Source organism: Amycolatopsis sp. La24 (genome assembly GCF_029087445.1).
In the GTDB taxonomy this organism is placed as follows: Bacteria; Actinomycetota; Actinomycetes; order Mycobacteriales; family Pseudonocardiaceae; genus Amycolatopsis; species Amycolatopsis nivea.
Window position 1 is genome coordinate 1 of record NZ_JARACH010000064.1, and the last position, 55,292, is coordinate 55,292.

At 70.0% G+C, this 55,292-nt stretch carries 55 protein-coding genes and 1 pseudogene; 26 read left to right on the plus strand and 30 right to left on the minus strand.

All coding sequences use genetic code 11. From position 1 onward, the window contains the following. Positions 1 to 302: 302 nt before the first annotated feature. Positions 303 to 899, minus strand: a complete 597-nt coding sequence (locus PUT80_RS37835) for a TetR/AcrR family transcriptional regulator (RefSeq protein WP_037818576.1) — start codon at positions 897 to 899, stop codon at positions 303 to 305. 101 nt (positions 900 to 1,000) lie between these two features. Here PUT80_RS37835 and PUT80_RS37840 point away from each other — a divergent pair, with 101 nt between their 5' ends. Continuing rightward, entirely contained in the window at positions 1,001 to 2,170 is a 1,170-nt protein-coding gene (locus PUT80_RS37840; RefSeq protein WP_275294987.1) for an MFS transporter, read from the plus strand. A 1-nt stretch (position 2,171) separates the two neighbouring features. Here PUT80_RS37840 and PUT80_RS37845 read toward each other — a convergent pair whose 3' ends face one another. From PUT80_RS37845 to PUT80_RS37855, 3 genes are read right to left on the minus strand one after another with little or no spacing between them, the layout of a single operon-like run. Further along, positions 2,172 to 2,630, minus strand: coding sequence for a hypothetical protein (locus tag PUT80_RS37845; RefSeq protein WP_275294988.1), 459 nt, complete (start codon positions 2,628 to 2,630; stop codon positions 2,172 to 2,174). Next, positions 2,627 to 4,036, minus strand: a complete 1,410-nt coding sequence (locus PUT80_RS37850) for a sensor histidine kinase (protein ID WP_275294989.1) — start codon at positions 4,034 to 4,036, stop codon at positions 2,627 to 2,629. Before PUT80_RS37850 ends, PUT80_RS37845 begins: the two co-directional genes overlap by 4 nt. Continuing rightward, entirely contained in the window at positions 4,033 to 4,725 is a 693-nt protein-coding gene (locus PUT80_RS37855; protein WP_275294990.1) for a response regulator transcription factor, read from the minus strand. Before PUT80_RS37855 ends, PUT80_RS37850 begins: the two co-directional genes overlap by 4 nt. Positions 4,726 to 4,924: 199 nt before the next feature. Here PUT80_RS37855 and PUT80_RS37860 point away from each other — a divergent pair, with 199 nt between their 5' ends. After that, on the plus strand, positions 4,925 to 5,476 hold the full coding sequence (locus PUT80_RS37860) for a D-alanyl-D-alanine carboxypeptidase family protein (RefSeq protein ID WP_275294991.1): 552 nt from the start codon (positions 4,925 to 4,927) through the stop codon (positions 5,474 to 5,476). On the opposite strand, the gene PUT80_RS37865 is transcribed toward PUT80_RS37860, so the two are convergent. Further along, positions 5,473 to 6,681, minus strand: coding sequence for a sigma-70 family RNA polymerase sigma factor (locus PUT80_RS37865; protein ID WP_275295026.1), 1,209 nt, complete (start codon positions 6,679 to 6,681; stop codon positions 5,473 to 5,475). The two genes, PUT80_RS37860 and PUT80_RS37865, sit on opposite strands and share 4 nt — an antisense overlap. After that, on the minus strand, positions 6,678 to 7,049 hold the full coding sequence (locus PUT80_RS37870) for a YciI family protein (RefSeq protein WP_275294992.1): 372 nt from the start codon (positions 7,047 to 7,049) through the stop codon (positions 6,678 to 6,680). The genes PUT80_RS37865 and PUT80_RS37870 overlap by 4 nt, the downstream gene beginning before the upstream one ends. Before the next feature lie 100 nt (positions 7,050 to 7,149). Here PUT80_RS37870 and PUT80_RS37875 point away from each other — a divergent pair, with 100 nt between their 5' ends. The 3 genes from PUT80_RS37875 to PUT80_RS37885 are packed head-to-tail and all read left to right on the plus strand — an operon-like array spanning position 7,150 to position 9,635. Continuing rightward, on the plus strand, positions 7,150 to 7,689 hold the full coding sequence (locus PUT80_RS37875; protein WP_275294993.1) for a dihydrofolate reductase family protein: 540 nt from the start codon (positions 7,150 to 7,152) through the stop codon (positions 7,687 to 7,689). A 19-nt stretch (positions 7,690 to 7,708) separates the two neighbouring features. Then, entirely contained in the window at positions 7,709 to 8,077 is a 369-nt protein-coding gene (locus PUT80_RS37880; protein ID WP_037818603.1) for a VOC family protein, read from the plus strand. Between the two features lie 58 nt (positions 8,078 to 8,135). Then, positions 8,136 to 9,635, plus strand: coding sequence for an MFS transporter (locus tag PUT80_RS37885; protein WP_275294994.1), 1,500 nt, complete (start codon positions 8,136 to 8,138; stop codon positions 9,633 to 9,635). Here PUT80_RS37885 and PUT80_RS37890 read toward each other — a convergent pair. Beyond that, positions 9,619 to 10,125 (minus strand): emopamil-binding family protein, encoded by a 507-nt coding sequence (locus tag PUT80_RS37890; RefSeq protein ID WP_134663457.1) that lies wholly within the window; start codon positions 10,123 to 10,125, stop codon positions 9,619 to 9,621. The two genes, PUT80_RS37885 and PUT80_RS37890, sit on opposite strands and share 17 nt — an antisense overlap. Positions 10,126 to 10,176: 51 nt before the next feature. On the opposite strand from PUT80_RS37890, the gene PUT80_RS37895 reads away from it, so the two are divergent. The 4 genes from PUT80_RS37895 to PUT80_RS37910 all read left to right on the plus strand — a co-directional run bounded on the left by PUT80_RS37895 (position 10,177) and on the right by PUT80_RS37910 (position 13,115). Beyond that, on the plus strand, positions 10,177 to 11,013 hold the full coding sequence (locus PUT80_RS37895; RefSeq protein ID WP_275294995.1) for a DUF1295 domain-containing protein: 837 nt from the start codon (positions 10,177 to 10,179) through the stop codon (positions 11,011 to 11,013). A 120-nt stretch (positions 11,014 to 11,133) separates the two neighbouring features. Next, positions 11,134 to 11,511, plus strand: coding sequence for a hypothetical protein (locus PUT80_RS37900; protein ID WP_037818608.1), 378 nt, complete (start codon positions 11,134 to 11,136; stop codon positions 11,509 to 11,511). Position 11,512: 1 nt separating this feature from the next. Next, the gene (locus PUT80_RS37905; protein ID WP_275294996.1) at positions 11,513 to 12,559 is read left to right on the plus strand and encodes a hypothetical protein; all 1,047 of its coding nucleotides are present in this window, start codon (positions 11,513 to 11,515) and stop codon (positions 12,557 to 12,559) included. Position 12,560: 1 nt separating this feature from the next. After that, positions 12,561 to 13,115 carry a YbaB/EbfC family nucleoid-associated protein gene (locus PUT80_RS37910; RefSeq protein WP_275294997.1) on the plus strand — a complete coding sequence of 185 codons (555 nt, stop codon included), beginning with the start codon at positions 12,561 to 12,563 and terminating at the stop codon, positions 13,113 to 13,115. Between the two features lie 120 nt (positions 13,116 to 13,235). Here the strand turns inward: PUT80_RS37910 and PUT80_RS37915 are convergent, their stop codons facing one another. After that, complete coding sequence (locus PUT80_RS37915; protein ID WP_037818612.1) at positions 13,236 to 13,904, minus strand: TetR/AcrR family transcriptional regulator; 669 nt, start codon at positions 13,902 to 13,904, stop codon at positions 13,236 to 13,238. A 140-nt stretch (positions 13,905 to 14,044) separates the two neighbouring features. On the opposite strand from PUT80_RS37915, the gene PUT80_RS37920 reads away from it, so the two are divergent. Both PUT80_RS37920 and PUT80_RS37925 read left to right on the plus strand, forming a co-directional pair. After that, positions 14,045 to 14,896: a 3-hydroxybutyryl-CoA dehydrogenase gene (locus PUT80_RS37920; protein WP_275294998.1), complete on the plus strand. Its 852-nt coding sequence runs from the start codon at positions 14,045 to 14,047 to the stop codon at positions 14,894 to 14,896. Between the two features lie 20 nt (positions 14,897 to 14,916). Further along, entirely contained in the window at positions 14,917 to 16,071 is a 1,155-nt protein-coding gene (locus tag PUT80_RS37925) for an acyl-CoA dehydrogenase family protein (RefSeq protein ID WP_134663453.1), read from the plus strand. Between the two features lie 311 nt (positions 16,072 to 16,382). Here PUT80_RS37925 and PUT80_RS37930 read toward each other — a convergent pair whose 3' ends face one another. After that, on the minus strand, positions 16,383 to 16,790 hold the full coding sequence (locus PUT80_RS37930) for a helix-turn-helix domain-containing protein (RefSeq protein WP_134663452.1): 408 nt from the start codon (positions 16,788 to 16,790) through the stop codon (positions 16,383 to 16,385). A gap of 88 nt (positions 16,791 to 16,878) precedes the next feature. On the opposite strand from PUT80_RS37930, the gene PUT80_RS37935 reads away from it, so the two are divergent. The 4 genes from PUT80_RS37935 to PUT80_RS37950 all read left to right on the plus strand — a co-directional run bounded on the left by PUT80_RS37935 (position 16,879) and on the right by PUT80_RS37950 (position 19,099). Beyond that, the gene (locus PUT80_RS37935; RefSeq protein ID WP_275294999.1) at positions 16,879 to 17,730 is read left to right on the plus strand and encodes an NAD(P)H-binding protein; all 852 of its coding nucleotides are present in this window, start codon (positions 16,879 to 16,881) and stop codon (positions 17,728 to 17,730) included. Positions 17,731 to 17,818: 88 nt separating this feature from the next. Then, entirely contained in the window at positions 17,819 to 18,175 is a 357-nt protein-coding gene (locus PUT80_RS37940; protein ID WP_037818621.1) for a metalloregulator ArsR/SmtB family transcription factor, read from the plus strand. A gap of 16 nt (positions 18,176 to 18,191) precedes the next feature. After that, on the plus strand, positions 18,192 to 18,356 hold the full coding sequence (locus PUT80_RS37945) for a hypothetical protein (protein WP_158714566.1): 165 nt from the start codon (positions 18,192 to 18,194) through the stop codon (positions 18,354 to 18,356). Continuing rightward, a complete protein-coding gene (locus PUT80_RS37950; RefSeq protein WP_275295000.1) occupies positions 18,353 to 19,099 on the plus strand; it encodes a hypothetical protein in 747 nt (248 codons plus the stop codon). Before PUT80_RS37945 ends, PUT80_RS37950 begins: the two co-directional genes overlap by 4 nt. Here PUT80_RS37950 and PUT80_RS37955 read toward each other — a convergent pair. The 4 genes from PUT80_RS37955 to PUT80_RS37970 form a co-directional block, all read right to left on the minus strand. Further along, positions 19,096 to 20,331: a pentapeptide repeat-containing protein gene (locus PUT80_RS37955; protein ID WP_275295001.1), complete on the minus strand. Its 1,236-nt coding sequence runs from the start codon at positions 20,329 to 20,331 to the stop codon at positions 19,096 to 19,098. The genes PUT80_RS37950 and PUT80_RS37955 overlap by 4 nt on opposite strands. A 94-nt stretch (positions 20,332 to 20,425) precedes the next feature. Continuing rightward, positions 20,426 to 20,971, minus strand: coding sequence for a DUF6069 family protein (locus PUT80_RS37960; protein WP_037818625.1), 546 nt, complete (start codon positions 20,969 to 20,971; stop codon positions 20,426 to 20,428). 44 nt (positions 20,972 to 21,015) lie between these two features. After that, positions 21,016 to 21,609, minus strand: coding sequence for an HdeD family acid-resistance protein (locus tag PUT80_RS37965; protein WP_275295002.1), 594 nt, complete (start codon positions 21,607 to 21,609; stop codon positions 21,016 to 21,018). A gap of 88 nt (positions 21,610 to 21,697) precedes the next feature. Beyond that, the gene (locus PUT80_RS37970) at positions 21,698 to 22,864 is read right to left on the minus strand and encodes a cytochrome P450 (protein ID WP_275295003.1); all 1,167 of its coding nucleotides are present in this window, start codon (positions 22,862 to 22,864) and stop codon (positions 21,698 to 21,700) included. 67 nt (positions 22,865 to 22,931) lie between these two features. Here PUT80_RS37970 and PUT80_RS37975 point away from each other — a divergent pair, with 67 nt between their 5' ends. Continuing rightward, positions 22,932 to 23,993, plus strand: a complete 1,062-nt coding sequence (locus PUT80_RS37975) for a TetR/AcrR family transcriptional regulator (RefSeq protein ID WP_134663446.1) — start codon at positions 22,932 to 22,934, stop codon at positions 23,991 to 23,993. Between the two features lie 83 nt (positions 23,994 to 24,076). Beyond that, complete coding sequence (locus tag PUT80_RS37980) at positions 24,077 to 24,994, plus strand: XRE family transcriptional regulator (RefSeq protein ID WP_275295004.1); 918 nt, start codon at positions 24,077 to 24,079, stop codon at positions 24,992 to 24,994. A 45-nt stretch (positions 24,995 to 25,039) separates the two neighbouring features. Here the strand turns inward: PUT80_RS37980 and PUT80_RS37985 are convergent, their stop codons facing one another. The 7 genes and pseudogenes from PUT80_RS37985 to PUT80_RS38015 all read right to left on the minus strand — a co-directional run bounded on the left by PUT80_RS37985 (position 25,040) and on the right by PUT80_RS38015 (position 34,120). Further along, positions 25,040 to 28,339, minus strand: coding sequence for a protease pro-enzyme activation domain-containing protein (locus PUT80_RS37985; RefSeq protein WP_275295005.1), 3,300 nt, complete (start codon positions 28,337 to 28,339; stop codon positions 25,040 to 25,042). Between the two features lie 175 nt (positions 28,340 to 28,514). Then, positions 28,515 to 29,669 (minus strand): MFS transporter, encoded by a 1,155-nt coding sequence (locus PUT80_RS37990; RefSeq protein WP_275295006.1) that lies wholly within the window; start codon positions 29,667 to 29,669, stop codon positions 28,515 to 28,517. A 382-nt stretch (positions 29,670 to 30,051) separates the two neighbouring features. Then, positions 30,052 to 31,221, minus strand: coding sequence for a S8 family peptidase (locus tag PUT80_RS37995; protein ID WP_051729599.1), 1,170 nt, complete (start codon positions 31,219 to 31,221; stop codon positions 30,052 to 30,054). A 61-nt stretch (positions 31,222 to 31,282) separates the two neighbouring features. Next, positions 31,283 to 31,747, minus strand: a complete 465-nt coding sequence (locus PUT80_RS38000) for a thioredoxin family protein (protein ID WP_275295007.1) — start codon at positions 31,745 to 31,747, stop codon at positions 31,283 to 31,285. A 10-nt stretch (positions 31,748 to 31,757) separates the two neighbouring features. Continuing rightward, positions 31,758 to 32,159 (minus strand): rhodanese-like domain-containing protein, encoded by a 402-nt coding sequence (locus tag PUT80_RS38005; protein ID WP_275295027.1) that lies wholly within the window; start codon positions 32,157 to 32,159, stop codon positions 31,758 to 31,760. A 99-nt stretch (positions 32,160 to 32,258) separates the two neighbouring features. Then, positions 32,259 to 33,440 (minus strand): annotated as a pseudogene (locus PUT80_RS38010) (cytosine permease); the annotation flags it as partial. Beyond that, the gene (locus PUT80_RS38015) at positions 33,437 to 34,120 is read right to left on the minus strand and encodes a tRNA-dependent cyclodipeptide synthase (RefSeq protein ID WP_134663441.1); all 684 of its coding nucleotides are present in this window, start codon (positions 34,118 to 34,120) and stop codon (positions 33,437 to 33,439) included. The pseudogene PUT80_RS38010 and the gene PUT80_RS38015, both read right to left, overlap by 4 nt. A 227-nt stretch (positions 34,121 to 34,347) precedes the next feature. Between PUT80_RS38015 and PUT80_RS38020 the strand changes: the two genes are divergently transcribed. Both PUT80_RS38020 and PUT80_RS38025 read left to right on the plus strand, forming a co-directional pair. Beyond that, a complete protein-coding gene (locus tag PUT80_RS38020; RefSeq protein ID WP_275295008.1) occupies positions 34,348 to 35,301 on the plus strand; it encodes a LysR family transcriptional regulator in 954 nt (317 codons plus the stop codon). Next, positions 35,277 to 36,215 (plus strand): LysR substrate-binding domain-containing protein, encoded by a 939-nt coding sequence (locus PUT80_RS38025; RefSeq protein WP_275295009.1) that lies wholly within the window; start codon positions 35,277 to 35,279, stop codon positions 36,213 to 36,215. Before PUT80_RS38020 ends, PUT80_RS38025 begins: the two co-directional genes overlap by 25 nt. A gap of 63 nt (positions 36,216 to 36,278) precedes the next feature. Here the strand turns inward: PUT80_RS38025 and PUT80_RS38030 are convergent, their stop codons facing one another. The 3 genes from PUT80_RS38030 to PUT80_RS38040 all read right to left on the minus strand — a co-directional run bounded on the left by PUT80_RS38030 (position 36,279) and on the right by PUT80_RS38040 (position 41,752). Next, positions 36,279 to 39,650, minus strand: coding sequence for a S8 family serine peptidase (locus PUT80_RS38030; RefSeq protein ID WP_275295010.1), 3,372 nt, complete (start codon positions 39,648 to 39,650; stop codon positions 36,279 to 36,281). A 243-nt stretch (positions 39,651 to 39,893) separates the two neighbouring features. Next, a complete protein-coding gene (locus PUT80_RS38035; protein ID WP_275295011.1) occupies positions 39,894 to 41,117 on the minus strand; it encodes an MFS transporter in 1,224 nt (407 codons plus the stop codon). After that, the gene (locus PUT80_RS38040) at positions 41,114 to 41,752 is read right to left on the minus strand and encodes a GntR family transcriptional regulator (protein WP_275295012.1); all 639 of its coding nucleotides are present in this window, start codon (positions 41,750 to 41,752) and stop codon (positions 41,114 to 41,116) included. The genes PUT80_RS38035 and PUT80_RS38040 overlap by 4 nt, the downstream gene beginning before the upstream one ends. Before the next feature lie 71 nt (positions 41,753 to 41,823). Here PUT80_RS38040 and PUT80_RS38045 point away from each other — a divergent pair, with 71 nt between their 5' ends. Next, positions 41,824 to 42,729 carry an ornithine cyclodeaminase family protein gene (locus PUT80_RS38045; protein ID WP_275295013.1) on the plus strand — a complete coding sequence of 302 codons (906 nt, stop codon included), beginning with the start codon at positions 41,824 to 41,826 and terminating at the stop codon, positions 42,727 to 42,729. On the opposite strand, the gene PUT80_RS38050 is transcribed toward PUT80_RS38045, so the two are convergent. Genes PUT80_RS38050 through PUT80_RS38060 form a run of 3 tightly spaced genes read right to left on the minus strand, consistent with a single transcriptional unit; the run spans position 42,722 to position 44,732 of the window. Beyond that, on the minus strand, positions 42,722 to 43,510 hold the full coding sequence (locus PUT80_RS38050) for an ABC transporter permease subunit (RefSeq protein WP_275295014.1): 789 nt from the start codon (positions 43,508 to 43,510) through the stop codon (positions 42,722 to 42,724). The genes PUT80_RS38045 and PUT80_RS38050 overlap by 8 nt on opposite strands. Next, a complete protein-coding gene (locus tag PUT80_RS38055; protein WP_275295015.1) occupies positions 43,507 to 44,388 on the minus strand; it encodes an ATP-binding cassette domain-containing protein in 882 nt (293 codons plus the stop codon). The genes PUT80_RS38050 and PUT80_RS38055 overlap by 4 nt, the downstream gene beginning before the upstream one ends. Further along, positions 44,385 to 44,732: a hypothetical protein gene (locus PUT80_RS38060; protein WP_275295016.1), complete on the minus strand. Its 348-nt coding sequence runs from the start codon at positions 44,730 to 44,732 to the stop codon at positions 44,385 to 44,387. The genes PUT80_RS38055 and PUT80_RS38060 overlap by 4 nt, the downstream gene beginning before the upstream one ends. A gap of 57 nt (positions 44,733 to 44,789) precedes the next feature. Here PUT80_RS38060 and PUT80_RS38065 point away from each other — a divergent pair, with 57 nt between their 5' ends. From PUT80_RS38065 to PUT80_RS38080, 4 genes are read left to right on the plus strand one after another with little or no spacing between them, the layout of a single operon-like run. Beyond that, complete coding sequence (locus tag PUT80_RS38065) at positions 44,790 to 45,185, plus strand: GntR family transcriptional regulator (RefSeq protein WP_043833548.1); 396 nt, start codon at positions 44,790 to 44,792, stop codon at positions 45,183 to 45,185. Then, the gene (locus PUT80_RS38070) at positions 45,182 to 45,451 is read left to right on the plus strand and encodes a hypothetical protein (protein WP_275295017.1); all 270 of its coding nucleotides are present in this window, start codon (positions 45,182 to 45,184) and stop codon (positions 45,449 to 45,451) included. The genes PUT80_RS38065 and PUT80_RS38070 overlap by 4 nt, the downstream gene beginning before the upstream one ends. Continuing rightward, the gene (locus tag PUT80_RS38075; protein WP_275295018.1) at positions 45,448 to 46,560 is read left to right on the plus strand and encodes a DUF5808 domain-containing protein; all 1,113 of its coding nucleotides are present in this window, start codon (positions 45,448 to 45,450) and stop codon (positions 46,558 to 46,560) included. The genes PUT80_RS38070 and PUT80_RS38075 overlap by 4 nt, the downstream gene beginning before the upstream one ends. Positions 46,561 to 46,592: 32 nt before the next feature. After that, positions 46,593 to 47,225 carry a class I SAM-dependent methyltransferase gene (locus PUT80_RS38080; protein ID WP_275295019.1) on the plus strand — a complete coding sequence of 211 codons (633 nt, stop codon included), beginning with the start codon at positions 46,593 to 46,595 and terminating at the stop codon, positions 47,223 to 47,225. A gap of 575 nt (positions 47,226 to 47,800) precedes the next feature. Here the strand turns inward: PUT80_RS38080 and PUT80_RS38085 are convergent. Next, positions 47,801 to 48,268 carry an antitoxin gene (locus PUT80_RS38085; protein ID WP_275295020.1) on the minus strand — a complete coding sequence of 156 codons (468 nt, stop codon included), beginning with the start codon at positions 48,266 to 48,268 and terminating at the stop codon, positions 47,801 to 47,803. 208 nt (positions 48,269 to 48,476) lie between these two features. Here PUT80_RS38085 and PUT80_RS38090 point away from each other — a divergent pair, with 208 nt between their 5' ends. Next, entirely contained in the window at positions 48,477 to 49,571 is a 1,095-nt protein-coding gene (locus PUT80_RS38090; protein WP_275295021.1) for a CaiB/BaiF CoA-transferase family protein, read from the plus strand. On the opposite strand, the gene PUT80_RS38095 is transcribed toward PUT80_RS38090, so the two are convergent. Together PUT80_RS38095 and PUT80_RS38100 are read right to left on the minus strand one after the other, a co-directional pair. Next, complete coding sequence (locus tag PUT80_RS38095) at positions 49,568 to 50,788, minus strand: cytochrome P450 (protein WP_275295022.1); 1,221 nt, start codon at positions 50,786 to 50,788, stop codon at positions 49,568 to 49,570. The two genes, PUT80_RS38090 and PUT80_RS38095, sit on opposite strands and share 4 nt — an antisense overlap. Before the next feature lie 154 nt (positions 50,789 to 50,942). Next, positions 50,943 to 52,478, minus strand: coding sequence for a fibronectin type III domain-containing protein (locus PUT80_RS38100; RefSeq protein WP_275295023.1), 1,536 nt, complete (start codon positions 52,476 to 52,478; stop codon positions 50,943 to 50,945). A gap of 295 nt (positions 52,479 to 52,773) precedes the next feature. On the opposite strand from PUT80_RS38100, the gene eno reads away from it, so the two are divergent. Next, on the plus strand, positions 52,774 to 54,048 hold the full coding sequence (eno, locus tag PUT80_RS38105) for a phosphopyruvate hydratase (RefSeq protein WP_275295024.1): 1,275 nt from the start codon (positions 52,774 to 52,776) through the stop codon (positions 54,046 to 54,048). A 48-nt stretch (positions 54,049 to 54,096) separates the two neighbouring features. Here eno and PUT80_RS38110 read toward each other — a convergent pair whose 3' ends face one another. Continuing rightward, positions 54,097 to 55,194, minus strand: coding sequence for an MFS transporter (locus PUT80_RS38110; RefSeq protein WP_275295025.1), 1,098 nt, complete (start codon positions 55,192 to 55,194; stop codon positions 54,097 to 54,099). Between the last annotated feature and the right edge of the window lie 98 nt (positions 55,195 to 55,292).

Sequence of the window (55,292 nt, forward strand, 5' to 3'; positions counted from 1 at the left end):
CGGCTGCGGGGGGGTGGGGTCGGGGGGCTTGCGCCCCAATGTGGCATTGGGTGCGTGGGATGCACCCAATGTGGCGTTCGGTGCGTGGGACGCAACCAATGCCGCATTGGGGCGGCATCCGGTCAGGTGGCGGGACGGTCTGTGAAGGGCTCCTTGAGGGAATCAGAGTCAGTGAAGAGGCACCTCACGACCTGGTGGAGGGTCGTGAGGGGAACCCTGAGGGAATCAGAGTCAATGAGGGTGGCCCTCACGGACGGCGCTGGCGGAGATCCGCCATCCAGGGGTGGATTTCCGGGTTTCGCCTATTTCGGGAACAGGGGGACGGTCAGGAGAGTTTGCAGAGAGAGGCGGAGGGAACCGACTGCATCTACTTGCGTGGGGGTGGTGAGCCACTGGACCTGGAGGCCGTCCATCAGTGCGATGAAGGTGAGTGCCGCCAAGTCCGGGTCCGTGCCGGGGCGCAGCTCGCCTGTTTCGGCGAGCGCGCGGAACGACTGGGCGATGCTCTCGCGGGCCTCGCGGTAATGGCGGGCGAAGTAGGCGTGTGCGGGGTGGTCTTCCGACACGGCTTCGGCGGCGAGGCGGGAGTACACCTCGACGATGCCCCGGTGGCGGATGTTGTATTCGGCCAGCGCGATGAAGCGGCGCAGGACTTCCAGGCCGGGCGGGGCGGAGAGTTGTTCCCGGACGGCGTCCTCGGCGTCGCGGCGTTCCAGGACTGCCGCGAGCAGCGCTTCCTTCGTCGGGAAGTGGTACAGCAAGCCGGCGTGGGTGATGCCTGCTCGTTTGGCTATTTCCCGCAGCGACGCACCGTGGTAGCCGGCCTCGCCGTACACCGCGGCGGCCGCCGACACGATGTCGTCCCGGCGGATTCTGCCCTTCAGGTAGCCCTCGCTCACGGCGCGGCGATCGGTTCGGCTTCCACCCGCCCATCATGCCCCAGCCCGTCCCGCACCCGTGTTCCTGACTGGACCCGACCCCCGAAGAGGAGCCGAGCCCGATGACCGAGCTTTCCCCGCCCCCGGTGCTGCCCCGCGCGGCGCGCGTCGGCACCTGGATCGTGTTCGCCCTGTGCGGGTTCGCGGTCGGCATGTGGGTGGTGCACATCCCGGTGATCGAGCGCGCGACCGGCGTCTCGCACACCGCGCTCGGGGCGCTGCTGCTCGTGCTCGGCGGATCGGCGCTGATCGGGATGCAGGTCACCGGGCCGCTCGCGGACCGGTTCGGGCATCCGCGGGTGGTGTCCGTCGCGGGGGTGCTCGTCGGGGTCGCGGTGGTGGTGCCGGGGTTCGCGGCGAACTGGTGGACGCTCGGGCTCGCGCTCGCGGCGTTCGGGTTCTTCAACGGCTCACTGGACGTCGCGATGAACGCGCACGCGGTGGTCGTCGAACGCGCTTATCCGCGGCCGATCATGGCGGCCTTCCACGCGATGTGGTCGATCGGCGGTGCGATCGCGGCCGTCGTCGGTGCGGCGGTGCTGGGCGCGGGCGTGCCGACGCTCGTGTCGCTCGGCGGTACCGGAGTCCTGTGCATCGTGGTTTCGCTGGTGGTCCGCCGGTACTTGCTCGACTCGTCAGAGGAGACCGCCGAAGAAACCACCGAGGAAGCCAAACCGGCCCGCACCCCGATGCGCGTGGTGTGGCTGCTCGGTCTGCTGGCTTTCGCGCTGATGCTGTCCGAGGGCGTCGCGAACGACTGGGCCGCGCTGTATCTCCGGGACGGGCTGGGGACGTCCGAAAGCACCGCCGCCCTGGCTTACGGCTCGTTCGCGGTAGCGATGACCGTCGGCCGGTTCGCGACCGACCGGGTGGCCGCGCTGGCCGGACCGGTCGCGGTGGTCCGTTACGGCAGCGGGCTCGCCGCGCTGGGACTGGCGATCGCGTCGCTCGCGCCGTGGGTGCCGCTGTCGTTGTGCGGCTGGGCGTTGTTCGGGCTCGGGCTGTCCGGGGGCGTCCCGCAGCTGTTCACCGCGGCGGGCAACCTGGACAAACGCGCGTCGGGGGCGCTGATGGCGCGGGTGGTCGGCGTCGGCTACGTCGGGCTGCTGGCCGGCCCGGCGATCATCGGCGGGCTGGCGCACTGGGTGCCGCTGAACGTCGCGTTCCTGCTTCCGCTGGCATTGTGCCTGGTGGCGGTAGTGTTCGCGTCCGCGATGAAGCCCCGCGGCTGAGTCATCCGCCGCAGGCCCGCGGCTCCAGGGCCTGGCCTCCGCCGGACAGCGCGACCGTTCCGGACTCCCCGCCCCCGCCTGCCGCGACCACCGTACACACGATCTGCGCGACCGCGTTCGGCGACAGTTCCCGGACGTTCACGCCGATCTCCGCGTCCGAGACCCCGATGGCGATCGGTTCGAACGACGGCGGAAGCTCCGTCGTGTAACCGCTGGCCCGTTCGTCCTCGTCCGGCCCTCGCTCCAGCGCGCGGACCCGGTCCGCGGCCACGTCGCCGATACCGGTGCGCACCACCGGAACGACCTTGCCGTTCAGCACGAAATACACCGTCGCCGTGTGCCCGTTGTTCCCGTTCGGCGGGCCGCTGGGCGCGTTCTCCCCGGGGATCACCCCGCTGGGCCGCACCCCGCAGCCGTTCGCCAGCACCAAGACCGCGAGCAACGCCAGCCACCGCTTCATCGCCGTACCTCCCGAGGCAGCCGCAAGGTGAACACCGCGCCGCCTTCGGGCCGGTTGCCCGCGGTCAGTTCCCCTTGGTGCAGCCGCGCGTTCTCCCAGGCGATCGCGAGCCCGAGCCCGCTCCCTTCCGACCGGCTGCGAGCGGTATCCGCCTTGTAGAACCGGGAAAACACGTGCGGAAGCACCTCCTCGTCCAAGCCGGGGCCGGAATCCTCGACGGTGAGCGTGACCCCCGCCTGGTCGCCCCGCAATCGCACGGTCACCGGCTCCGCGCCGTGCCGCAACGCGTTCCCGACGAGGTTGGCCACGATCACGTCGAGCCGACGCGGATCGACCCGCGCCCGGATCCCTTCCGGCAGGTCGGTCTCCACCGCGAAACCGCGCGCTCGCAGCGTTGCGCGAACCGCCTCGGCCACGTCGACGTCGTCCACCTCGAGCGAAGCGGTGCCGGAGTCGAACCGGGTGACCTCGATCAGGTCGTTCACCAACCGCGTCAGGTTGTGGGTTTCTTGGCTGACCAGCCGCACCGCCTCGCCCGCGGCGTCCGGCAGCCGCTTCGCTTCGGCGTCGAGCATGTCGGTGACCGCGGTCATCGCGGCGAGCGGCGTGCGCAGTTCGTGGGACACGTCGGCGACGAACCGTCGTGCGTCGGCTTCCATCCGGCGCAGTTCGCCGACGTGGCGTTGCAGCGAGTCGGCGGTCGCGTTGAACGTCTCGGCGACGCTCGCCAGTTCGTCACTGCCGCGGACGGCGATCCGGGCATCGAGGTCGCCCGCGCCGAGCCTGCGCGCCGCGCGTTGCAGCTCGCCGACCGGTCGTAACACGCTGCCTGCGGCCAGCACGGCGAGGATCAACGCCACCACCAGCGCGGCCCCGCCGGCGAGCCACGCGTCCCTGGCCAGCCGGTTCACCGCGTCGATTTCCGCGTCGAGATTGCGCAGTTCGTAGATCTCGATGCCGGACGGGATCGTCGGATTCCGCCGGTCGCCGGTCGAGATCAGCAACGGCGAGCCCAACAGCAGCTGTGTCACGCCGCCGACGTCCACGCGCTGCCACGCGACCCGCCCGGACCGCACGACCGCCCGCAGTTCCGGCGTGATCACCGAGGCGGGCATGTCGCCCGCGCTGTGGCCGCCGCTCGTCACCAGCGCGGCCGTTTTCCGGCCGTTCAGCCGGTCGGCGACCGATTGCAGCGCGCTCGTGTCCACCGGCTGCCGGGGGAGCGGGTACAGCTGCTTGAGCTGGTTCGTCATCTCGGTGGCGGCGTTGTCCTGGGTGCGCTGCAGGATCCCGTTCCTTGCCTGCACGTAGCCGATCCCGGCGACGGCCATCGCGGTGAACACGCTCAGCAGTGCAAAAGCCACCAGCAGCCGGGTGCGCAGCCCGCGCAGCCGCCAGCCGGTCACAGCGGCCCGAAGCGATAGCCGAAACCGCGCAGGGTCTGGACGTACACCGGTTTCGCCGGGTCGTCCTCGATTTTGGCGCGCAGCCGCTGCACGCACGCGTCGACGAGCCGCGAATCGCCGAGATAGCCCTGGTCCCACACGGATTCGAGCAGCTGCTGACGGCTCAGCACGCGCCCGGGCACCGACGACAGTTCCAGCAGCAGCCGCAGTTCGGTCGGCGCGAGCCCGATCACCGTGCCGTGCTTGCTGACCACGAGGCCTTCACGGTCGATCGTCAGGTCTCCGTGCCGTTCCGGGCCCGGTTTCGCGTCCGCGCTGCGCGGTTCGCCGCCGGTCCGGCGCAGCACCGCGCGGATGCGCGCCTCCAGCACCCGGGCCTGCGCGGGTTTGACGACGTAGTCGTCGGCTCCGGCTTCGAGCCCGGCCACCACGTCGATGTCGTCGTTGCGGGCGGTGAGCATGATGATCGGCAGGTCGCCGGCGGCGCGGATGCGGCGGCAGACCTCGAAGCCGTCCATCCCGGGCAGCATGAGGTCGAGGACCACGACGTCGGCCGGGTCCCCGGCGAGCCGGGCGAGGCCTTCCTCTCCGGTCTCCACCGCGTCGACCGTGTGGCCCTGGTACGTCAGGGCCAGCCGCAGGCCGTCGCGCACGGCCTGGTCGTCTTCGATCAGCAGCACCCTCGGCATGTCTCCCACTATCGCAGTCCGCCCGTCCGGCCGCCCGGACAGTCCACAGCGGACGGCCGGAGCCCAGCCTGCCCGGCCCGGATCCCCGCGCGGTGCGTGCCGTGTCATCGTTCGGTAACAGCGCCGCCGCGGCGAACTGTTACAGAGCTGTCAAACTCCGAGCGCAGTGCGCGCACACTGGGGCCCGAAAGTGGACCCCATGATCGAGTCGCTTCGCCGGCCCCGGGTCCTCGCGGCCGTCACCCGTCTTCTGGCGCTGACGCTGCTCCCGGCCGCGTTCCTGCGTTCGCCCGGCCGCGGCCGCTACCTGGCCTGCCAGTGGGCGCTCGCGATGCGCTACCCGGCCGAGGACCTGGCGGGCCTGAGCGAACCGGCCCGCGCGGCCTTCACCGCGGCGCGCGCCGAGGCGTTCTGGCGAGACCATCAGCTCATCGGCCTCACCTCGGGCCACCGCGATGCCGCGCACCAGCACCGGCTGTTCGCCGAAGAGGTACACCGCACCGGCTCCGTCACCGCGGCCCGGCGTCGGGTGCTGCCACCGCACGAGTCGGCACACGTTCGCGGCACAGCGCTCGACGTACGTCCGACCGAAGGCGCGGCGTGGCTGGAGCGGCACGGCGCGGAATACCGGCTGTATCGCCGCTACGACAACGAATGGTGGCACTTCGAGTACCACGCGGACACCGTGCCGATGCGGTTGCCGGACCCGGGAGCGCTGCGTCCGTTGTCGATGGCGCGGGCCGCCAGCTAGGGCGATTTCCCGTGCGCGGCACGGGATTCCAGGTATCTCCGCTCGGGAACGCAGAGCGTTTTCCGTGCCGCGGAACGGTAATAGCCCCGAGCTTGCTCGGGCTCGCCCGCCAGGTCGAGCAGGTGCGCGCGCACGACGTCGACGCGGTGGTGTTCGTCCAGTCCGGCGATCTCGTCCAACTGCCGCAACCCTTCGCGGGCGCCGTGGACCATCGCGACCGGAACGATCCGGTTCAGTGCCGCGACCGGACTCGGCGCGAGGGCGAGCAGCAGGTCGTAGAGGGCGAGGATCTGCGGCCAGTCGGTGTCCTCGGCGCGGGCCGCCTCGGCGTGCACGGCGGCGATCGCGGCCTCGAGCTGATACGGCCCGAGCTGGGCGGTGACCAGGGTTTTCCCGATCAGGTCGAGCCCTTCGGCGATCGCGGCGGCGTCCCAGCGGGTGCGGTCCTGCTCGGCCAGCGGCACGGCGGCACCGTCCGACTGGGTCCGCGCGGGGCGCCGGGCGTCGGTGAGCAGCATGAGCGCGAGCAGCCCGGCGACCTCGCCGTCGTCGGGGACCTGCGCGTGCAGCTGCCGGGTCAGCCGGATCGCCTCGGCGGTCAGCTCGACCCGGTTGACAGCGGTCCCGGAACTGGCGGTGTGCCCCTCGGTGAAGATCAGGTACAGCACCTGCAGCACCGCGGCCATCCGCTCGGCCCGTTCGCCCGGCGGCGGCATCCGGAACCGGGCCCCGCTGAGCCGTTTCTTCGCCCGGTTGATCCGCTGGCTCACGGTTTTCTCCGGAACCAGCAGCGCCCGGCCGATCTCCGCGGTGGTGAGGCCGCCGACCGCGCGCAGCGTCAACGCGAGCTGCGACGGCTTGGCGAGTTCGGGGTGACAGCACAGCATCAGCAGGGTCAGCGTGTCGTCCTCGGTCGAGGCCAGTTCCGGTTGGGGCACCGCCAGCGCGGCGACCGTCTGCTCGCGCTGCCGTCGGGCGGACTCGCTGCGCTCGATGTCGATGCGCCGGCGTGCGGCCGCGGTGATCAGCCAGCTCTTGGGGTTGTCCGGCAGGCCCTGTTCCGGCCATTTCACGGCAGCCGACAGCAGCGCTTCCTGCACCGCGTCCTCGCAGAGCGTGAAATCGCCGAACCGGCGGCAGACAGCGGTGAGCACCTGCGGCGCGAGGTCGCGCAGGAGCTGTTCGAAACCGGCCGGGGGAGTCAGAGATCCAGCTCTTTCACGTTGCGGATCGGCCGTACCTCGACCTTGCCGTACAGCGCGTCCGGCACCCGCGCGGCGTGCTCCAGCGCCCGCTCCATGCTCTCGCATTCGACCAGGTAGAAGCCGACCAGATGCTCCTTGACCTCGGCGAACGACCCGTCGCTCGCTACCGCCTTGCCATCCTGCACGGTGACGCACTTGGCTTCGGCGGGATCGGCCAGCCCGTCGCTGAGCACCAGCTCGCCGGACTCCTCGAGCGCCCGGTCGAGCGCGAGGTGGCTCCGGCCGAACGCGGCCTTCTGCTCGTCCGAGAACTCCTCCCAGAGCGCCCGGAACCGCGGGTTGCTGTGGATCATGATCAGGTACCGCACGACGGCCCCCTCCGAAAACTTTTTCGCCGCCGGTTGTCGCCTCGCGGATTCCGGCTCCGACGTCCCCCGTGTCCAGGTCAGCTGAAGAAGGAGCATAGCCGTGCGGAAGATCGTGGCCGGACTGTCGGTTTCGCTGGACGGGGCGACCGAGTCGCCGCCGGAGTGGATGATGCTGAACCACGAGGCGGACGAGGTGATCCGCGCCGGCATCGCCGAATCGGACGCCGTCCTGCTTGGCCGGAACACCTACGCGGACTTCGCCCGGATGTGGCCCGCGCTGGGCGACTCGTCGCCGATGGCCGCGTTCCTGAACAACACCTCGAAGTACGTCGTGTCGAGCACGCTCACGGAAGTGGCGTGGAGTGGTTCGACGTTGCTCGGCCCTGATGTGGCGGCCGAGTTGACCGCGCTGAAGAGCAAGCCGGGCAAGAACATCCACATTCCCGGCAGCCCGCGGCTCGTGCGGTCGCTGCTGCTGACGGGCTTGCTCGACGAGCTGAACCTGCTGATCCACCCGATCGTGCTCGGTTCGGGCGAGCGGCTGTTCTCGACGGCTTCTTCCCGGGCTGACCTCGAACTCGTCGCTTCCCGGACGTTCGGCAATGGCGTCCTCTGCGTGACTTACCTCCCTCGGCACTGACAATTATCCAGGAGGAAAAATGTTCGACACCAGCAAGGCATTCAGCGGTTTCTCCGTCGACGACATCCCGGCCGCGCGGAAGTTCTACGCCGAGACGCTCGGCATCGAGGTCACTGAAAACTGGGGGATGCTGCGGCTGCGTCTCGCGGAAGGGCGTGAAGTCCTCGTCTACCCGAAGGGCGACAAGCACGTTCCGGCCGAGTACACCATTCTCAACTTCCCGGTGGACGACATCGACCAGGCAGTCGCGGACCTCGGCGCGGCCGGGGTTTCCTTCGAACCGTTCGACGGCGTCGACGAAAAAGGCATTTTCCGGCTCGGCGGTCCACTGATCGCGTGGTTCCGCGATCCGGCGCGGAATATTCTTTCCGTGCTTCAGGAAAACTGAGGACAGGACCGAAAAACTGAAGATGCCGGAACGCGCGCCCGGATGAGAAGTTGGAGGCATGACGACAGTTTCGGGGCCGGCTCGCACGAGCTGGCGGGGAGTGCTCGCGCTGGCGGCGGCGGTGGTCGTGGCCGCTTCGGCAATGGGCTTTTTCCGGGCTTTCACGATGCCCGGAATGGACTCGATGGACGCGATGGGTCCGCCGGGTTCGACAGCCGACCGGCGGCTGCACGGCATGGCGCTGGCCGACATGCCGGAAATGTTCGTCGCCGGCGCGGCATTGCTCCTCGCGCTGGGAGCCGCGCTCGTCCTCGGCCGGACGCGGCAGGGCGCGGTCCCAGCGGTCCCGGCTGTCCTGCCTCCGCAAACGGTCCGGGGAAGGCGGACGATCGCGGTGGTCGCCACCGCCGCGCTCACGATCGACATCAGCAAGACGTCGACGCTGGGGTTCGTCATCCCCGGCCTGCGCACGGAATACGGCATCGACGCCTCGACCGCGTCGCTGCTGGCGGTGAGCGGGCTGTCCGGCACGGCGCTGGGCGCGTTGCTGTGCAGCAGGCTGGCCGAGCGCATCGGCCGCCGGGCCTGTTATCTGCTCGCCACGCTCGGGTTCACCGCCACGAGCATGTGCGGCACCATGCCGGATTTCGGCGGCAACGTGGTGATGTGCTTCCTGATGGGCATCGCCGTCGGCGGGCTGGCTCCGATGCTGATCACGGTGCTCAGCGACCTCTTCCCGGGGCCGGGCAGGGGAGCGGCGGTCACCGGCCTGTCGATCCTCGCGACCGCGATCGGCTACCTGGTCGCGTCCGGTTCCGCGTTGTGGCTGGAGCCTGTCTTCGGCTGGCGGGTGCTGTGGCTCATCGGCGCTCCGACCGGGCTGCTGCTGGCCGCCGCGGCAGCCGTCATCCCGAATCAGCGGAGCACCCGCGCGCCCGCCGCGGCGGAGGACAACTGGCTGGCGCGGAACACGCTCACGACCCGGCTGCAATGGGTGTTCGCCTTCTCGATCGGCTTGACCACATTCGGCCTGACCACCTGGGTGCCGACCCTGTCCCGCGTCGGCGGCCTCCCGCTGACCACGGCGAACGCCCTGCTGACCGGATCCGCGGTGGCGATGGTGCTGTGCGCGGGACTGCTGGTCCTCGGCTACCGCCGCTTCGGCCCGATCGGCGTCACGGTGCGGCTGGCCGTCTGCGTCACGATATTGCTGTTGGCGCTCGCGGTGTCGGGATGGGCGGTAACCGCGCCGTGGCTGTCGGCTGCGGTGCTGACGGTCGCCTTGCTGGGCGTCAACACGATGGCGGCGGTGTTCCTGCCAGTCGCCGCCGATGTGGCCGACGACGGCCTGCGCGGGCGAGTCGCGGGGTCGGTGTCGTTCTTCAACCGGCTCGGCGGACTGGCTGGCCCGCTGGTGCTTTCGCTGCTGGTGAGGTCGGTGTCGGAGGTACTGGTTTCGGTCGCGCTCCTGGCAATGCTGTGTGGTTCGGTCGCGGCCTATACGAGCCGTCGACAACGGGTGCTGCGGAAGGCCGCAGCGGTCAGAACCGCCGCGTGAACGGCAGCGGACGGCGCATCCGCACCAGCAGCAGCAACGGAACCAGCACGTAGGGGAGGTTGAACGCGAGGAACTTGGCCGGGTTGCCGGTGCGCGTCGCCGGGTCGCCGAAGAACTCGACGCCGAACACGACGATCCCGGTGAGCGTGACGATCATCGTCGCGTAGACCACCGCGAACAGCTGGATCCCGTTGCGGCCCGCGACGAGGCACCAGACGAGCACGACGTAGAACGGGAGGTAGACGAACGCCGACAGGCCGGTGACGATCCGCATCCAGTCCGGCGGGTGCATGAAGAGCGGGTCGGCGTCGTGGGCGTACCAGTAGTTGGAGTCGACGAAGAAGTTGCCGGTCGGCCGCGAGAAGTCGACGCCGACCGTCGGCAGCAGGTCGCTGATCAGCGACGTCACCGTGAACGCCGAGAAGATCACGGCGAAGAAAATGTCGATCTTGCGCTCGCGCAGGGGCAGGTTCGCCGTCGTGGTGCCCATCGGCGGATTGTAGGGCGTCGCAGCGGCGATTTCGGCAGTACAGTCGCGGTCATGAACGCGTTCCAGGTGTGCCTCTGGGTGTGCGCGGGCGTGTGCGCCGGCTGCTGGCTGCTGTCGGTGCTCACCAGGGAGTACTCCTGGGTGGACCGGATCTGGTCGGTCGTCCCGGTGGCCTACGTCGGCATCTTCGCCGGGCACGCGGGGTTCGCGGACGCGCGCCTGAACCTGCTGTTCGCGCTCGTGTTCCTGTGGGGCGCGCGGCTCACGTTCAACTACGGCCGCAAGGGCGGCTACGCGCCCGGCGGCGAGGACTACCGCTGGGCAGTGCTGCGCGGCCGGATGGCGCCGTGGCAGTTTCAGCTGTTCAACCTCTTCTTCATCACGCTCTACCAGAACGTGATCCTGCTGCTCATCACGCTTCCCGCGTGGACCGCGCTCGACCACCAGACTCCGCTGGGCGCCGCCGACATCGTGCTGGCCGTCGCGTTTCTCGCGTGCCTGGCCGGCGAGACGATCGCGGACCAGCAGCAATGGAACTTCCACCAGTGGAAGAAGCGCGAGACCGCCGCCGGGCGCACTCCCGAACCGCGGTTCGCGCAGACCGGGCTCTTCCGGTTTTCCCGGCATCCCAACTTCTTCTTCGAGCAAGCGCAGTGGTGGCTGGTGTTCCTGATCGGCGTCTCGGCGGCCGGCGCGGTCACCTGGACGATCGCCGGTGCGGTCCTGCTGACGGCGCTGTTCATCGGCTCGACGATCTTCACCGAGAGCATCACCCTCGGCCGCTACCCCGAGTACGCGGACTACCAGCGGCGAGTCTCGCCGATCGTGCCGTGGTTCCCGCGCCGGGCCGACCGCCGCGGAAGCGCCGTCGGGTCCACTTCGGACTGAGTCCGGCCCGCGGTGTGACCGCCCTCACGGGAATGCCGTGAACCTCCCCGGTGTCCGATGAGTCGGAAGGGATACCGTTCGCCCGGTAGGGTCACGGTTCACACGACTGGGGGTAGTTTCATGATCGGTTTCGAAACCGACCTCGACGACCTGCGCAAGGCGAGCGGGTTCGTCGCGAACGCCGGGGACGCGGCGGAGACCGCGCGCGGCGGAGTGCGCAGGCTGGACCTGCCCGACGCGGTCGGCCCGGCCGCCATCATCGGCTCGATCGACCTGTTCGGCGGCGGCCCGACCACCGCGTTCGGCGGATCGCTCGGCATGCCCAAGATCGCGGCGGCCTACGAGAACCACCGCGCGAAGGTCGAGGAAGCGCTCGCGAAGCTGGCCTACACGACGCATCAGGCGAGCGAAGCGCTCAAGCGCGTGGCGGAGCTGTACGAGGCGTCGGACGCCGAGGCGCAGTCCGCGGTGCGGCGCGCGGGCGGAGAGGTGCGCTGACGTGAGCGAGCAGGAAGACTACTTCGGGCTCAGCGGCGGCTCGGACGGGCGTCCGCGTGCGGAACTGCTCGAAGGCATCAGCGAGGATCTGCACAAGGGCGCCAACGACGCGCTCGACGGGCTGGAATTCCTGCGCTACGCGGAGTTCTTCAAGTTCTCTGCGATCAAAGAGCTGTACGAGTCGTACCAGGACAAGGTCACCGAGGTCTTCCGGGAGTTCTCCGAGGCCGACCTCAAGGACACCGGCGGCGGCCTGCAGTCGATGATCAACTCGTACGAGCCGGTGTGGAAGAACCTCAGCCGCGGGTCGATCACCGAACTGCGCCGGGCGAAGGAACTGCTGGGCTCGTGGCGCGGCAACGCGGCCGAGGACGTCAAGACCTACCTTGACCGACTGTCGGAGGCTTACGAGGCGCTCGCTGCGGAGATCACGGTCGTGGAGAGCGACATCGTCGCCGCCCGCGACGGCGTGTGGGCCGCGCGGGACGACCTCAGTTCGCTCGCCCTGACGTTCCGGGAAACCGCCGAGAAGTACCAGAAGGAGAAGGCCAAGGAAGGCGAAATCTCCTGGTCCAAGGTGGCGGCGGTGGCGTTCACCGGCGCTCTGGTCGGGATGCTCGCCGTGGTCGCCATCCCGGGCGGAGCCGTGGCCGCGGCGGGCGGCCTGTCGATGAGCGCGGTCGGCGCACAGGCCGCTGTCGCGGGTGCGGGCGCCGGGCTCACCGAGGTGACGGCACAGGCCTCGGCGAAGGTCGAAGGCGACAATGCGGACGACATTTTCCAGAGCTTCCTCAGCGGCGTGGACAAGATCCGTTCGCACATGCAGGAATCGGCGGGCCGGCTGGCGGACAAGATCCACGAGAAGTCGGTCAACCTGCCCCCGGTGCCGAACCCGCCCGACGTCAGCCCCGGCGATTCGTTCGACCCGGCCAACTTCGAGACCTCGAACACCCCGAAGGGCACCGAAAAGCGGGTCCGGGACCGGAACGTCGACATCGCGCCGGACGGTTCGGTGTCGCAGCCGCTGTCGCCGTCCGCGATGGACTGACGTGCCCAGTCCGGAAGAACTGATCCAGGCTCTGTCCGCGTTGTCGGTCGAGGCGTCCTCGCCCGGCGACGCGGTCACCGCCACGGTCAACACCGACGGTGTCCTCACGGGACTGAAACTGTCCGGCACAGTACGGAATCTGCCGCCGGACGAGCTGGCCGCGCTGGTGCTGCGTACGTACGCCGAAGCGCAACGGGAATCGGCGAACCGCACGGCGGCGCTGCTGGCTCCGCTCGGCACCCGCGGATACGTGATGGACCGCCTGAAGTGGCGGGCCGGGTTCACGCCCGAAGCCGCGCCCGCGACTCCGGCTCCCCGGCGACTCGCTCCGCCCGCCGAGCCGAGGCCGTCTCCCGCGCCTGCCGAGCCGAAACCCGTTGCCGCGCCGGAGAAGCCCGCGGTCTCCCGGAACCCGGCGGCCGCTTCGGCTGTGCAGGGCGAGGGCGACTACCTCCGCAACCGCACCTCCGACCCCGAACGTTCCGCGGAACCGGAGCGCCCGGTGAGCGACGAGGATTGGTACGAGGCTGGCGTGCGGTTCGACGAGGCTTGGTAGCCGAGCAGTCCGGTGAAAAGGTCTTTGCCGATACGGAGACGACCACCGTCGTCTCCGTATCGCCGGTGTCGCCATCGCGGCATCGAACGCTCCTTGTGAGCGACCAGGCGTGGTAGCCGTTCAGCCGAGCGTGCCCTCGTCACCGAGCAGCTTGCGCAACCCCGGCAGCACCGCGGAAAGGTCTTTGCCCGTCCGGAAAGCGACCACCGTCGTCTCCGTCTCGCCGGTATTGCCGAACAGCGCGACCGTGTCCGCCATCGCGGCGTCGAAGGCCGCCTCCGGATCCGCAGCCTGCCCCCGCAACCATCGCCGAAGGACGTGGTTGTGCGCCGTCACCACCGCGGCCGCCATGAGTTCGGCGCGCAGCGCGGTTTCTTCGCCGCCGCCCATCCAGCGGTGGACGAATTCCTGGAACAGCCGTTGATACTGCCGCGTGCCCGCGATTTCGCGCGCGCGTAGTGCGGGCACGCTGCGGGTGAGCCGGTAGCGCGCCAGCGCGAGATCGCCCTCCGCGACGTAATGCCGCAGCACCAGTCGCGCGGCTTCGGTGACCGCGACGATCGCGGTGCGCGGATCGGATCCGGCCAGCCGGGCCTCGATCGCGCTCAGCAGCACCTCGTGGTCGGGGAAGATCACGTCCTCTTTGGACCGGAACGCACGGAAGAACGTGCTGCGCCCGACGCCCGCGCGGTCGGTGATGTCGTCCACCGTCGTCTGGTCGTAGCCGCGTTCCTCGAACAGCGCGAACGCGGCCTCGGTCAGCCGTTGCTTGGCCGGTTTCTCGGGCATCGGGCCACCTTTCGCACGCACGCTGCGGCCAGCCTAATCGGACGCGGCCGCGCGGGAGCAGGGTGACGTGGGCCACCCCGCTCTCGCCTACTGGTCGGTACTGAGTACCGTTATCATGAAACCAAGTACCGGAGGGATGGGTGAGGCACGTGGAGCTCGTCGGCGTGGTCGGCTGCGGCCAGATGGGGGCGGGGATCGCCGAGGTGTGCGCCCGGGCCGGGCTGGACGTCGTGGCGGTCGAATCGAGCCGGGCGGCCGCCGACGCGGGCCGGGCGCGGCTGGAGGCCTCGCTGGGGCGGGCCGAGCGCAAGGGGAAGATCGCGTCCGCGGCCGAGGTGCTGGACCGGATCCGGATCACCGAGGACCTCGACGACCTGGCCGACCGCACGCTCGTCGTCGAGGCGATCGTCGAGAACGAGACGGTCAAGGCGGAGCTGTTCGCGAAGCTGGACAAGATCGTCGCCGCGCCGGACGCGGTGCTGGCCTCCAACACCTCGTCGATCCCGATCATGAAGCTCGGCACCGCGACCGAGCGCCCGGCGCAGGTGCTCGGCATCCACTTCTTCAACCCGGTCCCGGTGCTGCCGCTGGTCGAGCTGGTGCCGAGCCTGCTCACCGGCGACGAGACCACCGACCGCGCGCGGAAGTTCGCCGAGGAGACCCTCGGCAAGCACGCCATCCTGTGCCAGGACCGCGCCGGATTCGTGGTGAACGCGCTGCTGATCCCGTTCATCCTCGCCGCGGTGCGCATGCTGGAGTCGGGTTTCGCGACGAAGGAAGCCATCGACGAGGGCCTCGTGCGCGGTGCCGCGCACCCGCAGGGCCCGCTCGCGCTGGCCGACCTGATCGGACTGGACACCACGAAGGCGGTCGCGGAATCGCTGTACGAGGAGTTCAAGGAGCCGCTGTACGCGCCGCCGCCGCTGCTGGCCCGCATGGTCGACGCCGGCCTGCTTGGCCGCAAGACCGGCCGCGGCTTCTACACCTACTGAGTTCCGGCGAGGAGAACCCGATGAGCTTCGACCTGTTCAAGATCAACGAAGACCACGAAGCGATCCGCGAAGCCGTGCGCGCGGTCGCCGAAGAGCAGATCGCCCCGCACGCCGCGGAGGCCGACGAGCGCGAAGAATTCCCCAAGGCGTCCTACGACGCACTGGTCGCGTCGGACTTCCACGCCCCGCACGTGCCGGAGCAATACGGCGGCGCCGGTGCCGACGCGCTGGCCACCTGTATCGTGATCGAGGAAGTGGCGCGCGTGTGCGCTTCGTCCTCGCTCATCCCCGCGGTGAACAAACTCGGCAGCCTGCCGCTGATCCTGGCCGCGAACGAGGATGTCAAGGCGAAGTACCTGCCCCCGCTGGCTTCGGGCGAAGCGGGATTCTCGTATGGACTGTCCGAACGCGACGCGGGCTCGGACACCGCCTCGATGCGTTGCCGCGCCACCCCTTCCGGCGACGACTGGATCCTCAATGGACAGAAGTCGTGGATCACCAACGCGGGCTTCTCCGAGTACTACACGGTCCTGGCGGTAACCGACCCCGACGGTCGCCGCGGCGCCAACGTGAGCGCCTTCGTGGTCGAGAAGTCGGACCCGGGGTTCTCCTTCGGTGCCAAGGAAAAGAAACTGGGCATCAAGGGCTCGCCGACGCGTGAACTGCTGTTCGACCAGGTCCGCATCCCGGGCGACCGCATGGTCGGCGAGCCGGGTCAGGGCCTGAAGATCGCCCTGAAGACGCTGGACCACACCCGCGTGACGATCGCCGCGCAGGCCGTCGGCATCGCGCAGGGCGCGCTGGACCACGCGCTGGGATATGTCAAGGAGCGCAAGCAGTTCGGCAAGCACATCGCGGATTTCCAGGGCATCCAGTTCATGCTGGCGGACATGGCGATGGCAGTCGAGACGGCGCGCCAGATGGTGTACACCGCGGCCGCGAAGTCCGAACGAGGCGACGACGACCTGTCGTTCTTCGGCGCGGCGGCCAAGTGCCACGCGTCGGACGTGGCGATGAGCGTGACAACGGACGCGGTCCAGCTGCTCGGCGGGTACGGCTACACGCGCGACTTCCCGCTGGAACGCATGATGCGGGACGCGAAGATCACGCAGATTTACGAGGGCACGAACCAGATCCAGCGCCTGGTGATGGCTCGGCAGTTGCTGAAGGGCTGACGTTTCCCCCCGGCAGTTCGGGCGGCTCTGGCTGCTCATGATCAGGTCTCTTGCAGGCCGTCAGAGCAGCCAGGCCGTCTGAACACCGCGTCGAGCGCGCACACGGAGTTCAGTGGCTCCTCGCCGTCGGCGTGCTCTTCGATGGCGACCGCCCATCCCGCGGCCATCGGCCAGCCGTAGCGAGCCTCGATCCATTGCGCGGCTGACGTTGCCGAAGCCGCATTCCCGGGCGAAGCCGGATCTCGTCGAAGACTTCGTGCACGTCTTGGCACTGATCCAGCTGAGCAAGCACTGCCGCAGCGAGCACGCAGTCAGGTCGAAGGCTTGTGCTGCCGATCATGCCTTCGCTGTGCCTTCACCACATCCACCGCCCGCACGCGGACCCATTCCAGCAGGCCCTCCAGCGGCGTCGCCAGTTCCTGCCCAAGCTCCGTGAGCGAGTACGTCACCTTGGGCGGCGTAGCGGGCTCCACCTCGCGATGGATCAACCCGTCGCGGGTGAGGGTGCGCAGGTTCTGCGACAGCATCTTCTCGCTGATTCCGCCGATCGTGTCGCGCAGTTCGTAAAAGCGCGCCGGACGATCGCGCAAGGACAGCAGGATCAGCGTGCCCCAGCGGCTGCACACGTGGTCGAGCACCGTCCGGCCGGGGCAGTCGCTGTTGAACGCGTCACCCGGGTCCGGGGCGGTGCGGCGTCCTGCCTCGGTGCCTACTCCCATGTCCGGAGCTTACCCCACGGTGCGTCCTTACCAAAAGTTAGCCCAGAACCTACGGTGAGCTTCACTGCGACACAAGGAGGTACGACCCGTGACTGTTTTGGTGATCGGCGCTACCGGCAACGTCGGCCGTCAGGTGGCCGTCCAGTTGGCCGAGCGCGGTCTTCCGGTGCGTGCGCTGGCTCGTCGGCCGGAGAAGGCCGATCTGCCTGCCGGCGTTGAAGTCGTTCCCGGTGATCTGTCTGATTTGGACAGTCTGCGGGCCGCGTTGCGAGGCGTGGACTCGGTCTTCTTGATGTGGCCGTTGATTTCCGGGGACCCGGCCGAGGCAATCGCGGACACCATCGCGGGCAGTGCTCGTCGGCTGGTGCTGCTCTCGTCGGCCGCGGCGCGCGGGGACTCGGATGACGCGATCAGTCAGGTTCATCGCGCGGTGGAGAAGGCGATCGAGCGCACCAGTCTGGAGTGGACGTTCCTTCAACCGCACGGGTTCGCGACCAATACCCTTGGCTGGGCGTCGCAAATTCGCGAGGACGGCGTCGTGCGCGGGGCTTACGGTTCGGTGTACTCCACGCTCATCCACGAAGCCGACATGGCGGCGGTCGCGGTGACTGCGCTGACTTCCGAAGGGCACGTTGGGGCCAAGTACGACCTCACGGGGCCCGCTGCGCTTACGCAGGTCGAGCAGGTCCGGGTGATCGGCGAGGTGATCGGCCGGGAGACCCGCTGGGAGGAGGTGCCGCGGGAGGTTGCGCGCGAAATTCTGCTCCAGCGGATTCCGGCGAAGTACGCGGACGCCATGCTCGACGCGTTTGCCCGCTTGGCTGGCAGCGAACCCGACCGGCCGACGACGACGGTCGAGGACGTCACCGGGGTTCCGGCGCGGACTTTCGCCCAGTGGGTGGCCGATCACGCGGCCGAGTTCGCTCCGGAGGGAAGCTGACGGGACCCGCGGGTTCAGCAATTGCTAATATTCGCAATTGCTGAACCCGCCCGGTCGAGAGGGCGGACCCGGACCGAAGGCGGCACCCGTGAGCAGACCGCTCTACCAGCTGAAAGCCGAGTTCTTCAAGACGCTCGGCCATCCGGCGCGGATCCGGGTGCTGGAGCTGTTGTCGCAGCGCGAGCACGCGGTCGCGGAGATGCTGCCGGAGGTCGGGATCGAGCCGGCGAACCTGTCGCAGCAGCTCGCGGTGCTGCGGCGGATGGGGCTGGTCACCACGCGCAAGGAAGGGTCGAGCGTCTACTACTCGCTGATCAGCCCGCAGGTCGCGGAACTGCTGGCGGTCGCGCGCGAGATCCTGACCGGCGTCCTGTCGGGCCAGGTCGAACTGCTCGACGACCTGCGCACCGCGCACGCGGACAGCTCGCGTTCCCCGCGCGGCTGAGACCAACGGAGGCGATGTGACGAGCGAATTCGTGCGGGAACTGAAGCGGGGGATCGCGGCGGCGCAGCAGGCGCTGGAGCACGCCGGCGAGGACGAGGCGGAGGGCCATCGCGAGCGGCTGGCCGAACTGCGGGAGATCGCGCAGCAGAACGACGTCGACCTCGGCGAGTCCGGTCGATGAGCTGGACGCGTCCCGGGCTGGCGATCGTCGGGGAGGACGGGCCGTCGCGGCTGCAGGCGGACGCGCTGGCGATCCAGGAGCACACCGACGTGCCGACGTCGGCGTTCACCGTGCGTTCGCGCGACGCAGCGGAGCTGGCGGCGGCCTTGCGCTCGTTGCCGGACGAGATCGCGGTGGTGTACCTGACCGGGGTGGAACCGGCGAAAGCCCGTGTGGCACAACGAGAACTGACTTCGACGCTTCCCGTCGTCACCGAGGAGGAAGCCGCCGCGATCGTGCTGACCGCAGCGGTGCTGATCCGGTCGCGACGGCTGCAGGTCGCGCCGTTCGACGCGAAGGTGGTCGTGGCCGGTTCGGACGCGATGCCGTTGCTGGTGCCGCTGCTGGTGGCGTCCGGAGTCGGCGACGTGGTGGCCTGGCGACGCGACGACGCGGCCGGGTTTCCGCTGCGGGAAGTCGCGAGGAACGCGACTGCGGTGGTCGATGCGGTGGGGGAGTTCGAGGGCTCCGCGCTGGTGCCCCCGGAACGGAGTGCGCTCTTGCTGCCGCTGCCGGGGTTGTTCGCAGCACTGCGGCGGGGGCTGGCCGGGTCTGACCCGGTGGACGTGCATCGGGCCTGCGCGCACGCGTTGACGACGCTCGCGCCGGTGGATCAGCCGCTGCCGGAACTGTCGGACCCGGATCTGGCGACCCGGGTGCTGGACGCGATCGCGGAGGCGGTTCGGTCGCCTCGGAAGCGTTAGACGGTGTCCTCCAAGCTGAACTGGTCGGATTGAAGTTGCGGAGGCCGGTAGGGCGCACCGTTGAGGGTGGTGCCGTCGAAGCCGATGTGGCCCTCGAACGTGGCGTTGTCGAAGGTCGTGTAGTTCGCGAAGCTCACTCGGTCGAACCATGCTTCGTCGCCGAAGCGGGTGTTGTCGAAGGTGGCGCTCTGCGTTGTGACCTCGTGCTCGAAGACCGGGGTAGCCAGGAAGTCCGCGTCGGTGAACCTCGCGTTCCGCTCGAATTCCGTGCGGCTGAAGTAGACAACGCCTCGGAGAAGAGCGCGGTTGAACCATGCGTCGCTCTGGAATCTGCCGAGGCGGCAGAGAGTCGCTCCTACGAAATCTGTGTCCTCGAAGTGCGCTTCATTGCGGAAGACAACGTGATCGAGATGCGTGCTTCCGGTGAAGGTGGCACCGGTGAACCAGGCGGCGTTCTCGAAGACGGCGTCGTCGAACCGAGTCGTGCCAGTGAACGTGACCTCGTGAAACCAGGCGTCCCCGATGAACCGGGCACCGGTGAAGCGGGCATTGTGCAGCGCGGCCCCGTTCATGGCGAAGTCGAACAGCACGGCACCCGAGAGATCGAGTTCCACGCCGCTCCAGAACAGGTCCTGCGAGGCATCGGGAACGAGGTGCTGGACCAGCAGTCTCTGCGCGGTGAGCCGGACCTCGCGTTCCTGCCGCGGTTCCGGACCGGAGACAGGCAGGTCGTAGGGCATGCGCAGGTAGGCGCTCAGCACGTTGGCGATCGTGGGGCGCAGCCGCGGGTTTTCCTGGGCGAGGCGGTCCAGCGCGTACAGTCCGGCCAGCCGTACCGGGGCCTGTCCGGCCCCGAGCTGTTCGACGGCTTTGAGGTAGAGCTCGTTGATCCGCCGTTCGGTCGCGTCGTGCCGGGCGTCGTTGTTCGCCTGTTCGCGCACCCGCAGTTCCGCGCGCTTGGTCGCGAGGTCCCGTTCGGCGGTCTGCTGACGGCGCGCGGCCAGCAGGAGCGCCAGCGCGCCGCCGGTGCCGACCACGATCGTGCCTACTGTCCGGATGCCGTCCAGCCGGATGCGGTCGGCTTCGGTGCCGTGCCCGTACCAAGCGAAGAGAACCCAGCACGCGCCCGCCGCGATCGCGGCCACCGCCAAGGCACAAATGAGGATCGTCCGGCTGGATAGGACGCCGTCAGCGCGGGAATCGTCCCGGTCGTTCGGGGCGGGGCCTGCCATTCCTCCATGATCAACCCTCAGCAGGCGGAAGAAAGCGGCAATCGGGGTGGAACCTGCTCCGCCGTCCGGATGGTTCGCGAGAACCCGGAACGGCTCAGCGGTCGTAATACGTAGTCGGCCCCTCCGGCCACTGCCGCGTAGGCGGAGGCGGCTGCTGCTCCGCCCGGCTGTTCCGCTTCCGCCGATGCAACGTCCGGGCACTCGCCGCCATGCTGCTCACCAGCGAGGCGATCACCAGCCCGATCACCAGGTTGATCGCCGCCGTCGCGATTTTCGCTTCCAGGCCCACCGTCAGGGTGAGCGGCAGGACCACCGCGATGGCTGTCACCAGCACCATGATCCAGCCGAAGAACTGGCCCGGCGCCGGGGTCGCCACGCTCAGCAGGTGCATCAGGCCAGTCGCCAGCAGGGCGACTGCCGCGGCGGAGATCGCGTACGTCGGCGTGCTCGCTTTGCCCCACAAGCCGTCACCCTTTGGGGCCAGGACCGGCACGTCGAAGATGCCTCGCGCGATCAGCAGGCCCACTACCGCCACGAGGGCCGCGACCACCGCGGTGGCCACGCCGCCTGCCCACAACCTCGCTGCGTCGATGCCTGGCCGGGTGTCCTCCCCGTAATTGCCGGGGTACTGCTGAACCATCGGGCGGTCCTTCCCTCGCGCATGCGGTCGCTTCGATTGTCGCCCTACCGAGGCTGTTCCGCCGGATCGGCGGAATTCGCCAGCGAGCGCAGCCGGAACGACAGGACCACCAGGGTTACCCCGTAAATCACCGCGTAAATCCCGATCAGCAGCGCGACGCCGAACGCGCCCGCGATCGGGTGGAACAGCACGAGCACCCCGGCGATGACCGAAAGCGCGCCCGCCGCGATCAGGAACGCCTCGCCGGTGATCTGCTTGCGCAAGCGGATCGCGGCGACGATTTCCATGATCCCGGTGACGACCGCCCACGCCCCGACGAGCGTCGCCAGCACCAGCACGGTCACCCCGGGCCACACGAGCGTCATGATCCCGGCGATCAGGCCCAGCACGCCGAGCACCGCGTACGCGATCCGGTGCGCGCCGTCGCCCGGCCGGAACGCCTGCATGATCGCGCCGGCCGCGTCGATCAGCACGTAGATCCCGAACAGGAAAGCCAGCGCCAGCACGGTGATCCCCGGCCACACCAGCGCCAGCACACCGAACAGGACGCCCAGGATCCCGCGCGTGAGCACGAGCGGCCACGCGCGCCGCGGGTCGAGCACCGCGAAGCCGAGGACGGGCGGAATGGGCGTGGACATCGAGGGCCTCCCGGAGGTGTGGTGCTGACCTGGCAAAACGGTAGCCGGACCAGGGCAGCACCGCCGGGACCTCACCCGATCGAGGGCGTTACCAGGCGACGGTCAATCCGGCGAGCCGCCACGTCCCGGGGTCGGCTACCCGCTTCGCCTCGAGGACACGCAACCCGGCGAACCGGTCCAGCAGCGCGGTCAGCGCCACCTCCGCCTGCACCCTCGCGAACGACGCGCCGAGGCAGAAATGCGGCCCGTGCGCGAAACCGAGGTGTGCGCCTGCCGACCGGCGGACGTCGAAGCGGTCCGGGTCGGCGAAGACGCGCGGGTCCCGGTTCGCCGCCGCGATCGACGCGGTCACCGGCTCGCCCTGGCGGATCTGCACGCCGTGCAATTCCAGGTCTTCGGTCGTCCGCCGGGGAATCGTCAGCAGCTGCGAACCGCACCAGCGCATCAATTCTTCGACCGCGCCCGGCCACAGCTCCGGTTCCCGGCGCAGCACTTCGAGCTGATCCGGGTGCGACAGCAGGGTTTCCACCGCATTGGCGATGAAATTCGCCGGGGTCTGCCCGGCCAGCACGAGCTGCCAGACCAGCGCGACGGCTTCCGTTTCGGTCAGGCCCGCGCTCGTCAGATGCGCCAGCATCGCGCTGTCCGGACGCGAGACCAGCGTCCGCGAGCTGTCGATGATCCCGGGCACGGCGGCGGCGAACCCCTCGCCGGACACCTGCACGACCGCCGCGCCGTATTCGTGCCAGCGCGGCCGTTCGGCTTCCGGCACGCCGACCAGCGCGCAGATGACCTCCATCGGCAGCGGCCTGGCGAACTCGGCGAGCAGATCGACCGGGCCGTCCGCGGGCAATGCGTCGAGGTAGCGGGCGACGATTTTCTCGATCTCCGGCCGGAAATCCAGCGCCCGGCGGGCGGCGAACGCCGGCGTGGTGAGACGGCGCAGCCGGGCGTGTTCGGCGCCTTCCATTTCCTGCATGGTCCGCAGGTAGGGACGGCAGTGCTCGGGGACGTCCGGACGCTGATAGCTGGCCTCGCTCAAGGCGAACCGCTGGTCAGTGAGCATCGCGCGGGCTTCGGCGTGCCGCGTCAGGACCCACATCGGCGGGAAGCCGGGGCCGGTGAGCTTGGCCAGCGGGCCCTGCTCCCGGGCGGCTCCGTAGGCGGTGAACGGGTCGCTCGTGACGGCCGGATCAGTCAGGTCGAGCTCGGGAACGGGCGGTGCGGGGGACACGGACGACCTCCAGATGGTCATTTCAGATGATCTCATCATATGAATGGTGGCGGTATCTTGGCAAGGAAGCGGACCGGGAGGACTCACGATGGCGCGGCTGACCAGGGCGCAGACGCAGGAGCGCAACCGGGCGAAAGTGCTGGCCGCCGCCCGCGAGGAGTTCACCGAGCGCGGCTTCCGCGACGCCAAGATCGACGTGATCGCCGAGCGCGCCGAGCTCACCCGAGGCGCGGTCTACTCCAACTTCCCCGGCAAACGCGCGCTCTACTTCGCCGTGCTCGCCGCCGAAGCGGAACGGTTCGCCGCCCAGCCGCCTGAACCGGACCCGGGCCTGACCCCCGCCGAAGCGCTCGGCGCGTTCGCCCGCGCGTGGGTCGCGCGGCTGCCGCTGGCCACCGATCCGGACGCGCGTCTCGGCGTCGACCTGCTCCCGGAAATCCTCGCCGACGAACTCACCCACCGGCCGTACGCCCAGTTGCTGCGGTTCGACGCGATCGTGCTCGGCCTGGTGCTGGAGCGCCTTTCGCCGTCGTCCGGACGGCTGGTGCGGGTGGCGGAAGCGGCGCTGACGATGCTGCACGGGGCGAGTCAGCTCGCCGCGGCGGCACCCGGTTTCGGGGAGCCGTTCAACGTCGTGCGCGCGTGTGAAGCGTTGCCCGCGCTGGGACTTGCCGACACGTGGCCGGAGCCGCCGATCGTGCCGCAAGCGAAAGCAGTCGGGGAAACCTGGGCCCCGCCGGAGGTTTTCGACGCCCTGCGCGAGCGTTCGGTCCGCATCGACGGCGACGGGGTGGTCGCGGTGATCGGGCTGCACCGGCTGTCCGCGGTGGAAGAAGCCTTGCGTGCGGCCAAGAATGTCACGCTGGTCGTGGTGACGGGTCAGCCGGGAGAGCTGGTGCCGCTGACCAATCTGGTGCTGGCGGATCTGCGCGGTCTGCTGAAGCGGTCGTGTCCGGGATCGGCGTGGCCGGACGTGCGAGTGATCGTGGACGAGACCGGCGCGGTGGCCGCTGCGGCCGGGGTCTCGGCGGTCAGCGACGCGACCGAGACCGCGGTCCGGGTCCACAATGGACAGATTGTGCTGCGGGCGGAGGGCTTCGGCGCCTGCCACGCCGCCGCGACGAGCACTGTCCCCGCGGAAACCCGGTAAGCCGCGCAAACCCTTCCGACGTCGGTGGACAGGGCAGGCGCCGCGGCAGATAGTGGAGCGAAGATCGGCCGAAGGGGGCGGCGATGGCCGAAATCGCTCCGGTGGACCGGCAGTTGCGCAGCCTGCTGCGGCACGGCACGTTCGCGCAGGTCCTCGACCACGCGCTGAACATCCGGGGGCTGAGTCTCGAACAGGTCCGGCAGCGGCTCGCCGGGCGGGGAGTGCGGGTCAGCCGGGCGGCGCTGAGCTACTGGCGCCACGGCCGCAGCCGTCCGGAACGGGCCGAATCGCTGCGCGCGGTGCGGGCGCTGGAGGCGGTGCTCGGGCTTCCGCCGGAATCGCTGGTCGCGCTGCTCGGCCCGCCCCGGCCCCGGGGCAGGGGAGCGGCGGCGGAACCGGGGGCCATCGACCGCAAACGGCTGTGGCCGGGCCACCGGCCGCTGCTGGCGGAGCTGGACCTGCCGCCGGACAGCCTGGTGCGCCGCCTCGACGTGCACGAGCACCTGCGGGTGGACGAGCACCGGCGGCTGACCCGGGTGCACACCCGGCTGGTCGTGGAGGCGATGGCCGACCGGATCGACCGGTGCGTGGTGTTCCTGTGGGCCGAGCAGTCCGCCCCGGCGCTGCCCGCCGAGGTCCGGTACTGCCGACCCGGCCGGGTCCGGGTCGACGCCGAAGCCGGGGCGACGGTCTGCGAACTGCTGCTGGACCAGCGGCTCGCGACGGGCGAGCGCAGCGTGCTCGAGTACACCGCGGTCTATCCGCCCGGCCCGGAACTGACCTTCTACCACCACCGGTTCACCCGCCCGGTGCGGCAATACCTGCTGCAGGCGGAGTTCGCCGGCACCCCGCCCGCCACCTGCGTGCCGTTCCGCCAGAACAGCGTGCAGGCGCCGCGGCGGCCCGGTCCGCCGCTGTGGATCGGGGCCTCCCGGACCGCGCACCTGGTGCTGACCGACGTCCGGCCGGGCATCGCGGGCCTGTCCTGGGAATGGGCTTGACCGGCGGTTTTCCGGGAACCGCCGGTCAAGCCCCTGCGCACCCGGTCAGTAGACGAACCAGGGGACCTGCACCTTCCCCGCCGTGCCTGAGGTGTCGGTGGCGGTGATCGTCGAGTTCAGCAGACCCGAGGTGGTCTGCGGGTTTCCGGAGATCACGCCGGTGGCGCGGTCGATGGTCAGCCCCGAGGGCAGTCCGGCGGCGCTCCAGGAGTAGCTGCCGGTGCCGCCGGAGGCGCGCATCGCCAGGTGCACCGGCGAACCGTGCGGCACCGCCTGGAAGCCCGGGTCGGCCACGGTGACCGGACCGGACGAACCGCCCTGCACGGTGAGCGTGAACGTGGTGGCGTGGCTCGCGGTGGTGTTCTTGCCGGTGATCGTCACCTTGTACGTCCCCTGCGGGGTGGAGGCGCTGGTGGCGATCGTCAGCTTCGCCGAACCGCCCGCGTTGACCGACGCCGGATCGAACGTTGCGCTCGCCCCGGAGGGCAATCCGCTGGCGGACAACGCGATGACGCCGCCGGACGGAGGCGTGGTGCCGATCTGCTGGTTGGCCCAGTCGCCCATCGAACCCCACAGCTTTCCGTGCGCGTTGTAGGACGCGCAGTCGGTGCGCAGCCAGGAGAAGACGCCGTAGATCTTGCCGTTGTAGTAGTACGGTCCGCCCGAGTCGCCTTGGCACAGGCCCTTGCTACCGTCGCCGTAGCCGTCGCAGAACATGTACTCCGGCTTGAACACTGACGAATCGATGGTGCTGCAATTCGAACCGTCCACTGTGGGCAGTACGACCTCGCGCAGCTTGGTGTTCTTAGTGGCGTCGTTGGCGTCGGTCTTGCCGTAGCCGATGGCCGTGCCTTGGGTGCCGAGCGGCAGATCGTCGGCCGAGGACGCGATCTTCGGGTAGGTCATGCCGGCCGGAACGGGGATGTCGGTCTTGGTGAAGATGATCGCGACGTCGTTGCCGTTGCGCCACCCCTGGTCGCTCTGCGGGCTGTAGTCCGGGTGGATCCGGAATTCCGCGATCTCGATCCGGGTGCCCTTGCTCGTGTCGTTCAGGTCGTCCCGTCCGTAGATGAGGTACTTCGGGTCGCCGTCGGCGAACTTGCAGTGCGCCGCGATCAGCACCGCCCGTTTGGCGACCACGCTGCCGGTGCAGGACTGCTCCTGCGGGCGCACCCCGCCGGTGCGGTGTTCGGAAATGATGAACGGGTACTTGGCGACGGTGGTCGTCTGCCCGTTGATCACGCTCGGGCTCGCCGATGGCGCGGCGCCGTTCACCGCGGTCGTCGAGACGGTGGCGGTGGCGGATTGCCCGGCGTTGACCGACGCCGAAGCCGGGGCGACGCTGAGTGAGAAGTCGCCTTGGCCGGAACCGTTGACGGTCAAAGCGACTGGAGTCGTGTGCGTGGCGTCAGCGGCTTTTCCGGTTACTGTCACGGATGTTTGCCCTGGCGAGGCCGAGGACGACGCCGCTAGGGTGAGGGTGGAGGCGCCGCCTGCGGTTACCGAAGACGGGTCGAATGTTGCTGTGACACCGGCTGGGAGCCCGCTCGCCGACAACGCGATGCTTTGTGCGCTCCCCTTGACGACCTTGGTGGTGATCTTCGTGGTCGCCGACTTGCCCGGGTCGACGCTGAGCGAGGCCGGGTCCGCGGCGAGGGAGAAGTCGTTGGCCGCGGGCGGTGTCGCGCCGTTGATCAGCGGGTCCGCCAGGGTGTCGCCCTGCATGGAACCCCAGCCGGTGCACAGGTCGTAGCCGGTGCCCGCGTCGTAGGTGCCGTTGTTGCCGGAGACGACGTCGTGGAAGGCCGAGGAGTACTGCGAGGACTGCGCGATCGAGTACACCGTCGGGTTGATGGCACCGAGATTGCTCTTGCCCGCGCTTTTCGCTTTCTGGTTGACCATCGCGAGATATCCGGCCCACAACGGGGAGGACAGGCTGGTTCCGCCGACGTCCTGCCAGCCGCCGTTCATGTACACCGAGAGCGCGCCGGCTCCGTAGTCGGCGTCGAGCGCGACGTCGGGCACCGAACGGTATTTGTTGCTGCCCGGCTGCCAATCCGGCTTGCTGTAGACCGCCGAATACCCGCCGCCGGAGCGGGTGTTGCCGGTGCCGCCCTGGTTCCAGCATGACTCCGACTGGTAGGTGCCCGCGCTGTCGCTCGTCCGCAGCTGCGTGCCGCCGACGCCGGTGAACAGCGGGTCGCTGGCCGGGTAGTCGGCCTGCACGGTGGAGTTGTCGCCGTTGTAGCCGCAGCCGGTGGCTCCCCAGTCCCCGGAGGCCGACAGCAGCGTGACGCCCTGGGCGACCATCTGGGAGTAGGAATCGTGCGAGGCGGCGATCGGGTCGGATTCGCATTTCTCGCCGAGCAGCCACGAGCCCGACAGGATCGTGATCGCGTTGTCGCTCGCGATTTTCGCCATCTCGTCGACCCAGGCTTTGTCGCTGTTCGGTGCCTCATAGACGATCTGGCTCGCGCCGGGCGCGGTGGCCGCGACCGCCTGGATGTCCAGCGTCACCTCGAGCTGTCCGCTGCCCGGCTGGGAAACCCCGCCGTCCACCGGCACTACCTGGGGCTTGACCGAGGGCTGCTTGAAGTAGTTCGTCCAGGCGTCGATGTCGGACTGCTTGAACGAGTCGAACTCGATCAGCCCGACCGTCTGCCCGGATCCGTCGTAGGAACCGGAAAGCTGCTTCATGCTGTAGGCGGTGCGGAACTGGGCGGGGGTGTAGCCGCCGCCCGGGCCGCCGGGACCGGCCGGAGCTGAGGCGCGGTGCGCGATCGGCCGGTTCGTCAGACCGGTCACCGTGCGCACGATCTTCGCGACCGAGGACGGCACGCTCGGCGCGGATTCCCTGGCGTAGAAATGCTTTCCGGTCGAGTCTGCATAGTCGTCGAGCCGGGTGCCGAACGCCGCCTCGACCTGTCCGACGGTCCCGACCGCGTCGACCACCTGACGGTTGGCCGAGACGTCGGTGACCCGCAGCCCCTGCTTCTCCAGGTACGCCTTCGCAGCGTCCACATCGGACTCTCGCGGCGCGTAGCGGGCTGAATAGTCCGCGCTGGACAGGAAATGCCGGTAGTCCGGCGAACGCGGATCGCTGACCGAGGCGACGAACTGGGCGAGCCCGGCTTCGTCGTGCGGCCGCAGCGACAGCGCGATCGGGATCTCCCGGCCGGGATCGGTGGCGCCGAGCCGTTGCGCACCGGCCGGTGCGGAGCCGGTGGGCGCCAGCGGCGTCCGGGGCTCTTGGGCGGCGGCCGAACCCGGTATCGCCAGGGCGGCCGTCAGGACGAGACCGGCTGCCGCGGCGGCCGGTCTCGCCCACAGGGAACGAGGGAGCACGATTCCTCCAAAACGAAGCGGAGAAGAAACAGCCGGCCAAGGCTAGCCGCGGCGGCGGTCTGCGAATCGTGCTCGTTGAACGTTCGACGACGTTCAACGGTCATTCTGAACGACGACGTTTTACCTGGTCAGAAGGGGTGAGGTGAAACAGTTTTCCACAGAATGGCGGGCCGGTTCACCGTGCTGGGAGAACGAAACGGGAAAGGAAAACCGGCACGACCATCAGTGCGATGGCGGTCCACGGCAGCGCGCCTGTGCCGAGCAGAACTCCGCCGGTCAGCGCGCCACCCGCGACCGCGCCGTTCCAGCTGGCGATGGTCAGCGACTGCGCGAGGTCGGCCCGGCGTCCGGCCAGTACCGCGGTGACCGCTTGGAACGACGTCGGCGCGCCGCCGAAAGCCAAGCCCCACAACGCACACGCGACGAGCAGCAGTACCGGTTCGCGGCCGCCGAAGACCAGTATGCCGAAACAGCAGGCGGTGACGGCGGCGCAGCACGTGAGCACAGCGCGGGGATGCCGGTCGAGGGCGAGTCCGACCAGCCACAGCCCGGCCACCGTCGCGGTGCCGAACAGCAACAGCCCGGCGCTCAGCAACGGGAGATGCCCGCGAGCGGCGTAGAATGGTCCGAGATAGGTGTAGAACATGTTGTGCGCCAAGGAAAACGCGATCACCAGCAGTAATAGCGGGCGCAGTCCTGGCGTGCGCAGCACGGCGCGGAGACTTGTCCGGGCCCCCGGTTCTTCGCCGGACAGCGGCGGAACCACCGCTACGATCCACCACAGCAGCGGCACCGCGACGAGGGCCATCCCGGCGAACACCCAGCGCCAGCCGACGAGTTCGCCGAGCGCGGCCCCGGCCGGGACGCCGAACGCGAAAGCGACCGGGGTGCCCGCCATCGCGACGGCGAGCGCGCGACCGGCCCGTTCCGCGGGGACGAGCCGCATGGCGTAATTCGCCACGAGGGACCACAGGATTCCGGTGAGCGCTCCCGAAGCCACTCGCGCCACGAGCACCAGCGCGAACCACGGGGACAGCGCGATCGCCAGGTTGGTCGCGACGAACCCGGCGACGAGCAGGAGCAGGAGTTTCCGGCGGGGCATCCGGGCCGACGCCGCGGTCAACGGCAGCGCGGTGAGGGCGGTGGTGATCGCGTACACGGTGACCAGCTGCCCCGCGGCGGCCGGGGACACGCCGAGATCAGCCGCGGCCGGGAGCAGGATCCCGGCCGGGACGATCTCGGTCAGGCAGCCGAGGAACACCGACGCGGCCAATGCCAGCAGAGCGGGCAGGGGAAGCGCGGTGCGGGCGGGCGGCGCGGTGACGTCCATGGCGGGTCCTTGGGGTCGTGGCGGTCGGCCGCGTCGGTTGTACGGGGTGGGGAGCTTGATGGCTCGGCTGGTTATGCGCTGCGGGGTGCTCGGGCTTGCGAGGTGCGGGGTTGAGGCCGGGGAGTGTGGCGGCCGGGTCGGTTATGCGCTGTGGGGTGCTCGGGCTTGCGAGGTGCGAGGCTGGGACTGGGGATTGCGGCGGCTGAGCCGGTTACGCGCTGTGGGGCGCTCGGGCTTGCGTGGTCCGGGGCTGAGGCCGGGGACTGTGGCGGCCGAGTCGGCTATGCGCTGTGGGCGCGGCCTTCGGGGGAGCGGCCGGGCGGTGCCGCGACGTCCATGGTGGGGGGCGTGGCGTCGCGGCGACCGGCCCGGCCGCGCGCGGTTACGTCGTGTGCAGCAGCAGGTTGTGCGATCCCTCGCCCGGATCGACGACCTTGTCCTTCGTCGCCGCGTCGGTCATGCCCTTGAGCACCTGGTCCGGCGTCGCGTCCGGATGCGCGGACAGGAACATCGCCGCCACCCCCGCCGCTTCCGCGGAGGCGATCGACGTGCCGGAAACCACGCTCGACGCGCAATCGCCGGTGTTGCCCGCCGTCGGAATGTCCTTGCCGGGCGCGTAAAGGTCCACGCAGCTGCCGAAATTCGAGGACGGCACCCGGTGGTCGGCCTGATCGGTGGCGCCGACAGTGATCCCGGTGGTCTGCCGGGCGGGCGTGATGTCGCAGGCGTTCACTCCGGCGCCGCCGGTGCCGTTGCCCGCGGCGACGGTGTAGGCGAGGCCGTTCTGGGTCATCTTGTAAAGCTGGATGTCGAGGACCGTGCCGCTGGGACCGGCGAAGCTGAGGTTCAGCACGGCCGGGCGCTGTGCGTTGAGGTTCACCCAGTCCAAAGCGGACAGAATCTCCTCCGACGTGCCCGTGCCGTCGCAGCCGAGGGTGCGCACCGATTCGACCGAAGCCTCTTTCGCGACACCGTAACGGCGGCCCGCGATGGCGGCTGCGACCTGGGTGCCGTGGCCGTTGCAGTCCGTTCCGCTCTGGTCCGCGTCGGGGTCGACCGCGTCGTACGCGGCGTGGGCGCGTCCCCCGAAGTCGTGGTGGCTCGTGCGCACCCCGGTGTCGAGCACATACACGTGCACGTTGGCCGCGGTGTTCGGGTAGGTGTAGCTGCCGTCGAGCGGGAGGTCTGCCTGGTCGATCCGGTCCTGTCCCCACGAAGGCGGGTCGTCCTGGGTCCCGGCCGCGGTGTAGACCTGGTTGTCCCCGACCGTGGTGACCGCGGCGTCGGTGAGGTACTTGTCGTGCTGTTCCCGGGTCGCGGAAAGGGAAAACGCCTGCGACACCGAGTAGTAGACCCGGCGCAGCGTGCCGCCGTACTTGGCGATCAGCGCGTTCGCGGCGGCGGTGACCTTGTCCTTGTCTTTGTCCATCGGCTTGAGCCGCACGATGTACACCGCGGTGTCGTCCGGCGCGGCGGAGGCCGCCGCCGGCAGCACGCCGGCCGCGACCGAGAGCAGGGCCGCCAGCACGACGGCTTTCGGGGTGCGTTTCATGGTCGTCCCTTCGGGGAGCCTCCGCCGGGATCCCGGGGAATCCCGGCGGAGGCGGGCGCGGTCAGAGGTTGTTCAGCCAGGTGCGCAGGTCGTCCGGGCCGCTGCCCTCGTCGAAGCCGACCACCCGGCTGCCCTTCTCCTGTCCGGCGGAGATGTCGATCAGCGTGGGGATGTACTCGATGCCGTACTTGTCGGCGATGTCCTTGTTCTGGCCCTGCTCGCTCAGGTCCACCTTCGCCCAGATCCACTTGCCGCCGTCGGCCGTGTGGTATTTCTCCAGGTACGGGGCCATCTTCTGGCAGGGACCGCACCAGCTGGCGTAGAAGTCCAGCACGACCGGCTTGGTCTTGGACATCTCCATCACCTGGTCGTAGTTGGCCGAGGTGACGTCGACGACGGTCTCGTCCTGCGGGGCCAGCGAAACGTAGGACGCCGGGGCGGCGCTCGCCGGCGTCGCCGCGGTGCCGCCGAGGACTCCCGCCGTCATCGCCGCGACGGCCGCGAACATCCGGATTCTCGTTCCCATGTTCTCTCCTCTATTCGGGGTGGGTGACGGGCACCGGCGCCGGGCGCGCCGGGGCTTCGGGGGCGGGGCCGGTTTCGGTGGGATGGCCGGCTCCGACCCAGTCTTCGATTCCTTCGCGGTACTTGCGGACGTCCGCGTACCCGAGCTCGAGCAGCCGGGCGCCGACGAATTCGCTGTTGCGGCAAGGGGTGTTGGCGCAGTACACGACGATCGCCGCATCCTTGTTCGGGACCACCCGCGGCGCGTGCTCGTCGGTGAACGCCGCGGCCTGCTCGTAGGGGAAGCCCGGGATGTTGCGGGCGCCGGGAAGGTGTTCGCGGGCGTAGTAGTCGGGCGGCATCGTGTCGACGACGATCACCGCGCCCTCGTCCATCGCGGTTTTCAGCTCTTCGCGGCCGATCAGCGGCAGCATGCCGGTTCCTCCCGGGTTCCGGCGGCGGGCAAGCAGGCCCGCCGCGAGGTGACTGACGAACGCCACGACCACCGAGTTGATCGTGGGAATCCCGAAATCGAAGACGAGCGCGAAAGCCGTCCCGAGCGCCCAGCTGACCAGCGCCGCGAGCTCCCAGTCTCGCCCGGCGACCGCTTGTCCCCGGCGCAGGGCGGCGAAAACCGGACGGCACCGGCGAAGCACGAAGTACTCCGCGATGAGCACCCCGGCGACCGGCGGGGCGAGCACGCCGACCGCGGTCAGGAACCCGGCGAAGTGGTCGGCGATCCCGAGCGCGGACGCCGCCGTGCCGAACACCCCGAGCACCAGGACCACGCGCACCCGGCCGACCTTCCGGTCGAACAGCACGTCCACGACGTTGACCAGGCCGAGCGAGGAGGAGTACAGGTTCCAGTCGTTGATCTTGAGGATCGCGGTGGCCAGCACCAGGGTGCCGAGCAGCCCCGAGGAGGAGGTGACGATGCCGACGACGTCCGAGGTCGCGGCGGCGTGCGCGAGCAGCACGCTGATCAGCCCGATCAGGTACTCGCCGAGCGTCACGCTGAGCACGGTCTGCTTGACGACGTCGGCGCGGGTGCGGTTGAACCGCGTCATGTCCGGGGTCATCAGCGCGCCGAGGATGAACGCCCCGGACACCAGCGTGGTCGCCGCGCCGAGCGACAGCGGCGGTCCCGGCGGGGGAGCGGAAATCAAGTCCGCCAGCGAGTGCGTGTGCAGCGCGTCGAGCACCGAATACCCGGCCAGCAGCAGGAAAGCGGGCACGGTCAGGTAGGCGGTCCAGGCCATCAGGCGGAAGCCGTAGACGGTGATCACGGTGATCGCCGCTCCGCCGACCAGCGCCCAGCCCCATTCCGGCACCGCGCCGCCGAGGGCGTGCATCCCGTGCGCGAACACCCCGTTCTGCACGCCGAACCAGCCCGCGAGGCTGACCGCCACCAGCAGGCCGACCAGCGCGGACCCCTTCCGGCCGAACCCGGCCCAGCGGGCCAGCACCGAGGTGGACAGTCCTTCCCGCACCCCGGCGATGCCGAGCAGCACGGTGATGACCTCCAGCAGCACCGAACCGATCGTGATGGCCAGCACCGCGTTCCAGAACGTCATGCCGTAGCCCAGCAGCGCGCCGACGATGAACTGCTGGAACGAGGACACCTGCCCGAACCGCTGCACCGCGACCGAGGGCCAGGACCGGCGGGCGGCGTCCGGGACGCGGGTCAGCGAATAGTCGTCGTGGCGGTCGCTCATCGGCCGGTCGCTTCCAGCGCGGCTTCGGCGACGACCAGGAAACCCTGGCCCGGCTCGGGCCGGAACGCGAATTCCCGGTCGAAGAACTTCCGCAGAAACGGCACCCGCTGGTGGTAGACGAACATCGACCGCGGATTTCCGGTGATCAGCCCGGAACCGGCGAACAACGGGAGTTCGGCGAGGAAGTAGCGCACCGCGAGCCGCAGCGCGCCCTCGTCCGGCACGTTTCCGGTGCGGCCCTGCAGCACCCAGGTGGAAGCGCCGTAGCAGGCGGAGCGGAATGCGCTGTCGGTTTCGAAGTGGTTTTCCGCCGCCGCCAGCAGCCGCCGATAGGCGGGCAGTTCGCGCAGCCGGGCCATGCCGAGGATCCGGCTCTCCGGGTCGGGCACGTCCAGCGCGCGCAGTGCGGCGGCGATCTTGTTGTGCACGTGGCAGGACTGCCGGTGCGCTTTCTGTTTCGCCCTGGCCGGCGGGTATCCGAGCGCTTCGAGCGTGTAGGCGGTGACCTCGTCCGGGACGAAAAAGCAGAACTCGGCGAAGTGCTCCGCGGTCCACGCGGCGAGCCGGGTCAGCCGGTCCGCGGTGAAATAGCCGTTGAACGGGCTCACCCCGACACAGGCGTGCCGGACGTCCGGATACAGGCGGGCGCAGCCGGAAGACAGCGGAGTCGCGTCGAACATGGAAATCCTCCACCTTTTCTCGTCTCGATTCCGCGTTTCTCCCGGCGGGGCGGGACTGGTGCGGATCACTGTGCCGGGATCCGGGCGGCGCGGGTAATGCCTGCCGGTTATGCCGTCGCGGGACGGCGAGGTCGGCAGTTCGGAAAGAGGATTTCCTACTTTGGTCGGGCGATTGCCACACTTTCGCCGGTGCACTCGCGCCGGCGGGCGTCATATCGTGAACTTTCGTGGAGTTGGAACTCAAGCATTTGCGCCACCTCCAGGCGATCGCGAAAGCGGGCAGCCTCAACCGCGCGGCCACCGAACTGGTGCTGCCGCAACCCGCCCTCAGCCGCGAACTGCGCAGGATCGAGGAACTGCTCGGCCGGGCGCTGTTCGAACGCGCCCGCGCCGGGGTGCGGCCCACGCCGTTCGGGCAGCTGATCCTCGACTACGCGGACGGGATCCTGGCGCGCACCGCCCGGATCGGCCCGGCCCTCGCGCAGCACTGCGCCCAGCGCGAAAGCGCGTTGCGGGTCGGCTGGTCGGAAACCGTCCTGTCCGGCCCGCTGCTCCGCGCGCTGGAGACGACCGGGCTCGGCGACCGGGCGGAGATCCGGACCGCCGAGTCGACCGCGGAGATGCTCGGCTGGTTCGGCCGCGGCGAACTCGACCTCGCCGTCCTGTCCGAACAGTGCGCGGTGCCGCTGCCCGCGAACACCGGCCGGATCGACCTCGCCGAGGACCCGCTGCTGATGATGCTCCCGGACTGGCATCCGCTCGCCGCCCGGCACGAGGTGGACCTGGCCGAGCTGGAACACGAGCGGTGGATCTCCTCGACCGGGCCGGACCGCTGCCGCGAGTTCCTCGCCCGGGTGTGCGGCCCGTACGGCTTCGCCCCGGTGATCGCCCACCACGTGCCGGTCTCCGGCCCGCGTGACGAGATCGTCCGCTACCAGGGCGACGTCACGCTCGTCCAGGCCTCCCGCCCGCTCGCCCCGGGCGTGGTGCACCGCCCGGTTCCCGGACTGCGGGCGCGGACCAGCCATTTCCTGCTGTACCGGGAGGACAGTCCGGTCGCCGCGCGGGTCAGCCTGCTCGCCGGGTTGATCCTCGACGCCTATCACGACCACAAGGGCGGCTTCGACGGCCCGCGCGCGATCCCGGGGGAACTGCCGTGGCTGACCGCCCGGACCAGCTGATCCGTTCCGGTGCCGACCTCGAACTGCGGCAGTTGAAGCTGCTGGTCGCGGTCGCCGAGGCGGGCAGCGTGGCGGCCGCCGCGGCCGCACTCGGAACCACCCCGGCCAAGCTCACCCTGCGGATCCGGCGGCTGGAACGGATGATCGGCGCCCCGCTGCTGGCCGCGGAACCGGCCGGGAAGCTGTTCACCGAAACCGGCGAGCTCCTCCTCGAACACGCCTCGGCGGTGGTCCCGCAGTTCGACCGGATGCTGACCGCCGCTCGCGCCGGGCTGGAGCGTCCTGTCGCGCAGATCCGGATCGGCTCGGTTCCGACACCCGTGCTGCCGCGGCTGATCCGCGAGGTGGGGCTGCGCAATCCCGATGCCGGACTGACGGTTCGGACCGCCGAATCGGCTGCGGAGCTGGCGGAAGCGCTGCTGCGCGAGGAACTGGACCTCGGCCTGCTGCGTCAGGACGCCGTGCGGGAACGCCCTCTCGAATGGGTTTCGGTGGCCACGGAACCGCTGGTGGTCGGCATTCCGTCCGGACATCCGCTCGGCGTCCCGGACTCGCTCACCCCGGCCGCGCTGTCCCGACAGCGCTGCGTTCTCCTCGACCAGACCGTGCAGCCGCGTACGCGGGCTCTGCTCGCGGCCTTCGCCGACGCCGGTGCCGACCCACGGCTTTGCTACGCGGACAGCGAATGGGCGGTGCTGTGTCTCGGCTACGGAGCCGGAATCCTGACCGTGACAGCGCCGCCGACGAGACCGATGCCGGACACCTCATACCGGCCGTTGCATTGCGCGGCCACGAATTCGACCCTGGTGCTCGCCTGGACGGACGACGGGCCGCTCGCCGGGTGCCTCCCGCGCGTCCGGGCGGCGATGACGCGCGCGCACGCCGAATCCCTCCGCGCGCTTCTGAGCACGTGAAGTACGTGAGGGGAACCCTGAGGGAATCAGATTCCCTCAGGGTTCCCCTCACGGAACGCGAGATCAGCCGATGCGGTAGCTGTACGGCAGAGTCGCCAGCACCTCACCGGTTCCGACCTGCGGCAGACCGGTCACGCCGGTCGGCAGCGACGGCACGGTCACGATGTTCAAGTGCCCGGCCACCTGCCGCCCGCGGTTGCCCGACGGCGTGATCGTCACCAGGATCGTCGCGGTCTCGCCCGGCTTCACCAGCTGCGGCGTGCCGCCGGTGCCGTTCGGGTCCACCGACTGGCCGTACGGGTCGCCGGTCGACGACGTCACCGAACCGTCGAAGCCCGCCGTCTGGATCGACGCCGTGTAGCTCGAATGCCCGGCAGGCGCGCCGTCCGGACCGAACGGGCCGATCTCCTGCACGTCGGCGAACCAGACGCCCTTGGTGACGTAGCCGGTCTTCTCGCCGATCGTCGCGACCGACACCGTGCTGCCGTTCTGCGCGGACTTCAGGTCGCCGAGCACGTCGATGCCCGCCGCCGAACCCTGGATCTCCGCCTGCGCGGGCACGGTCGAGGACGTCGCGACGGTGAACTTGCTCGTCTCCGGCGGGATCGAGTACACCGGCGCGTTCGCGTTCAGCTCCGGCAGGTCGACCTCGGTCGAACCCTGGATCGGCTGCGGCTGCAGCGTTTGCTTCGCGTTCGTACGCGCGTCGATGCCGATGGCGATCGGTTCGATCCCGGTGTTGCGCACCGTCACCGGCACGGTCACCGCCTTGCCCGCGGCGAGCGACGCGGACTGCGGCAGCGCGGGCGCGCTGGCCGAGACCTGGTCGAAGCCGACGGTTCCGGTGAACGGCTGGTCGATCTGCTTGCCCGTCACCGGGTTCTGCACGACGAGCACGAGGTGCCAGCGGCCCGGCAGCGGGTTCGCGTCGACGAGCTGCAACGCGGTGCCCTGCTTCAGCGTGGTGGCCGAATCGAGGTAGGCGTTGCTGTTCACGTCGGCGAGTTCGCCGTTCGGGTCGACCAGGACGCCGTCGAGCAGCGTGCCCGGGTCCTGCAGCTTCACCGCGACGTCGAGGTCCCGCTTGCCGCGCGGAACGTCGAATTCGTAGGAGAAGGTCTGCGCCGGCGACACCGCGCGGGCGTTGCCACCGGTGATCGTGCCGCCGAACGCGCCGGGGCCGTTCTTCGTCGGGATCAGCGCGCGCAGCACGGCCGACACCGTGGTCTGGTGTCCGTCGGAGCTGCCGAAGGTGATCGAGTAGTCCGCGTCGCCGCCGCTGGCCGGGGTCTGCAGCGCGACGTGCACCGGCTTCGTCTGACCGGGGTTGAGCTGCAGGATCTGCGGCGAAACCTGGCCGTACGGGACAGCCCGCTGCGCGGTGGTCGCCAGCTGGATGTCACCGGTGTAGCCGGCCTGCCCGGACGCGGAGTACAGCACCGCGGTCCACGTGCCCGCGGCCGGGCGCGTGACGTCCACGTTGGCGTAGTTCGCCGTCGCGGCCCCGCCCTGCGGACGGCTGTTGGCGACGAAGGTGCCGTCCGGAGCGAGCAGCGTCAGCCGCACCACCGGGGTGACGGACTGGCCGTTGACCGTCTTCGGGCTGCCCTGCCACGCCATCCGCGCCAGCAGCCGCTGCGCGCCGTTCGGCACGGAGAAGGTGACCTTCTTGTACGCCCAGTTCGTGCCGTTGAAGTACGGGAAGGTCGGCAGCTTGGTCGAGTCGAACCCAGTGGTCTGCGTCTGCGTCCCCATCGGCGCGAACGTCCGCGTGCCGGTGCTGACCGTCAGCGGCTTGGCGCCCGAGTTGGTGACGTTCACCGACGCGTGCTGCGTGCTGCCCGGCGCGCCTTCCAGCGTCAGCTGGTCGGCCGACAGCGTGATGTTCGACGAGACGCCCGCCGGCGCCCCGGTCGAACCCGGAGCGGTGAGCGCCGCTTCGACCGCCGCGCGAGCGTCGAGAAGGCCCGCGCCCTGCTCGTCGGCCGGGAGGTTGAGGTCGCGTGCCGTGCTGGTGATGATCTGCTTCACCTGTGCAGGCGACGGCGAGGCACCGTGGTGGGAATTGCGGTAACTCTGGATCACCAGCGCGGCGACGCCCGCGGTCAGCGGGGCGGATTCGCTGGTGCCGCCGAAGGATTCGAGGTCCGTGCCTTCCGGGACGGTCTTGAAGTTGCGGCATTCCGAGTACGCCGGGGAGCAGTCGGCCCAGTTGCCCTCGCCGGGTGCGACGAGGTCGATGGTGCGGCCGTTCTGCGTGATGCCGGACGAGGACAGCGCGGAGATGTTGTCGTTCACCCATTTCCCGTTGGAGAACGGGAAAGCCGCGTAGCCGGTCTGCGCGTACAGCCGGTTGTCGGTCGTCGCGCCGGTCGAGATCACCAGCGGGTCGGTGGCTGGGCTGCCGATCGTGGACGTGGTGCCCGCGTCGCCGCTGGAGGCGGTCACGGTGACGCCCGCGGCCACGGCCTGGTCGTTGAAGACCTGGAACAGGTTGCGGGAGCTGGAATCCGGGTACTGGTTGAGGCCGAGCGACTCGTTGATCACGTCGACGTGGTCGACGGTCACCGCGTAGTCGATCGCCTGCAGCACCGCGGAGTTCGTCGCGGTCTTGCCGAAGACGTTCAGCCCGACCAGGCTCGCGCCCGGCGCGACGCCCTTGACGACGATGTTGCAGCCCGCCGGGAGCGGGTGCTTCTCGTTGACGAACTTCGACAGGTCGTGCACGACGACGCCCTGCGCGGCGATCGAGGAGGCGTCGCCGAAGGCCTCGGCCCCGGCGTCGGTCGTGTTCGGGCCGTCGCCGGAGAAGTCCTGGTAGTCCGAGAACACGTGGCTGCCGTCGGGACGGATGAAGTCCGCGTAGTTCGGGTCCATGTTGTCGGCGAGGAACGCGACCTTCACGCCGGCGCCGTTGGCCAGATCGGACGCGCTCTTGCCGCCGGTGGTGCTGTACGCGCGGATCGACGTCAGCGCTTCGGGCTCCAGCAACGGTTTCGCCGGGTCGGCCGGGCAGGTCGCGTTCGGCGTGGACTGCGCGGCCGGTCCGCCTGCCTTCGGCGCGGCGGCCGGTGCGCCCGGTTTGGCGTCCGGCAGCGTCACCTTGCTGTCCGGCAGCACCTGCGCGACCGCCGGGTCGTGCGCGAGCTGTGCGGCCTGCGCGGGCGTGACCGTGGCGGAAAACGCGTTGCCGAGCGCGAAGTGCTTGACCTTGGCCGGTGCCGCGCCGGAGAGCTTGGCGAGCACCGAGTCCTGTTCTTGGGTGGCTTTGGCGCGGCGAGTGCCCGAGGCCGCCTTGGTGGGCGGCGCGCTGGGCAGCTGGTCCGCGAGGACGACGATCACCGATTGCGGCGCGGTGTCCGCCGCGGCGGCCGGTGCGGCAGCCTGCGCCGGCTGGGTCGCCCCGGCCAGCACCAGGCTGCCGGTCGCAGCCATGACCAGGGCGCGAACGGATCGCGAGGAACGCCCCATGTGCAGTTCCCACTTCCTGCTAGAAGGGTTCGTGAGTTACCGGCCCCGACGAAATCGGGCGCACTCGTGCCGCGCTCGATTTACCGGCAGCAGAACTCTTTCCGACTCCCGCACGATCCACAAGCGACAATAGTGGGAAACAAATCCGGCAAACGGGACCGAATTTCCGCGCGGTCGCGCATTCGGTCCCGTTTGCCGGAATCGGGGTCAGTCCTGGGGAAGGTGCCGGCGCGAGTGCCGGGTCACCACAAGGGTTCCCGCGATGGCGACCAGTGCGACGCAGGCAAGCAGAACCGGGTAGCCCGCTACTCCGTTCAGGGCGGCCAAAATTGACGGCAGCAGGAATCCGATGTAGGCCAGCGCGTAGTACACGCCGGTGAGTTCCGCGATTTCGCCCGGCCGGGCGAGGCGTTGCAATTCCAGCAGCCCGGACACCACCACGATGCCGTAAGCGCCGCCCAGCACAATCGCCGCGCCGAGGGCGATCCACGGCGATTCCTGCGCGGCGGCGAAGACGCTCAGGACGAGTCCGGCGCAGAGCACCGCCATCCCGGTGAGCACCGCCCGGGCGCTGGTGGCGCGGTCGACCCGCTTGGCGATCGGCTGGATCCCCACGCCCGCGCCGATCGCGCAGACGGTGAGCAAGGTGGAGTAGGCCAGCGCCCACGACCCGGTCTGATGCTCGACGAGCTGCGGCAGGATCGCGTATGCCACGCCGCACGAACCGAAGATCCACGGCGCGGCGGGCAGGATCACCCGGCGGAACCGCGGATGCCGTGCGGTGGCGGGCAACGCGGCACGAACCGATTCGGTCCGGACAGTGAGCGTTTCGGGGCTGCGCGTGACCGCGAGCAGCGAGACCAGCGCGAGTCCGATGTGGACCAGGTAGGGGAGGACCATCGGCCACGGACCCCATTGCGCGAGCACTCCGGCGACGCCCGGGCCGATGCCCAGTCCGAGCGTCAGGCACAGCGCGGCGCGCCGGGTGCCGGTGTCGGCCGCGCTGTGCGGGTCGGCGTCGGCGAGTTCCTTGATCCAGGTGGAGCCCACGGCCATCGCGACCGCGACCGCGATGCCGGAGAGGAACCGGCCGGCCGCGATCCACCCGACGCCGACCGGGCCGAGGGCCAGCAGCACGCTCGCCAGCAGCGACACCACGGTGCCCGCGAACATCACCGGGCGGCGACCGTACCGATTGGACAGTCCGCCGGAAAGCAGCAGCCCTGGAACGAGGCCGACGACGTACGCGCCGAGCAGCGCGTCGACGGTGAACGCGGAGTAGCCCGCGGCGTGGTACATGACGAGCAGCGGGGTGAACTGGTTGCCGCCCCAGCCGCACGCGAACACCGCGGCGGCGGCCGGAAACCAGGCCGGACGGGCGCTTGTTTCGGGTGTTTCGGGCAGGGGAGCGCGGTCAGCAGTAGTGGTCATCGACGGTGCACCGAATCCAGGTGTGCTCGCAGGGCCGGGGCGAAGGTGTCGGCCTTCGTTTCGGCCTCCGCGATGATGTTCAGGAGGTCTTCGTGCTCGCCGACGACCTGGGGCAGCCGAGCCGGGATCGGCGCGAGCGCGTGGACGTTCATCCGGCGCTGCCGGTCGGCGAGCGTGGTGTAGAAGCTGAGCAGCAGCGCGTTGCCGCCCGCCTCGACGATCGTGCGGTGAAACAGCGCGTCGGCTTCCGCGAACGCCGGCACGTCGCCCGCTTCCGCGTGTTGCCGCTGGACAACCAGCACCGCGCGCAGCTGCTCGAGCGCCGCCGGGATCAACTCCGGACGCCTGCCCAGCCGTTGTACCGCCGCGCTTTCGACGGCCTCGCGGGCTTCGAGCACGTCCTCGGCCTCGCCCGGGGTGATCGGGACGACGATCGCGCCGCGCTTCGGGATCAGGTTGAGCAGCCCCTCGACCTGCAGCCGCAGGAACGCCTCGCGCACCGGCGTCCGGCTCACCCCGAGCCGCTCGGCGATCTCGCCCTCGCTGAACAGGTGTCCGCCGGGCAGTTCGCCGGTGAGCACGAGTTCCTTGGTGAGCTCGTACGCGCGGTCGGCGGCGGGTTTCAACGCGTTCACAGGTGGGACGCTAGCATGCATCCCAGCTTGTATCTAAGGCGTTGTGACCTGCGGCTCAGCTGGTTCTGTCGGTGCCGTGTGCGATGCTCGTCGGCGTGCTGTTCCTCGATGCCCCACCGACCGTCCGCCAAGCCGTCGACGCCATCCGCACCGCATTGACCGGCGGCCTGGACCCGGACCAGGACCCGCCGCGGTCTGTCGTACCGGTGCCCACCGGGCAGTTTCTGCTGATGCCCGCGTTCTGGGACCGCTACGCCGGGGTCAAGGTCGCCTCCGTCGCCCCGGACAACCCGGCTCGCGGCCTGCCGCGGATCCAAGGCCACTACCTGCTGATGGACGGCCCGACGCTCACCCCCAAGGCGCTCCTGGACGGCATCGCCCTCACCTCGGTCCGCACGGCGGCGGTTTCCGCCGTGGCCGTCGACCTCCTGGCCGAGCCGGACGCGGAACGCCTGGTCGTGTTCGGGACAGGCCCGCAGGCGCAGAGCCACATCGAAGCCTTCCGCGCCGTGCGGCCGGTGCGGGAGGTGGTGGTCGTCGGCCGGAATGCGGAGCGCACGCAAGCTCTCGCCGCGCAGTACCCCTTCGCCCGGGTAGGCACGCCGGATGACGTGTCCTCGGCTGATCTGATCGCCTGCTGCACCTCGTCGCGAACCCCCGTGTTCGACGGCGCGAAAGTCCCCGAGCACGCCACCGTCGTAGCCGTCGGCTCACACGAACCCGATGCCCGGGAAGTCGACGATGTCCTCATTGGACGGTCCACAGTGGTCGTAGAAGGCATGGGTGCGGCTACTCGCGAGGCCGGAGATGTAGTGCTGGCAATGAAATCCGGCGTCCTCGCGGCGGACGACCTGGTGCCGCTCGCGGAACTGGCACAGGGGCGGACGGTGGCGTCGGGTCCCCGGTTGTTCAAGAGCGTCGGAATGGCTTGGGAGGATCTGGTGGTCGCGGCGGCGGCCTATGAAGCTGTCACGTGACATCCCGGCGCAGCGGGAACGCGACTGCTAGCCCGGCCGCGACCAGTGCGTATCCGAGGAGAACGAGCGCGCCGCCCGCGGTGGGCAGCAGCTGTCCGCCCGCGTGGCCGGTCTGCTGGGCGAGCGCGTCGGTGAGATAGCCGAATTCGGTGAGCGCCGCGGTGGCTCCGCCGGGAAGGTAGGGATAGATCGTGTTCACGCCGGGAATGGCGAGCAGCGCGATTTCGACCAGGTACAAATACCCGATCACCACCGCCAGCGCGGCGACCTGATTCCGCAGCAGTGCACCGATTCCCACGCCCAGCACGGTGTAGATCGTCATCGCGGCGGCGATCCGGAGCAGCAGCTCGACGACTGTCGCCGGGGCGAGGCCGACGGTCACCCCATGGAGGGCGGCGCTGCCGTAGAGCGCGAGCCCGGCGGCGACGGCGGTGACGACGCCGTAGCAGAGGCCGCCGACGGCGAACGCCGCGAGTTTCGCGATGAGGATCCGCCAGCGGCGCGGTGCGAAGAGGAACGTGACGGAAATCGTGCGGTGCTGGTACTCCGACGTCATCGCGACGGTGCCGAAGACGGCGGGGAACAGGACCGTCACAGTCGCCATGCCGAGCACGTTCCGCACCCCGGCGGCGGTGTCGAGACCGGGCATCGGCGGCTGGACCTGCTCCGGGCCGATCACGCCGATCAGCCCGACCAGGCCGCCGCCGCACACCGCGGCGGTGACGAGCGCCCACAGCCACAGCCGGGTGGAGCGCAGCCGGCGGAGTTCCGCGGCGATCATCGGCGTTCTCCTGCGGTGAGGGCGAGGAAAACCTGTTCCAGGCCGGGTTTTTCCGGGGTGAGCTCGTGGATCCGCAGTCCGGCCGCGGCCGCCCGGTCCGCGATCTCGGCGGTGCTGAGGCCGGAGACGCGAAGGAGATCCGGTGCGATCCGTTCGGCGGCCCCGCTCAACGTTCGAGCGAGGTCGTCGGCGTCGGGGGAGCGGACGAGCGCGGCGGGTGCGGTCGAGACGGACAGCTCCGCCAGGGTGCCGGTGGCGACGAGGCGGCCGTCGCGGATGACCACCACCTGCCCGGCGATCTGCTCCAGCTCGCTGAGCACGTGGCTGGAGACCAGCACGGTCCGGCCGGTCGCGGCGAACCCGGTGAGCAGGTCGCGCAGCCACGCCATGCCCTGCGGGTCCAGTCCGTTGCCCGGTTCGTCGAGCACCAGCACTCGCGGGTCGCCGAGCAGCGCGGTCGCGAGGCTGAGCCGTCGCCGCATGCCGGTGGAATAGCCGCGCGAGGGCCGCCCCGCGAAGGCGGTCATTTCCAGTTGCTCCAGCACCTCGTCGACGCGCCGGCGCGGCAGCCGGGCCATCGTGGCGTAGATGCGCAGGTGCTCGCGCGCGGAACAGGACGGATGCGGGCCGGCCCCGTCGAGCACCGCGCCGACGGTGCGGACCGGATGCGGCAGCTCGGCGTACCGGACGCCGTCGATCGTCGCGGTCCCCGCATCCGGCCGGACCAGGCCGAGGAGCATCCGCATCGTGGTGGTCTTCCCGGAACCGTTCGGCCCGAGGAAACCGGTGATTTCCCCGGGACCGGCGGAAAACGTCAGATCGGCGACCGCGGGCGTCGCGGCGAACCGCTTGGCCAGGTTCTCGACGGCGATGCTCATGCGCGGGCCTTGAGCGCTTCGGCCAGCTCGGCCGCGTCGGGCAGGCTGAGCAGCAGTTCGCCGAACTCCCCGCCGTCGAGGACGATCCGCAGCGCCGGACCGGACCGGCGCACCGACACCAGCTGGCGCGTCCCGGTGCCCAGCCCCCAGATCCCGACCTTGACCACCCCGCTGACCAGCATGCCGATCCGGCCGCCGCGCGTGCGGGCCAGCGGATTCCCGATCTGCTCGACCGCCTGGATCCGGGCCAGCGGGACCGTGATCTCTTCTCGCCACACGGCGATCCGCTCCCAGCGGGAGAACCGCACCCGGAGCCCGTCGCCGACGATCTCGGCTGTCGCCATCGCCTTCACCCCCTGCGTTATCTGTTCTATTAGATGTATAGCAGATATCCTGGACAGGTGCTGCTGACTTTGGATCTCGACAGCGAGACGCCGATCTACCTGCAGATCCGCGACCGGATCGTGGAGGCGATCGCCCAGGGCGACCTCGGCGAGGGCGACGCGCTGCCGTCCACGCGGCAGCTCGGCGCCGACCTCGGCATCAACTTCCACACCGTGAACAAGGCCTACGACCTGCTCCGCGCGCAGGGCCTGATCCGCATCAACCGCAAGAGCGGCGCGGTGATCCGCCGCGACGCCCGATCCGGCCCCGCCGAACCCGGGTACGCCGACGAATGGCAGGAACGGCTTCGCACGCTCCTGGCCGAGGCCGTCGCGCTCGGGCTGGACGCCGACGAGGTGACCGCCCGGTGCGGCTCGGTGCTGGAGTCCTTCCGCGTCAAGGCGGCGTCGTGACGTCGTCGGTCTATGTGGATCTTGCGCTGGTGGCGTTGTTGGCCGCGGCGTTCTGGGCGGCACCCGCGCTGGCCCGGCCGACGCTTCCGTTCGGTGTGCGGGTGCCGGCGGCGCGCGTTGCCGAGCCGGAGATCGTTCGTGCGCATCGTCGTTACGCGCGCGGGGTGCTGGTGGCCGGCACTCTCGCGTTCGTCCTGGTCGCCGACGAGGTGACCGCCCGGTGTGGGTCGGTGTTGGAATCCTTCCGTGCCAAGGCGGCGTCGTGACGTCGTCGGTCTATGTGGATCTTGCGCTGGTGGCGCTGCTGGCCGCCGGGTTCTGGGCGGCGCCCGCGCTGGCCCGGCCGACGCTTCCGTTCGGCGTGCGGGTGCCGGCCGCGCGCGTCGCGGAACCGGAGATCGTCTGTGCGCATCGTCGGTATGCGCGCGGAGTGCTGGTGGTCGGCACTCTCGCGTTCGTCCTGGTCGCTTTCGCATCGGCCGGATTGCGCTGGGAGCAGGCGGCCGCGTTCGCCGCACCGGTTCTCGCGGCTGCTTGCTGCGGCCTCGGCTACCAGGCGCACCGCACGGTCGCCGCCGCGAAACGCTCCGGCGACTGGTACTCCGGCACCCGGCAGGCAGTCGCGACCGACACCTCGCTGCGCACCGACCCGGTCCGTCCACAGTGGATTTTCCTGGCCCCGGCGGCAGTGCTGTTCGCGATCACCGCGGCGATCGGGGCGTGGCACTACGGCGACCTGCCCGCGACACTGCCGACGCCGAACGGAATGACCGTCGACTCCGCCCGGCGCGGCGCGATCACGGTCGGCCGCGCGTTCGCGACGGTCACCGCGCAGCTGTTGATCATCATCCTCGTGGCTCTGCTGGGTATCGCCCTCCCGCGTGCCCGGCCGGAACTCGACGCGGCGCAGCCCGCCGCCTCGGCCGCCCGGTACCGCGACTACCTCGCCGGCGTGCTGCGGCTGCTGTTCGGCACCGCCGGATGCGTGGCCGCGAGCTTGCTGGTCGCGTCGCTGGAGGTGTGGGAAATCGTCCCGGCCACGACCGGCGCGACCGTCGTCAGCTACGTCCCGCTCGCCGGCGCGGTGGTCGCGTGGGTGGCGTTCGCGTTCCGGGTGGGTGATGCCGGGCACCGGCTGCCTGCGGACGAAGAGGATTCCGGCCGCGTGCAGCGCGACGACGACCGGTACTGGCACCTCGCAGGCATGGTCTACGCGAACCGCGGCGATCCGGCCCTTCTCGTGCACCGGCGCTCGGGGGTCGCCTGGACGCTCAACCTCGGCCACCCGATCAGCTGGGCGCTCCTCGCCGCACTCGCGGCGTTCGCCGCGCTGGCTGGATTCGGCGTCGTCGAACTGCCTTCCCGCGGCGGATAGCCTGGGTTTCTTCGACGGCGAGGGGAACTGGGATGTCCGAGGAACTGACCACCGCGGCGGAACTGTTCGACGCGATCGGCGCCGGGTACGAGGACGCGTTCGGCCGCCCGCCGGTGGTGGACGCGGCGGTGCGGGAGCTGCTCGCGGTGCTGCCGCCCTCGGCGCGGGTGCTCGACGTCGGCAGCGGGACCGGCCGCCCCGTCGCGGCGGATCTGGTCGCCGCCGGGCACCGGGTGACCGGGATCGACGTGTCCGCGGAGATGGTGCGGATCGCCCGCGAGCAGGTGCCCGGGGCCGAGTTCGTGCAGGCCGACGTGCGGGAATGGGAGTCGGAACCGGGGACGTGGGACGCGGTGTGCGCGTTCTTCCCGTTCCTGCAGCTGCCGCGGGCCGAAACGGAGCGCGCGCTCGGCCGGATCGCCGGCTGGCTGGCCCCGGGAGGAAGGTTCGCGCTGATCACGGTGCCCGCCGACGTCGAGGACGTCCCGGTCGACTTCCTCGGCCACTCGATCCGGGTGACGAGCTTCCCGGCGGACGCCCTGGCCGACCGGGTCCGCGCGGCCGGACTGGAAGTGACCGGGACCCGGACGGAAACGTTCGCCCCGGACAAGCCCGGAGCGCAGCCGGAGGAACACCTGCTGATCTCGGCCCGCAAACCCGGCTGAGCGGATCCGGACCACGGAATTGTGAAAGAAATTCAGTGATGCGGATGCGGCACGGGAAAGCGGGGCGGCATTTTCGCGCGGTCCGGGTGAACACGCCGGAAACTGCGCTGAAACACCGCCCCGCCCGCTCGTCGCTGCTGGTCTCAACAATCCCTGCTGAGGCCGGATTATTGCGGGACCGCCACGGTTTGCTCACGGCGACCGATTCGCGAGGTTTGCAAGCTGAGTTGTTGCACTTGCGGCCGCCGACGTTCACGTCTCGTTTTCGCTCGCGGCGGCTGGTCTCGTTTCGCCGCGGAGTCTGGCCGTTGCGACAGATTCCCGCAGCCGACCGCGGTTGCCGACGCACACAGCTCTCTCGCCCCGGCTGGTTGCCGAGGCTCGTGACTTGCGCGGTTCGCTCGCCGCGGCCGATCTGCGGACTTCCGGTGGCAGTTGATTTCGCGCGAGGTTCGCCTGCGTGGCTGTCTCCTGACTCGCGCAGTTCCTTTGCCACCAACGATTTCCCAGTTCTCGGCGGGGCAGACGTGCGCGGTCCGCCGCCGGCGCGGGAACTCGGGCCGGAACAGCCCTGGTTACTGCTGGTTGCCCCACTGCTGCTCGCCCTGCTGGCCGCCTTGGTCGAAGCCGCCCTGCTCGCCCTGGCCAAATCCGCCCTGGCCACCCTGCTCGCCCTGGCCGAATCCGCCCTGGCCGCCTTGCTCGCCTTGACCGAAGCCGCCCTGTCCGCCTTGCTCGCCCTGGCCGAATCCGCCTTGGTCGCCCTGACCGAAGCCGCCCTGCTGACCCTGCGGACCGCCCTGCTGGCCGCCCTGGTCGAAGCCGCCCTGCTGCTGCCCGCCGCCTTGTTCCTGGCCGCCTTCCTGGCCGCCGCCGAAGTTCTCCTTCAGTTTGTCCGCGCCCTGGCGGATCTGGTCGCCGTGCTTGCCGCCCGTTTTCTCGTCGGCGAATTCGGCGGCCTTGTCGATGCCCTGGCCGACCTTGTCCGGGTTGTTGCCCGCGAATTCCTGGATCTTGTCCTTGGCCTGGTCGAAAAAGCTCATCGAAAATCCTCCTTGATCTATTCGTGACCCATGGATACCAGCCGGGTACCCGAAGGGCGCGGCCGCGAGACGCCAGTCCCCGGTTCGGGTGAGGCCCGGCGCCGGTTCTGCCCGGGTCGGGCCACGGGTGGGTTACCCCACACGCCCGGACGCGGACCGGACCGGCCGGTAGGGTCGCCGCGGCAGGCGCCGGAGCCGAGGAGGACACGTGGCGGGACCGTTGAGCGGGCTGAAGGTCGTCGAGCTGGCCGGGATCGGGCCGGGGCCGCACGCGTGCATGGTGCTCGCCGACCTCGGCGCGGACGTCGTCCGGGTGGAACGGCCTTCCGGATCGCTCGACCTCAGCGGCGGCAAGCCGGACCCGCTGCTGCGCGGTCGCCGCTCGGTCGCCGCGGACCTCAAGACCCCCGAGGGCCGCGAACTCGTCCTGCGGCTCGCGGCGAAAGCGGACGTGCTGGTCGAAGGGCTGCGACCGGGCGTCACCGAACGGCTCGGCGTCGGGCCGGACGACTGCTTCGCGCGCAATCCCCGCCTGGTGTACGGCCGAATGACCGGCTGGGGCCAGGACGGCCCGCTCGCCCAGCGCGCCGGGCACGACATCAATTACCTCGGCCTCACCGGCGTGCTGCACGCGATCGGCCGCGCGGGCGAGCGTCCGGTGCCGCCGCTCAACCTGGTCGGCGACTTCGGCGGCGGGTCGATGTTCCTGATCGCAGGCGTGCTCGCGGCGCTGTGGGAATGCGGCCGGACCGGGCGCGGCCAGGTCGTTGACGCGGCGATGGTCGACGGCGTGAACGTGCTGTCCCAGATGATGTGGGCATTGCGCGGCTTGGGTTCCTGGTCCGACGAACGCGGCACGAACCTCCTGGACGGCGGCGCGCCGTTCTACGACACGTACGTCTGCGCGGACGGCCGTTACGTCGCCGTCGGTTCCCTCGAGCCGCAGTTCTATGCGGCTCTCCTGAACGGCCTCGGCCTCGCCGCGGAAGACCTCCCGGCGCAACTGGACCGCGACGGCTGGCCCACCCTCCGCGCCACCTTCACCCGGGCCTTCCTCACCCGCACCCGCGACGAATGGGCCGAGGTCTTCGACGGCACCGACGCGTGCGTCACGCCGGTCCTCGCTCCCGACGAGGCTCCTCAGCACCCGCACATCGCGGCTCGGTCCGGCCTGGTCACGCTCGACGGCATCGTCCAGCCCGCTCCGGCGCCGCGGTTTTCGCGCAGCACGACGGATGTGCCAACGCCGCCGCCGGTGCCGGGCGCGGACACTGAGGACGTCCTCGCCGACTGGAAGGCCTAGCCCCGCAACCGCACCGGCAGCGTCAGGTGCCCGTTGGTGATGAACGACGGCACCGGTTCCAGCTTCTCTCCGGCTACTGCCAGCGCCACATCCGGGAACCGCTCGAACAAGGCAGGCAGCGCCAGCTCCGCCTCCATCCGGGCGAGCTGCGCACCGAGGCAGTAATGCACGCCGTAGCCGAACGCGAGCGCTGATTTGTCCTTGCGGGCCAAGTCGAACTCGTCCGCGTCCGGACCGTGGTGCGCCTCGTCGCGTCCGGCGGGGCCGAAGGACGGGAGAATCGGGTCGCCCGCGCGGATGACCGTGCCCTCGACCTCGATGTCCTCTCGCGCGAACCGCAGCGGCAGGTGCGAAATCGGGGCCTGCCAGCGCAAAGTCTCGTCCACCACGTCCGACCAGGTGCGCGTTCCGTCGCGGACCTGGCGCAGCTGCGCGGGATGCGTGAGCAGCGCGGTCACGGCCTGGTCGAGCAGGTTGACCGTCGTCTCGTGACCCGCGGTGATCACCAGCATCAGCGTGTCCACCAGCTCCTCTTCGCTCAGCCGGGACCCGTCGGAGTCGCGGGCGGCGATGAGCGCGCTGGCGAGGTCGTCGCCGGGCTCGGCGCGGCGCTGGGAGACGAGGTCGGCGAAAATTCCGTACAGCAGCTCCACGTTCGCGGTCGCTTCTTCCGCGGTCGCCGACGTCGCGAAGACCCCGGCCACCGCGGTGCGCAGGCCCGGCCGCGCTTGTTCGGGGACGCCGGCCAGCCGGCAGATCACCTCGATCGGCAGCCGGTAGCAGTACTGTTCGCGCAGGTCGGTTTCGCACGGTCCGGCGTCGAGCTCGCCGAGCAGGCCGTCGACGATTTCGGCGACCACCGGGCGCAGCGCGGCGATCCGGACGGGCGCGAAAGCCTTGGACACCAGCGACCGCAGCCGCCGGTGCTCGTCGCCGTAGGCGGTGAACATGTTCTGCACCGAAACCCAGATGTGCAGCGACCAGTCGGACGAGATCTCGCCGTCCCGGTAGGCGGGCCAGTGCCGCCGGGGATCCTTCGAGACCCGCGGGTCGGCGAGCAGGGCGCGCAGCAGCGGCAGGCTGGTGACCGACCAGGCCAGCACGCCGCCCGGCAGTTCGACCACGGTCAACGGTCCGCGGGCGCGCAACCGGGCGCCCTCGCCGTGCACGTCCGGCGCCACCGGGTCCAGCACGAAGGGGGTGACGGCGTGGTCCATGGGCGCTCCCTCGCGGCCCGACGGTCCACAATGGACGGACGATGGGGGGAGGTGTCCGTTGCGGCCGCCGGGTCCGTGACAAGCGTAGTGCGGCTAAGGATCCTCTTGTCCGGCTTGAGGGGTGGCCCGGGCCGGGCCGGAGAAGGGGTTGACGTCAGCCGTCGGCGCGCTTGCGGTGCAACGAGAACCGCTCGAACACCGACAGCTCGCCGGTCGGCTTGGTGACGTTGTAGTAGGTCACGTGCATGGTCGTCGTGCCACCCGGACGGCGTCCGGGGTCCACGGTGAACGCGGCGAAACCGTAGGGGTGGTCGAGGTCGCGCACCGCGCTCCACACCGCTTTTTCGCGCACGTAGGTCGGTTTCCGCTTGCCCGTGGCGGGATCCCGCTTGTCCGCGACGGCGGTCAGCACTTTTCCGGTGCCGTCCTTGAAGAAGCTGCCGTTGGTGGTGCCGGAGACGCCGCCTCCGCCGAGAACCATGTGCACGGTGCCGTGCGTCGCGTCGATGTCGTCGGTCGCGTCGGACACCGGGTTCGGCGTGAGCGTCTCGCTTCCGGCGACGACGCCGTGCACGGCGAGGGAGCGTTCGTAGTCGTGCTCGTGCCCGCAAAGCACCAGGTCGACGCCGTAGCGGTCGAACAGCGGGCCGTACTTCTCGCGCAGGCCGAGGTCGGCGCCGTTCGCGTCGGACGTGCTGATCATGACCTGGTGCATCGCGACGACGATCCAGTCCACGTCGCGCGACGCCCGTGCCGCAGCGAGTTCCTTCTCCAGCCAGGCGAGCTGCCGCCCGCCGGAGTAGCCGCTGACGTAGACGTCCCCGCCGTCTTGCAGGCAATTGTCGTCGTTCTGCAGCACGATCACCCGCACCGAGCCGACGGTGAAGCCGTACCAGAGCCCGGCCAGCTCGGGGTCGGTTTCGGTGGACGGCAACTGGAAGTACGCCTGGTAGGCGGCCATGCCGATCGCGCCGTTCTGCTTCTCGATCTCGTGGTTGCCCGCCGCGGGCATCCACGGCCGGTACCGCGCCGAGCGGGTGTTGTTGGTGAAGAAGTTGTTCCAGGTGCGCACGCGGTCGACGTCGAGGTTGGCGTAGCAGAGGTCGCCGTTGAGCAGGTGGAACAGCGGCGCGACGGTCTCGATGCCGGTGACGATGTCCTTCGTCGCTGGGGTGGAGAAGAAGTCGAGCGCGGGCGCGCCTTTGAGATCCCAGGTGACCTGCGGCGCGGACTGGTCGCCGAAGCTGGTGAAGGTAAACGCGGACCGGCCGCTGGGCGCGGTGCGGAACGTGCCCGCGTCGGGCGTCGCGCCGTCGTGCTGGGCGACGTAGAGGTACTCGGTGTTCGGGCAGAGACGGTTGAGCTCGGCGTGGTGCACCCAGACCGTGCGGTTGGACGCGCCGTCGAGGTAGGTGCGGGTGACTGCGGGCGCGGATGAGCCGAAGCCGTCGTCGATCGTGCCGTAGCGGACGCGGGGACGGCCGACCGGGCCGTCGGTGAGCCACGAAACCACCATCTGCCGCGCGGGATCGCGGCCGAACGTGAGATGCAAACCCTGCACCGGGGTGGCGCCACCGCCCGGCGTCGGCATGAGCGGAGCGGCGGCTGCCGTACCAGTGCCGAGCAGTGGTACGGCAGCGCTCGCGCCCATGAGACCCAGTGCTCCTCGACGGCTGACGGTGCTGGACATGGCGGCCTCCTCCGGCTCTCCGGCGGAAGCGAAGCTATGCTGGCCGCGCGGCCCGCCGATGAACGCGAGCTGTCCGGGGCGTGAAGCGTCTTTTCCGCCGGTTCCGGTTCGTTCCCTTTGCCGGGAAACGGGTTCCGGACTGTCCGAAGTGGATTCTCCCGGCTCAGCCTGATCGATTCAGAATTCTTCTGCTAGCCTCCGGGGTGACGTGCGGCTCGCCGTGGTGCCGCGTTGCTGCCGGGGCGCTTCACGGAGCGTGCGCTGAGTGCTTCGGCTCGAACCTCCGAGGAGCGTTATGACAGGCATCGTCCGGGTCCGGGGCCGTGAGGTGCTCGACAGCCGGGGCAACCCGACGGTCGAGGTCGACGTGGTGCTGGCGGACGGGTCGGCGGGCCGGGCGGCGGTGCCGTCCGGGGCCTCCACCGGCACGCGCGAGGCCGTTGAGCTGCGGGACGGCGACGCGAAGCGGTTCCACGGCAAGGGCGTGCGCAAGGCGGTCGACGCGGTGAACGGCGAGATCGCCGACGCCGTGATCGGCATGGAGGCCGAGGCGCAGGCCGACGTCGACCGCGCGCTGATCGCCCTCGACGGCACCGAGAACAAGGCCCGCCTGGGCGCGAACGCGACGCTCGGGGTTTCGCTGGCGATGGCGAAGGCAGCCGCCGCGGCGAACACGCTGCCGCTGTACCGCTACGTCGGCGGGGTGTACGCGCATCTGCTGCCGATGCCGATGATGAACATCATCAACGGCGGCGCGCACGCGGACAACCCGATCGACTTCCAGGAGTTCATGATCGGCCCGGTCGGCGCGGAGACGTTTGCCGATGCCGTGCGGATGGGCTCGGAAGTGTTCCACACGCTGCGGAAATCGCTGCACGACGCGGGACACAACACGAATGTCGGCGACGAGGGCGGGTTCGCGCCGCAGCTGGGGTCGGCCGACGAGGCGCTCGAGTTCGTGGTCCGCGCGATCGAGCAGACCGGGTACGAGCCGGGCAAGGACATCGCGCTGCTGCTGGACCCGGCGGCGTCGGAGTTCTACCGCGACGGCGTCTACGACTACACCGGCGAGGGCCGCAAGCGCAGCATCGAGGAGCACGTCGCGTATCTGACCGAGCTGACCGAGCGCTTCCCGATCGTGTCGATCGAGGACGGTCTCGCCCAGGACGACTACGCCGGCTGGAAGCAGCTGACCGACGGCATCGGCGACCGCGTCCAGCTCGTCGGCGACGACCTGTTCTGCACGAACGTCGAAATCCTGCGCGACGGCATCAAGCGCGGCATCGCCAACTCGATCCTCATCAAGGTCAACCAGATCGGCACCCTGACCGAGACCCTGTCCGCGGTCGACACCGCGCACAAGGCGGGCTACTCGGCGGTCATGTCGCACCGTTCGGGCGAGACCGAGGACACCACGATCGCCGACCTCGCGGTAGCGACCGGCTGCGGCCAGATCAAGACGGGTTCGCTGTCGCGGTCGGACCGCACGGCGAAGTACAACCAGCTGATCCGCATCGAAGAGGAGCTCGGCACCGAGGCTCGCTACGCAGGCTGGGACACCCTGCGCTGAGCTGGTTTTTTGAGGCGGCCCGGGCCCTCTCGCCCGGGCCGCCTTTCTCTACTTCTTGACCCTCAACAACACCGCAGCGGCAGTAAAGGCCGCGCTGACCCAGAACGCCGCACGCGCATGCGCCGCGTCGAGGACGACGGCCCCCGCCACCGCAGGCCCGACCACCGCGCCGAGATTGAACGCAGTAGTCGCGATCGCCCCGGCTACTCGCGGCGCGTCATTGCTGGCAGACGTGACGATCGCAACGATCAACGCGGACCCGACGCCGAACGCCATCGCCCCGGTGAGCAACGCGGCTGCGATGAGTCCCGGAAGACTCTGCGCCGCGAAGAACGCCGCCACCCACCCGGCCGTCAGCACCACCGTGCCCGCTTTGAGGATCCGCGGCCCCGCCTTGCCCGCGATCGTGACACCGACGAACGACCCCACCCCGAACACCGCCAGCACGACCGGAACCCAGTCGGATGGGGTGGTCATCGTGCCGAGGTAGGTGAAGGCCGCGAAGGTGCCGCCGTTGACGAGAACCCCCTTGCCGACGGTAGCCACGACGCGCGGCTGCGCCAGGACCCGCCACTCGCGATACACCGGGCTTGTCGCTGGCGGGTTGTCGACCTTCGCTGCCGTTAGCGCGACGGCGGCTGCCGCCGTGATCGCCGCGATAGCCCAGAACGCGGCCTGCCACCCGGCGTACTGCCCGAGCACCGTCCCGGCCGGAACACCGACGATGCACGCGAGCGTGACACCGGACAGCAACACGGAAGTCGCCCGCCCGACGGAGTCCTCCGCGACGAGCGACGGCAGCGACGCGAGCGCTATTGCGAGAAACCCAGCATTGGCGAATGCCGCGAGGGCGCGGGTTACGAGGAGGAGCGGGAAGTCGGTGGTGAGCGCACCGACTACGTGAACTGCTGCGAAGAGCCCGAGGAAGCTGATGAGCGCGATCTTGCGGGGGAGTTTGCTGCCGAGCATCGCGAGAACCGGCGCGCCGACGACCATTCCGGCCGCAAAGAGAGACGTGAGCAACCCGGCGGTGCCGAGCGAGACTCCGGTGCCTGCGGCGATCTGGGGGAGGAGCCCGGAGAGGACGAACTCCGAGGTGCCTTGGGCGAAGACTGCGCTGGCCAGGAGGAAAATGATGGGAGGCAAGGGAATCGACTCCGAACGGCTGTTGGCGTCGAGGACGCCAGAGGATTGAGGACGGTTCGTTTGTGAGGTGGGTGCCTTGGGCTCGCGGGCAGCGGCAC

Excerpts from the sequence above, each read along its gene's own strand:
- PUT80_RS37840 (WP_275294987.1), top strand. The coding sequence starts at position 1,001 with ATGACCGAGCTTTCCCCGCCCCCGGTGCTGCCCCGCGCGGCGCGCGTC.
- PUT80_RS37845 (WP_275294988.1), bottom strand. The coding sequence starts at position 2,630 with ATGAAGCGGTGGCTGGCGTTGCTCGCGGTCTTGGTGCTGGCGAACGGC.
- PUT80_RS37855 (WP_275294990.1), bottom strand. The coding sequence starts at position 4,725 with ATGCCGAGGGTGCTGCTGATCGAAGACGACCAGGCCGTGCGCGACGGC.
- PUT80_RS37860 (WP_275294991.1), top strand. The coding sequence starts at position 4,925 with ATGATCGAGTCGCTTCGCCGGCCCCGGGTCCTCGCGGCCGTCACCCGT.
- PUT80_RS37880 (WP_037818603.1), top strand. The coding sequence starts at position 7,709 with ATGTTCGACACCAGCAAGGCATTCAGCGGTTTCTCCGTCGACGACATC.
- PUT80_RS37885 (WP_275294994.1), top strand. The coding sequence starts at position 8,136 with ATGACGACAGTTTCGGGGCCGGCTCGCACGAGCTGGCGGGGAGTGCTC.
- PUT80_RS37890 (WP_134663457.1), bottom strand. The coding sequence starts at position 10,125 with ATGGGCACCACGACGGCGAACCTGCCCCTGCGCGAGCGCAAGATCGAC.
- PUT80_RS37895 (WP_275294995.1), top strand. The coding sequence starts at position 10,177 with ATGAACGCGTTCCAGGTGTGCCTCTGGGTGTGCGCGGGCGTGTGCGCC.
- PUT80_RS37900 (WP_037818608.1), top strand. The coding sequence starts at position 11,134 with ATGATCGGTTTCGAAACCGACCTCGACGACCTGCGCAAGGCGAGCGGG.
- PUT80_RS37915 (WP_037818612.1), bottom strand. The coding sequence starts at position 13,904 with ATGCCCGAGAAACCGGCCAAGCAACGGCTGACCGAGGCCGCGTTCGCG.
- PUT80_RS37925 (WP_134663453.1), top strand. The coding sequence starts at position 14,917 with ATGAGCTTCGACCTGTTCAAGATCAACGAAGACCACGAAGCGATCCGC.
- PUT80_RS37930 (WP_134663452.1), bottom strand. The coding sequence starts at position 16,790 with ATGGGAGTAGGCACCGAGGCAGGACGCCGCACCGCCCCGGACCCGGGT.
- PUT80_RS37950 (WP_275295000.1), top strand. The coding sequence starts at position 18,353 with ATGAGCTGGACGCGTCCCGGGCTGGCGATCGTCGGGGAGGACGGGCCG.
- PUT80_RS37955 (WP_275295001.1), bottom strand. The coding sequence starts at position 20,331 with ATGGCAGGCCCCGCCCCGAACGACCGGGACGATTCCCGCGCTGACGGC.
- PUT80_RS37960 (WP_037818625.1), bottom strand. The coding sequence starts at position 20,971 with ATGGTTCAGCAGTACCCCGGCAATTACGGGGAGGACACCCGGCCAGGC.
- PUT80_RS37965 (WP_275295002.1), bottom strand. The coding sequence starts at position 21,609 with ATGTCCACGCCCATTCCGCCCGTCCTCGGCTTCGCGGTGCTCGACCCG.
- PUT80_RS37970 (WP_275295003.1), bottom strand. The coding sequence starts at position 22,864 with ATGACCATCTGGAGGTCGTCCGTGTCCCCCGCACCGCCCGTTCCCGAG.
- PUT80_RS37975 (WP_134663446.1), top strand. The coding sequence starts at position 22,932 with ATGGCGCGGCTGACCAGGGCGCAGACGCAGGAGCGCAACCGGGCGAAA.
- PUT80_RS37980 (WP_275295004.1), top strand. The coding sequence starts at position 24,077 with ATGGCCGAAATCGCTCCGGTGGACCGGCAGTTGCGCAGCCTGCTGCGG.
- PUT80_RS37990 (WP_275295006.1), bottom strand. The coding sequence starts at position 29,669 with ATGGACGTCACCGCGCCGCCCGCCCGCACCGCGCTTCCCCTGCCCGCT.
- PUT80_RS37995 (WP_051729599.1), bottom strand. The coding sequence starts at position 31,221 with ATGAAACGCACCCCGAAAGCCGTCGTGCTGGCGGCCCTGCTCTCGGTC.
- PUT80_RS38000 (WP_275295007.1), bottom strand. The coding sequence starts at position 31,747 with ATGGGAACGAGAATCCGGATGTTCGCGGCCGTCGCGGCGATGACGGCG.
- PUT80_RS38005 (WP_275295027.1), bottom strand. The coding sequence starts at position 32,159 with ATGCTGCCGCTGATCGGCCGCGAAGAGCTGAAAACCGCGATGGACGAG.
- PUT80_RS38015 (WP_134663441.1), bottom strand. The coding sequence starts at position 34,120 with ATGTTCGACGCGACTCCGCTGTCTTCCGGCTGCGCCCGCCTGTATCCG.
- PUT80_RS38030 (WP_275295010.1), bottom strand. The coding sequence starts at position 39,650 with ATGGCTGCGACCGGCAGCCTGGTGCTGGCCGGGGCGACCCAGCCGGCG.
- PUT80_RS38035 (WP_275295011.1), bottom strand. The coding sequence starts at position 41,117 with ATGACCACTACTGCTGACCGCGCTCCCCTGCCCGAAACACCCGAAACA.
- PUT80_RS38050 (WP_275295014.1), bottom strand. The coding sequence starts at position 43,510 with ATGATCGCCGCGGAACTCCGCCGGCTGCGCTCCACCCGGCTGTGGCTG.
- PUT80_RS38055 (WP_275295015.1), bottom strand. The coding sequence starts at position 44,388 with ATGAGCATCGCCGTCGAGAACCTGGCCAAGCGGTTCGCCGCGACGCCC.
- PUT80_RS38060 (WP_275295016.1), bottom strand. The coding sequence starts at position 44,732 with ATGGCGACAGCCGAGATCGTCGGCGACGGGCTCCGGGTGCGGTTCTCC.
- PUT80_RS38080 (WP_275295019.1), top strand. The coding sequence starts at position 46,593 with ATGTCCGAGGAACTGACCACCGCGGCGGAACTGTTCGACGCGATCGGC.
- PUT80_RS38085 (WP_275295020.1), bottom strand. The coding sequence starts at position 48,268 with ATGAGCTTTTTCGACCAGGCCAAGGACAAGATCCAGGAATTCGCGGGC.
- PUT80_RS38095 (WP_275295022.1), bottom strand. The coding sequence starts at position 50,788 with ATGGACCACGCCGTCACCCCCTTCGTGCTGGACCCGGTGGCGCCGGAC.
- PUT80_RS38100 (WP_275295023.1), bottom strand. The coding sequence starts at position 52,478 with ATGTCCAGCACCGTCAGCCGTCGAGGAGCACTGGGTCTCATGGGCGCG.
- eno (WP_275295024.1), top strand. The coding sequence starts at position 52,774 with ATGACAGGCATCGTCCGGGTCCGGGGCCGTGAGGTGCTCGACAGCCGG.